Source organism: Leeuwenhoekiella nanhaiensis (assembly GCF_002744755.1).
GTDB classification, from domain to species: Bacteria; Bacteroidota; Bacteroidia; order Flavobacteriales; family Flavobacteriaceae; genus Leeuwenhoekiella; species Leeuwenhoekiella nanhaiensis.
Genome location: NZ_KZ319289.1, coordinates 403,701 through 461,371, shown reverse-complemented (window position 1 = coordinate 461,371; position 57,671 = coordinate 403,701). Strand labels below are relative to the sequence as shown.

General features: G+C 43.3%; 49 protein-coding genes and 2 riboswitches (2 of these 51 cut by a window edge). Of the genes, 19 read left to right on the top strand and 30 right to left on the bottom strand.

The features are described from left to right. Positions 1–855, top strand: partial view of a glycosyltransferase family 2 protein gene (locus CJ305_RS08610; RefSeq protein WP_189319412.1) — the 3' portion only. The gene continues 264 nt to the left of window position 1, outside the view; the window shows 855 of its 1,119 coding nt (coding positions 265–1,119); its start codon lies off the left edge, out of view; the stop codon is at positions 853–855. Positions 856–870: 15 nt separating this feature from the next. Here CJ305_RS08610 and CJ305_RS08605 read toward each other — a convergent pair whose 3' ends face one another. From CJ305_RS08605 to CJ305_RS08595, 3 genes are all read right to left on the bottom strand, one after another. After that, complete coding sequence (locus tag CJ305_RS08605; protein WP_099645848.1) at positions 871–1,350, bottom strand: hypothetical protein; 480 nt, start codon at positions 1,348–1,350, stop codon at positions 871–873. Between the two features lie 84 nt (positions 1,351–1,434). Further along, positions 1,435–2,553 carry an acyloxyacyl hydrolase gene (locus CJ305_RS08600; protein ID WP_099645847.1) on the bottom strand — a complete coding sequence of 373 codons (1,119 nt, stop codon included), beginning with the start codon at positions 2,551–2,553 and terminating at the stop codon, positions 1,435–1,437. Continuing rightward, positions 2,553–3,311 (bottom strand): head GIN domain-containing protein, encoded by a 759-nt coding sequence (locus CJ305_RS08595; protein WP_099645846.1) that lies wholly within the window; start codon positions 3,309–3,311, stop codon positions 2,553–2,555. Before CJ305_RS08595 ends, CJ305_RS08600 begins: the two co-directional genes overlap by 1 nt. Before the next feature lie 194 nt (positions 3,312–3,505). Here CJ305_RS08595 and CJ305_RS08590 point away from each other — a divergent pair, with 194 nt between their 5' ends. Beyond that, a complete protein-coding gene (locus CJ305_RS08590) occupies positions 3,506–5,125 on the top strand; it encodes an ArnT family glycosyltransferase (protein WP_099645845.1) in 1,620 nt (539 codons plus the stop codon). On the opposite strand, the gene CJ305_RS08585 is transcribed toward CJ305_RS08590, so the two are convergent. The 4 genes from CJ305_RS08585 to CJ305_RS08570 all read right to left on the bottom strand — a co-directional run bounded on the left by CJ305_RS08585 (position 5,122) and on the right by CJ305_RS08570 (position 11,144). Beyond that, positions 5,122–6,213, bottom strand: a complete 1,092-nt coding sequence (locus CJ305_RS08585; RefSeq protein WP_099645844.1) for an acyloxyacyl hydrolase — start codon at positions 6,211–6,213, stop codon at positions 5,122–5,124. The genes CJ305_RS08590 and CJ305_RS08585 overlap by 4 nt on opposite strands. Positions 6,214–6,262: 49 nt before the next feature. Then, a complete protein-coding gene (gene metF / locus CJ305_RS08580; protein WP_099645843.1) occupies positions 6,263–7,219 on the bottom strand; it encodes a methylenetetrahydrofolate reductase [NAD(P)H] in 957 nt (318 codons plus the stop codon). Positions 7,220–7,382: 163 nt separating this feature from the next. Beyond that, positions 7,383–10,112, bottom strand: coding sequence for a methionine synthase (metH, locus tag CJ305_RS08575; RefSeq protein ID WP_099645842.1), 2,730 nt, complete (start codon positions 10,110–10,112; stop codon positions 7,383–7,385). A gap of 9 nt (positions 10,113–10,121) precedes the next feature. Next, a complete protein-coding gene (locus CJ305_RS08570; protein WP_189319411.1) occupies positions 10,122–11,144 on the bottom strand; it encodes a homocysteine S-methyltransferase family protein in 1,023 nt (340 codons plus the stop codon). 121 nt (positions 11,145–11,265) lie between these two features. Beyond that, a riboswitch (SAM riboswitch) is annotated at positions 11,266–11,367 on the bottom strand. Between the two features lie 248 nt (positions 11,368–11,615). Between CJ305_RS08570 and CJ305_RS08565 the strand changes: the two genes are divergently transcribed. Genes CJ305_RS08565 through CJ305_RS08555 form a run of 3 tightly spaced genes read left to right on the top strand, consistent with a single transcriptional unit; the run spans position 11,616 to position 13,458 of the window. Then, positions 11,616–12,200, top strand: a complete 585-nt coding sequence (locus CJ305_RS08565) for a carboxymuconolactone decarboxylase family protein (protein ID WP_099645841.1) — start codon at positions 11,616–11,618, stop codon at positions 12,198–12,200. A 15-nt stretch (positions 12,201–12,215) separates the two neighbouring features. Next, positions 12,216–13,085 carry a phytochrome family protein gene (locus CJ305_RS08560; RefSeq protein WP_099645840.1) on the top strand — a complete coding sequence of 290 codons (870 nt, stop codon included), beginning with the start codon at positions 12,216–12,218 and terminating at the stop codon, positions 13,083–13,085. Further along, entirely contained in the window at positions 13,078–13,458 is a 381-nt protein-coding gene (locus tag CJ305_RS08555) for a response regulator (RefSeq protein WP_223248838.1), read from the top strand. The genes CJ305_RS08560 and CJ305_RS08555 overlap by 8 nt, the downstream gene beginning before the upstream one ends. Here the strand turns inward: CJ305_RS08555 and CJ305_RS08550 are convergent. From CJ305_RS08550 to CJ305_RS08490, 13 genes are all read right to left on the bottom strand, one after another. Further along, positions 13,455–14,510 (bottom strand): NAD(P)/FAD-dependent oxidoreductase, encoded by a 1,056-nt coding sequence (locus CJ305_RS08550; RefSeq protein ID WP_099645839.1) that lies wholly within the window; start codon positions 14,508–14,510, stop codon positions 13,455–13,457. The two genes, CJ305_RS08555 and CJ305_RS08550, sit on opposite strands and share 4 nt — an antisense overlap. A 38-nt stretch (positions 14,511–14,548) precedes the next feature. After that, the gene (locus CJ305_RS08545) at positions 14,549–15,133 is read right to left on the bottom strand and encodes a precorrin-2 dehydrogenase/sirohydrochlorin ferrochelatase family protein (RefSeq protein WP_099645838.1); all 585 of its coding nucleotides are present in this window, start codon (positions 15,131–15,133) and stop codon (positions 14,549–14,551) included. 1 nt (position 15,134) lies between these two features. Continuing rightward, positions 15,135–15,893 (bottom strand): uroporphyrinogen-III C-methyltransferase, encoded by a 759-nt coding sequence (cobA, locus tag CJ305_RS08540; protein WP_189319410.1) that lies wholly within the window; start codon positions 15,891–15,893, stop codon positions 15,135–15,137. Then, positions 15,886–17,979 (bottom strand): nitrite/sulfite reductase, encoded by a 2,094-nt coding sequence (locus CJ305_RS08535; RefSeq protein ID WP_099645836.1) that lies wholly within the window; start codon positions 17,977–17,979, stop codon positions 15,886–15,888. The genes cobA and CJ305_RS08535 overlap by 8 nt, the downstream gene beginning before the upstream one ends. A 103-nt stretch (positions 17,980–18,082) precedes the next feature. Further along, positions 18,083–19,327 carry a sulfate adenylyltransferase subunit 1 gene (locus CJ305_RS08530; protein WP_099645835.1) on the bottom strand — a complete coding sequence of 415 codons (1,245 nt, stop codon included), beginning with the start codon at positions 19,325–19,327 and terminating at the stop codon, positions 18,083–18,085. 53 nt (positions 19,328–19,380) lie between these two features. Further along, positions 19,381–20,280: a sulfate adenylyltransferase subunit CysD gene (gene cysD / locus CJ305_RS08525; RefSeq protein WP_099645834.1), complete on the bottom strand. Its 900-nt coding sequence runs from the start codon at positions 20,278–20,280 to the stop codon at positions 19,381–19,383. A gap of 11 nt (positions 20,281–20,291) precedes the next feature. Continuing rightward, positions 20,292–20,915 (bottom strand): phosphoadenosine phosphosulfate reductase domain-containing protein, encoded by a 624-nt coding sequence (locus CJ305_RS08520; protein ID WP_099645833.1) that lies wholly within the window; start codon positions 20,913–20,915, stop codon positions 20,292–20,294. Then, positions 20,915–21,187 (bottom strand): DUF2061 domain-containing protein, encoded by a 273-nt coding sequence (locus CJ305_RS08515; protein WP_099645832.1) that lies wholly within the window; start codon positions 21,185–21,187, stop codon positions 20,915–20,917. Before CJ305_RS08515 ends, CJ305_RS08520 begins: the two co-directional genes overlap by 1 nt. Before the next feature lie 157 nt (positions 21,188–21,344). After that, a complete protein-coding gene (locus CJ305_RS08510; protein WP_099645831.1) occupies positions 21,345–21,755 on the bottom strand; it encodes an RrF2 family transcriptional regulator in 411 nt (136 codons plus the stop codon). Positions 21,756–21,784: 29 nt separating this feature from the next. Beyond that, positions 21,785–22,951 carry a trans-sulfuration enzyme family protein gene (locus tag CJ305_RS08505; protein WP_099645830.1) on the bottom strand — a complete coding sequence of 389 codons (1,167 nt, stop codon included), beginning with the start codon at positions 22,949–22,951 and terminating at the stop codon, positions 21,785–21,787. Between the two features lie 313 nt (positions 22,952–23,264). After that, positions 23,265–23,687, bottom strand: coding sequence for an OsmC family protein (locus CJ305_RS08500; RefSeq protein ID WP_099645829.1), 423 nt, complete (start codon positions 23,685–23,687; stop codon positions 23,265–23,267). A 75-nt stretch (positions 23,688–23,762) separates the two neighbouring features. Continuing rightward, on the bottom strand, positions 23,763–27,146 hold the full coding sequence (gene thrA / locus CJ305_RS08495) for a bifunctional aspartate kinase/homoserine dehydrogenase I (protein ID WP_099645828.1): 3,384 nt from the start codon (positions 27,144–27,146) through the stop codon (positions 23,763–23,765). 57 nt (positions 27,147–27,203) lie between these two features. Continuing rightward, complete coding sequence (locus CJ305_RS08490; RefSeq protein ID WP_099645827.1) at positions 27,204–28,496, bottom strand: O-acetylhomoserine aminocarboxypropyltransferase/cysteine synthase family protein; 1,293 nt, start codon at positions 28,494–28,496, stop codon at positions 27,204–27,206. A 121-nt stretch (positions 28,497–28,617) separates the two neighbouring features. Beyond that, positions 28,618–28,725: riboswitch (SAM riboswitch) on the bottom strand. 362 nt (positions 28,726–29,087) lie between these two features. Between CJ305_RS08490 and metK the strand changes: the two genes are divergently transcribed. The 3 genes from metK (at position 29,088) to CJ305_RS08475 (ending at position 34,098) form a co-directional block, all read left to right on the top strand. Beyond that, positions 29,088–30,344, top strand: coding sequence for a methionine adenosyltransferase (gene metK / locus CJ305_RS08485; RefSeq protein ID WP_099645826.1), 1,257 nt, complete (start codon positions 29,088–29,090; stop codon positions 30,342–30,344). 144 nt (positions 30,345–30,488) lie between these two features. Beyond that, positions 30,489–31,415: a 2-hydroxyacid dehydrogenase gene (locus CJ305_RS08480; protein ID WP_099645825.1), complete on the top strand. Its 927-nt coding sequence runs from the start codon at positions 30,489–30,491 to the stop codon at positions 31,413–31,415. Between the two features lie 88 nt (positions 31,416–31,503). Further along, a complete protein-coding gene (locus CJ305_RS08475) occupies positions 31,504–34,098 on the top strand; it encodes a DUF3857 domain-containing protein (protein WP_099645824.1) in 2,595 nt (864 codons plus the stop codon). Positions 34,099–34,164: 66 nt separating this feature from the next. Here CJ305_RS08475 and CJ305_RS08470 read toward each other — a convergent pair whose 3' ends face one another. From CJ305_RS08470 to CJ305_RS08455, 4 genes are all read right to left on the bottom strand, one after another. Next, on the bottom strand, positions 34,165–36,870 hold the full coding sequence (locus tag CJ305_RS08470; protein WP_099645823.1) for a TonB-dependent receptor: 2,706 nt from the start codon (positions 36,868–36,870) through the stop codon (positions 34,165–34,167). A 36-nt stretch (positions 36,871–36,906) separates the two neighbouring features. Next, entirely contained in the window at positions 36,907–37,734 is an 828-nt protein-coding gene (locus tag CJ305_RS08465) for a GLPGLI family protein (RefSeq protein ID WP_099645822.1), read from the bottom strand. Between the two features lie 64 nt (positions 37,735–37,798). Further along, on the bottom strand, positions 37,799–38,620 hold the full coding sequence (locus tag CJ305_RS08460; RefSeq protein WP_223248837.1) for a GLPGLI family protein: 822 nt from the start codon (positions 38,618–38,620) through the stop codon (positions 37,799–37,801). Positions 38,621–38,641: 21 nt separating this feature from the next. Then, positions 38,642–39,040 (bottom strand): hypothetical protein, encoded by a 399-nt coding sequence (locus CJ305_RS08455; protein WP_099645821.1) that lies wholly within the window; start codon positions 39,038–39,040, stop codon positions 38,642–38,644. Between the two features lie 119 nt (positions 39,041–39,159). Between CJ305_RS08455 and CJ305_RS08450 the strand changes: the two genes are divergently transcribed. From CJ305_RS08450 to CJ305_RS08430, 5 genes are all read left to right on the top strand, one after another. After that, positions 39,160–40,683, top strand: a complete 1,524-nt coding sequence (locus CJ305_RS08450; protein ID WP_099645820.1) for a sensor histidine kinase — start codon at positions 39,160–39,162, stop codon at positions 40,681–40,683. Beyond that, entirely contained in the window at positions 40,676–41,359 is a 684-nt protein-coding gene (locus tag CJ305_RS08445) for a response regulator transcription factor (protein WP_099645819.1), read from the top strand. Before CJ305_RS08450 ends, CJ305_RS08445 begins: the two co-directional genes overlap by 8 nt. An 87-nt stretch (positions 41,360–41,446) precedes the next feature. After that, entirely contained in the window at positions 41,447–42,238 is a 792-nt protein-coding gene (locus tag CJ305_RS08440) for a hypothetical protein (protein ID WP_143469364.1), read from the top strand. A 7-nt stretch (positions 42,239–42,245) separates the two neighbouring features. Further along, the gene (locus CJ305_RS08435; protein ID WP_099645817.1) at positions 42,246–42,860 is read left to right on the top strand and encodes a deoxynucleoside kinase; all 615 of its coding nucleotides are present in this window, start codon (positions 42,246–42,248) and stop codon (positions 42,858–42,860) included. A 16-nt stretch (positions 42,861–42,876) separates the two neighbouring features. After that, entirely contained in the window at positions 42,877–44,022 is a 1,146-nt protein-coding gene (locus CJ305_RS08430; protein ID WP_223248836.1) for a glycoside hydrolase family 53 protein, read from the top strand. Here CJ305_RS08430 and CJ305_RS08425 read toward each other — a convergent pair. From CJ305_RS08425 to CJ305_RS08405, 5 genes are all read right to left on the bottom strand, one after another. Continuing rightward, positions 44,012–45,040 carry an App1 family protein gene (locus tag CJ305_RS08425; protein WP_099645815.1) on the bottom strand — a complete coding sequence of 343 codons (1,029 nt, stop codon included), beginning with the start codon at positions 45,038–45,040 and terminating at the stop codon, positions 44,012–44,014. The two genes, CJ305_RS08430 and CJ305_RS08425, sit on opposite strands and share 11 nt — an antisense overlap. Before the next feature lie 150 nt (positions 45,041–45,190). After that, complete coding sequence (locus CJ305_RS08420; RefSeq protein ID WP_099645814.1) at positions 45,191–47,539, bottom strand: sodium-translocating pyrophosphatase; 2,349 nt, start codon at positions 47,537–47,539, stop codon at positions 45,191–45,193. A gap of 142 nt (positions 47,540–47,681) precedes the next feature. Continuing rightward, positions 47,682–48,209, bottom strand: a complete 528-nt coding sequence (locus tag CJ305_RS08415) for an inorganic diphosphatase (RefSeq protein ID WP_099645813.1) — start codon at positions 48,207–48,209, stop codon at positions 47,682–47,684. A 163-nt stretch (positions 48,210–48,372) separates the two neighbouring features. Next, positions 48,373–50,865, bottom strand: coding sequence for a DUF5686 and carboxypeptidase-like regulatory domain-containing protein (locus CJ305_RS08410; protein WP_099645812.1), 2,493 nt, complete (start codon positions 50,863–50,865; stop codon positions 48,373–48,375). Between the two features lie 128 nt (positions 50,866–50,993). Next, positions 50,994–51,971 carry a pyruvate dehydrogenase complex E1 component subunit beta gene (locus CJ305_RS08405; RefSeq protein WP_099645811.1) on the bottom strand — a complete coding sequence of 326 codons (978 nt, stop codon included), beginning with the start codon at positions 51,969–51,971 and terminating at the stop codon, positions 50,994–50,996. Between the two features lie 270 nt (positions 51,972–52,241). Here CJ305_RS08405 and CJ305_RS08400 point away from each other — a divergent pair, with 270 nt between their 5' ends. From CJ305_RS08400 to CJ305_RS08385, 4 genes are all read left to right on the top strand, one after another. Next, entirely contained in the window at positions 52,242–52,988 is a 747-nt protein-coding gene (locus tag CJ305_RS08400) for an electron transfer flavoprotein subunit beta/FixA family protein (protein ID WP_099645810.1), read from the top strand. Between the two features lie 66 nt (positions 52,989–53,054). Next, positions 53,055–54,023, top strand: coding sequence for an electron transfer flavoprotein subunit alpha/FixB family protein (locus tag CJ305_RS08395; protein WP_099645809.1), 969 nt, complete (start codon positions 53,055–53,057; stop codon positions 54,021–54,023). Between the two features lie 84 nt (positions 54,024–54,107). Further along, positions 54,108–54,719 (top strand): bifunctional nuclease family protein, encoded by a 612-nt coding sequence (locus tag CJ305_RS08390; protein WP_099645808.1) that lies wholly within the window; start codon positions 54,108–54,110, stop codon positions 54,717–54,719. Positions 54,720–54,724: 5 nt separating this feature from the next. Further along, a complete protein-coding gene (locus CJ305_RS08385; protein WP_099645807.1) occupies positions 54,725–56,137 on the top strand; it encodes a NupC/NupG family nucleoside CNT transporter in 1,413 nt (470 codons plus the stop codon). A gap of 19 nt (positions 56,138–56,156) precedes the next feature. Here CJ305_RS08385 and CJ305_RS08380 read toward each other — a convergent pair whose 3' ends face one another. Further along, entirely contained in the window at positions 56,157–56,525 is a 369-nt protein-coding gene (locus tag CJ305_RS08380; protein WP_099645806.1) for a hypothetical protein, read from the bottom strand. Positions 56,526–56,656: 131 nt separating this feature from the next. On the opposite strand from CJ305_RS08380, the gene CJ305_RS08375 reads away from it, so the two are divergent. Both CJ305_RS08375 and CJ305_RS08370 read left to right on the top strand, forming a co-directional pair. Then, positions 56,657–57,508 carry a thymidylate synthase gene (locus CJ305_RS08375; protein WP_099645805.1) on the top strand — a complete coding sequence of 284 codons (852 nt, stop codon included), beginning with the start codon at positions 56,657–56,659 and terminating at the stop codon, positions 57,506–57,508. Positions 57,509–57,526: 18 nt separating this feature from the next. After that, positions 57,527–57,671, top strand: partial view of an energy transducer TonB gene (locus tag CJ305_RS08370; RefSeq protein WP_099645804.1) — the 5' portion only. 269 nt of this gene lie beyond the right edge of the window; 145 of the gene's 414 nt are visible here — the first part of the coding sequence; its start codon is at positions 57,527–57,529; the stop codon falls past the right edge of the window.

The following is a 57,671-nucleotide window of genomic DNA, read 5'->3' as shown; positions in this document are numbered from 1 at the left end:
GAAGTAATTGAAAATTTTCTAGCTGCGCATCAAAGACTAGAACTGAAAACACTAAACAACAAACGCGTTTCGGGTTCACCAAAAAAAGATGCGCTCAATCTGGGGATTGCTGAAGCGAAAATGGATTGGATCATTACCACCGATGCAGATTGCCGGGTGCCGTCAAACTGGCTGAAGCATTACAATTACAAAATACTTCGCGAGGCTTGCACATTCATCGCCGGACCGGTTTGCTTTTATGAAGATCAAAACCAATTGCTAGACGCCTTTCAACAGCTGGATTTTTTGAGCCTTCAGGGCGCAACCATCGGCAGTTTTGGATTGAGCAGGCCGTTTATGTGTAATGGTGCCAATCTGGGATTTTTAAAAAGTTCTTTTTTAAGACTGAATGGTTATGCCGCGAACAATCACATCGCCAGCGGAGACGATGTGTTTTTAATGCAGCAGTTTTTAGAAGCCGATGCTAAAGCGGTGGGATATCTCAAAACCTGGCACGCATTGGTAGAAACAGCCCCACAACCCGATTTAAAATCGCTGATCAATCAACGGAAACGCTGGGCAGCGAAAGCCTCAGCCTACAAAAGCCGATTTGCGGTTTTGGTTTCGGTTTTGGTTCTTTTGGGAAATGCTTCGGCAGTAGCCGGATTATTTTTTGCCGAAATCTACTACTTATTGATACTAAAAGTCGCTATAGATTTTCTCCTCATCTGGTGTACCGCAACTCTTTTCGCCCAAAAAAAACAGCTTAAGCATTATGTCTGGGTTGCACTTGTTTATCCGTTTTTTACCCTGTATATAGCTTTGGTGAGTCAGTTTGGTAAGTTTAGCTGGAAAGGGAGGGATTTTAAGAAATAAATTTCTTCCTAGTAATTATTCCACTTTCACAACTACCGGCATTTTAAAGCTGGTCTTAACCGGAATACCTCTTTTGTGGGCGGCGATGATTTTAGGAAGCGAATCGAGACTGTCTTTAAGCCAACCTTCCAGTTGCGGCAATTGACTGGCGATGGTATCGGGAATTTGTGCCTTTTCAATAGTAAGATCACCCAGCTCGCTGATGCTCAGGTAAAGCCAGACCGTATCGTTGATTTCGGTCTCGACAATCATTGTTTTATTAGAAAGCTGACGCTGAAAATTGGTTCGCAATTCGTTCTGAAAACAGGAATAACGCGCCTGTTGATCTTTTAAGTTTTCGCAGGAAGCAAAAGTGGGATACTCCTCAACCTCATTCATATTGAGGGTTTTGAGTTCTTCCTGCACCAGATCGTCTGAAGAGATTTTTTTGGTCTCGAGATCTTTACACGAAAACAGGTTAAGGGCAAGCGCCAAAAGAACTACAAATCGAATCATGGAATGACTTAAATCACTGGCAAAGATGTAAAAACGAGCGGAATAAAACTAGTACTTACTCGGCTAACAGCCTTTTACCGATTTTTAAAAACGATAGCCCAGACTAAACTCTACACCTTCAGCTTTTGCGCCGTGCGCTTTCACGGTAACAGCAGCCGAGATATCTTCGGTAAAATAGCGTTTAAGACCCAGCCTGTTGTAAAGTCGGTTTTCAAATTCGTACGGATAATACACATAATAACCCAAATGCGAAACAAAAGCGATCTTGTTGAAACGCAGTTCGTGACCTACAAAAAGGCCTACGCGTTTCCAATCTTCATCGCCGGTAACGCCGGTTTCGGGGAAAGAAGCGGCCTGAAGCTTAATAAGTTCTTTAAAGAAATAGGCAAAAAACACATCAGTCCCTGCGACGAGAGTGCTTTTGTGGTTGATGCGCTTATCTGCAAAAGCCGAAACCACAAAAAACGGAAACTGCCCCTGACCTACAATGTCGCTTTCATTGGCCCCGCCGCGTAGCGCCAGGTTGAAATGTACCGGATCGGTATATTTGGTGCGCTCGCCTTCGGGGATATAATCGGGAAACTCCTCGTAATTGAGGTTGTAGTTAGCGCCGACATTAAAGGCAAAGGTGTTGGTACTGTTATTGGGTGCGCGCAAATTGGCATTGCTGTAATGAATAATCGTAAACCCGGCGTTAAGTCCAAAGCCTTTATACAGGTTTTGCTTATTGTATTGCAGGGCGATGTAGGTCGAACTCAGCAATTTGGTACCGTAGGCATTGTTGATGTAATTGGTTTCGGGATCATACGGACTGCCCGCAACCGCAACTCCCTGCCCAATGCGGAAATACGCATTACGATTCAAAAAATAGAAATTGAAATGCCCGTAAAAACTCAGGTTTTCGCCCAGATACTCGTTATGCAGATCCTGATAAATAGCCGAAAATCCCCAATCGGGATAATTGTAACGCCGCTCCCACTCATTAAAACCATATGTACGGCGGTTGTAGCTAACTATAAAGCCGGTGGGGTGACCGGTTATCAAATGATTGATGTCCGGATTATGCTCCAGGATGCTTCCGTAAAAAAAAGAGGCGTCTAGTGATACCGGTTTTTTCTCCTTCAAATCGGGGTTTTCCTGAGCGGTTAAACTGTAAAAAGAAAAACTACATACGGCAAGAAAGACAAGTTGAATGCTGCGCATTAGTTTTCAAAAATTAAGCGGCCGGTGTATTTTTCTTCGACCTCAACCACAGCCGGTCTGTTTACCGAAATCACATCGCCGGTTCCAAAAATAGTTCCTTTAATACTTGCCTGTGGGTTTACAATCATCTTGTTTGCAGAGGTTTGGTTTACGGTCACATTTTGAGCAACCAGATCACGGGCTTCCAGTCGCGGAGCCTCATTAAAAAAGGAGGCGGTCAGATTTGCCGTGGTTCCACTTAAATAGAAAACGCTTTTACCGTTAGCCCGAACTTCAACCCTGTTAGATTCTAGCTCCAGGTGAAAATTACCGCTTTTACGTGGCGTGGTATCTCCAAAGTTATAGATGGTATCGCTCGACAAAATCAGACTTGGAAAATTAAGCACCCCCTCACTAAAAATATCGTTTCCTGAAGCATTACGTATTTCGGTAAGATTTGGCGTGGTTACGTATACGATAAAATTTTGATAATCGCGAAACAGGTTGCAGCGCTTGGCGTTTTTGATGCGTAAAATACCGCCGTCAAGCACTTCGATTACGGCATCACTTACCATATTCTCTCCGGTTTTAAGCACCACTTTTTGCTCGGGACCCTGCTTGATGTACACAATCACATCGGTCTCGCTGCGCAGTTTGGTAAACTCAGGCAAATCGTAGGTAATGGCTACAGGATCGCCTTCTCCCTCAAAACAATCACCGGCATTATCTGAACCACAGGCGGTAAAAACCAAAAAGGCAATTAAAAACAGATTTCTCATATATTTCTTCAACTCTCGTGTCAAGCCTCGACTAAACCGGCACAAAGTACGGTAAAAAAGTGCTAACCTACCCATTTATTGCTTTTTGAAATAAGGCGGATTGGACCAGGTGGAAAATAAAGTCATTACATTTTAACGTATGCTGAGAATTGCGCAACTTTGAATCTCTAGTTTCTATAAAAGTCCGGAGTATTTTGACTAAAAAATTCTATGTTCTTCTCGCTACACTTTTTGGTGTTTTGCTATTGCAGTTGGGAAGCTGGGGTCTTACCGAAAGCAGTGAAGCGCGCTATGCCGAGATTGGCCGAGAAATGGCCATAAGTAATGATTTAATCAACCCCAGTCTGCTGGGAATTATTCACTATCATAAGCCACCGGTTACTTATGCCATCACCGCGATTGGGTATAAAATTTTTGGGTACAATGAGTTCGGAGCGCGTTTCTTTTTAAGCCTGGCTTTAATCCTGCAAATGTTGCTGATCTTTAAAATTGCCCGACTCTGGTTTAAAGACGAAAAAATTGCAGTCGCTTCGGCTTTGATCTATTTTTCGCTTCCAATGGCCCTCATCGCTGCACGAAATCTGACCACCGATGCGTTTTTAACCACTTTTATAATCTGGGCTGTTTATTTATGGCTTCAGGTTAAGCTCAATGGCAGGAAAGTCTATCTCTACCTCTTCTACACCGTATTAGGACTGGCTTGTCTTACCAAAGGCCCGGTTGCTTTTTTACCGGTTGCACTGTTCATCCTGTGCTATAAAGTTATCAATAGGGAAAAACCAAAAATGAGTATTCATTCTATTCCAGGACTATTTTTATTGCTTGGCATTTCAGCATCCTGGTTTATCATTTTGATCCTGCAAAAGCCGGAACTCTGGGATTATTTTATTCAGGAACAAATCATCGACCGAAGTGTAAACGCCGAAACCTTTCACCGCGATAAACCATTTTGGTTTTATCTGGTTTTGGTTCCTGCCCTCTCCCTACCCTGGATTGTACCTACGCTCATTACGCTCTTTAAGGTGAAACAGGAAAAGTGGGATAAACCCACTCAAATTACTGGCTATACGGCTTTGTCTATTTTGATTGTCTTTTCCCTTTTTTCGTCCAAATTAGTCCTGTACATTCTCCCGATGTTTCCGTTTTTGGCGCTCTTTAGCGGGAGTGTTTTCATCCAGTATGGCAACCGGTTTTCAAAAATCTACGAGTTCTCTTTTAGGGGTGCATTCCTATTATTTTTGCTCATTATCATCTCGTTGTTTTTTATTCCGCAATTCACGTTTAGTTGGTATAAATCACTGTTTTTTCTGATAATCTCTCTGACCTTTGGTACTTATCTGCTATTTCGGTCAAACTCCGATTTGACAAAGCGGCTACTTATTTTGAGCACAGCAATAACGTGTATTTTGGTTTTACTCTACGCTAATTTTGCAGCACAAAACCAGACACTTATCAATTCGCCAAAAGCGAAGTATGCGTTTGTTAAAAGTGAAAGGACTGATCGTGATTATAAAGTTTTGGTCTACGACAATCTGCTGTCTTCTGCCCCATTTTATTTGGGCGACCGGGTGATTACCATCTACAACTCTAATTTTGAAGCCAAAAGGGATACCCGTTTTGAAACTACAGAACACTGGAAAGAAACCTATCTTCCCCTAAACGAACCGGGGCAAAGCGACCGACTTAAGAAGTTACTGGGCGATAAAAACAACGTCTTATTGATAAAAACAAAAAAGTCCTTACCAGATAGTTTACAATACCTGTTGCAAGGCTTTCAGGCTGAAAAAATGAAGAAGTGGACGGTGTATTATTAAAAGCGGTAACCTATACCAAACTCTACCGCTTCAGCCTTTGCTCCGTGAGATTTGAGCGTGATGGCGCCGAAGATTTTATCGGTAAAATAACGTTTTAAACCTCCTCTAAAATAAACCCGGCCTTCAAAATCGTAGTCATAATAAGCATAATAACCAAACTGCGTCACAAAAGCGTTTTTATTAAACCGAAGTTCGTGTCCCAAAAACACTCCAAAACGCTTCCAATCCTCATCTCCGGTTGTACCCAGACGCTCCAGAGCAATGCTCTCGTACTCAATCTGGTCTTTCAAAAACGGACTCAGGAAAAAGTCAACACCCGCCTGAAGCGTGCTTTTATGGGTAATGCGCTTATCTGCAAATGCAGAAGTAACCAGAAAAGGACGCTGCCCCAAACCGATGTAGTCGCTTTCATTAACCCCGCCACGCAAAACCAGATTCAGTTTTAAGGGCTCAGTGTAGCGGCTTTTGACATTTGGGATATACTCGGGTCGCTCCTCCTTATCCAACTGGTAATTCAATCCCAGATTGAAGGTAAACGAGTTGGTACTCGCATTAGGTGCCTTTACATTAGCATTCGAATAATGGATTAAGGAAATACCGGTTTGTAAACCTATTCGATCTATAATATTAGGTTGCCTATAGTTCACCATCACAAAGGTTGAACTCAACAAGGTAGAACCGTAAGCATTATTTCTAAAATTATCATCCAGGTCAAAAGGCTTGGTAGTCGCTGCAATACCCTGACCAATACGCAACATCAATCTGCGATTTAGGGCGTAGAAGTTAAAATGACCGTAGAGTCCAAAATTCTGACCCAGATTTTCGTTCTTCTGATCCTGCGCAATAAATGAGAACCCGTAATCCGGATAATTGTAACGTGCTTCCCAGTCGTTAAAACCGTAGGTCATCCGGTTGTAGCTTAAAATCACACCCGTAGGATGCCCGGTAATTAAATGCGCGATGTCTTTATTGTGCTGCAGGATGGTTCCGTAAAAAAAGTTAGCATCCAGACTGTACGGCTTCACTTCGGTTTCCTGAGCCATAACAGAAAAGCCGCAACACACTAAAAACAGGATTCGGTAGATCATTCGATTTTAACTATCGGGCAAATGTATCAAATATTCCCCGAAGGCGGTTTTAAAAAAGTTCGGCGGCAATAGCCTGGATGTTGTCGCTTTTCCCCATCGAATAATAGTGCAATACCGGCGCGCCACCTTCCATCAATTCGCGGGATTGCTGTATCGCCCATTCAATACCTACCTGACGCACGTCATTGTTGTTTTTGCAGGCATCAACAGCATCAATGAGATCCTGTGGTAAGTCAATTTTAAACACCTGAGGCAAGAGCTGCAAATGGCGTTTAACCGCGATGGGTTTAATTCCCGGTATAATTGGGATATCAATTCCTTCAGCGCGCACCATGTCAACAAACTCGAAGTACTTTTTATTATCAAAAAACATTTGGGTCACCACATAATCGGCACCAGCTTCCACTTTTTGAATGAGGCGCTTTAAATCGGTTTTTAAAGAAGGAGCTTCCAGATGCTTCTCCGGGTAACCGGCGACACCAATGCAAAAATCAGAACAGTCTGAAGTTTCAATTACATTATTGAGGTAGCGGCCTTTGTTCATATCGGCAATCTGCTCTACCAGTCCCAGTGCATATTCGTGTCCGCCTTTGGTAGGTTCAAAATACTGCTGCTCTTTCATAGCATCACCGCGCAAAGCCATCACATTGTGAATACCCAGATAATGACAATCTACCAGCAGGTATTCGGTTTCTTCTTTGGTAAACCCGCCACAAAGCACGTGCGGCACGGTATCCACATCGTATTTATGCTTTATCGACGCACAAATACCCAGAGTTCCGGGGCGCATACGCGTGATTTTTTTATCGAGCAGACCGTCTTCTTTCTCGATATATACAAACTCCTCACGCGAAGTCGTCACATCAATGAACGGAGGTTTAAACTCCATCAACGGATCAATATTATCATACAATTCCTGAATGCTCCGGCCTTTGCGCGGCGGTATCAATTCAAAAGAAAAAAGGGTTTTACCGTTTGCCTGTTTTATGTGATCTGTAATTTTCATAATGCCCCCAAGCCCGTTAAGGCAATTCGCTGGGTATTTTAATTAAACAATGTTTTCAATTTTTGGGCGCCTCCCTGCGGGTCGGGCTATCCGTTTCAATTCCTCGTAAGCCTACGCTACGCTCCGGCTTACTGCGGGATTTTCACTGCTATCCCTGGCGCTTTTAATCTGCGATATTCGGGTTTAACCACTTTTCAGCGGTGCGCACTTCGATATCTTTCCGCTTTGCGAAATCTTCAACCTGATCCATTTTGATTTTACCCAAACCAAAATAACGCGCCTCCGGATGTGCAAAATAATACCCGCTTACCGAAGCAGCCGGCCACATCGCAAGACTTTCAGTCAATTCAACACCTATGCGTTCTTTAACATCGAGCACATCCCAAATGGTTAGTTTTTCCAGATGGTCGGGGCAGGCGGGATAACCCGGTGCCGGCCTGATGCCTTTATACGCCTCCTTGATGAGTTCGTCATTAGACAACTCCTCATCGCTTGCATAGCCCCAATGTTGCTTGCGCACACGCTCGTGCAGGTATTCGGCGAAAGCTTCTGCCAGACGGTCTGCCAGAGCTTTTACCATTATGCTGTTGTAATCATCGTGCTCGGCTTCGTATTTTTCGGCCAATTCCTGAGTACCAAAACCTGCAGTAACGCAAAAACAACCCATATAATCGGTTTTCCCGGTTTCTTTGGGCGCGATGAAATCAGCCAAAGCGATATTCGGTTTACCCGAAGCTTTTTTACTTTGCTGGCGTAAGGTTCTAAAGATGAATTTCTCCTGCTTCTCGCCTGCGCCCGAAGTGACCACCTCAATATCGTCGTCGTTTACAGTGTTGGCTTCAAAAAGACCAAAAACGGCTTTCGCGGTCAGCAACTTTTCGTCTAAAATCTTTTTAAGAATCGCTTTCGCGTCAGCAAAAAGTTCGCGTGCCTGCTCGCCTACAACCTCATCTTCGAGAATGTCAGGATATTTACCATGCAAATCCCAGCTGCGGAAAAACGGTGACCAGTCTATATAATCAACCAGTTTATCCAACTCAAAATCTTCGATTACCTGTATGCCGGGCTCGTTGGGTTTAAAAGCTTCAAAAGCATCCCATTCAAGCTTCCATTTATTCTCGCGTGCCTGCGCCAGCGTTAAAAAGTCGCGTTTTTTACCACGGGTTAAAAAACGCTCCCGAAACAAGGCATAATCCTGTTTGATATCTGCTTTATACTTCAGTCTGGTTTCCGGATTAAGCAAATCGCCCACCACAGTCACTGCGCGGGACGCGTCATTTACGTGAACCACCGCTTCCGGATATTCCGGGTCAATCTTCACGGCCGTGTGCGCCTTACTGGTGGTAGCACCGCCTATGAGCAAAGGCACGGTAAAGTCCTGACGCTTCATTTCTTTCGCCAGGAAAACCATCTCATCCAGTGATGGTGTTATGAGTCCGCTAAGGCCTATGATATCTACATTGCGTTCCTTGGCGGTTGCGATTATCTTCTCAGGCGGCACCATTACGCCCATGTCTATAATCTCATAGTTGTTACAGGCCAAAACCACGCTAACAATATTTTTACCGATGTCATGCACATCCCCTTTTACCGTTGCCATAAGAACGAGATTTGACTTGGCTTTTTCAGATGCGGGGGGCGGATTAAGGCGTTTCTCTTCTTCAATGTACGGAAGCAGATAAGCCACAGCCTTTTTCATTACCCGTGCCGATTTCACCACCTGAGGCAGGAACATTTTTCCATCCCCAAACAGATCGCCTACCACATTCATACCGGTCATCAAATGCCCTTCAATCACGTGCAGCGGCTTTTCTGAAGCCTGCCGGGCTTCCTCTACATCTTCCAAAATATAGGTGTCAATACCTTTAACCAAAGCTCGTGTAATACGGTCCTGAAGTGATTCTTCACGCCATGAAAGGTCAACCGTTTTTTCCTTGGCGCTACCTTTTACCGTTTCGGCAAAATCAAGCAGGCGTTCAGTTGCGTCATCCCTACGATCCAGAATCACGTCTTCAACGTGCTCCAACAAATCTTTCGGGATGTCGTCATATACCTCAAGCATCGTTGGATTTACAATCCCGATATTCATCCCGGCCTTTATGGCATGATACAGAAATACCGAGTGCATGGCTTCGCGTACGGTATCATTTCCACGGAAACTAAACGAAACATTACTCACCCCACCGCTCACATGAGCGTGAGGCAGGTTTTCTTTCACCCAGCGAGTGGCTTCGATGAAATCGATAGCATTGCGCCGGTGCTCCTCCATCCCGGTAGCAACGGGAAAAATATTCAGGTCAAAGATGATGTCCTCAGGAGGAAAATGTACCTGATTGACCAGTATATCATAACTGCGCTTTACAATCTCAATACGGCGCTCGTAGTTGTCTGCCTGACCCACTTCGTCAAACGCCATCACGATTACGGCAGCACCATAACGCTTTATCTTTTTAGCATGGTTTATGAATTCGGCTTCGCCTTCCTTCAAACTGATAGAATTTACCACACACTTACCCTGCACGACCTGTAAACCCGCCTCGATGATTTCCCACTTCGAACTGTCTATCATAATGGGCACCCGGGCAATATCGGGTTCGGCGGCAATCAAGTTTAGGAAGTTGACCATCGCTTTTTTACCGTCAATAAGACCATCGTCCATATTGACGTCAATGATTTGCGCACCGCCTTCTACCTGATCGCGGGCAATCGCGAGTGCCTCGTCAAATTTTTCTTCATTAATCAATCTCAAAAACCGGCGTGACCCTGCCACATTGGTTCGCTCCCCCACATTCACAAAATTGCTTTCGGGAGTGATGACCAAAGGCTCAAGTCCGCTTAATTTAAGGGGCCTGAAGTTTTTAGTATGCTTAGCTGCCTGTACAGTAGTACTCATAACTGGTTTTTATAAAGCTGCCGTTTGTTCTAATGCGGGCAATGGTCTGGGTTTATAGTCTTTGACAAGATCTGCAATGGCTTTGATGTGTTCTGGTGTGGTACCGCAACAGCCGCCTACAATATTGATAAGCTGTTTATCGAGGTAGGTTTTTATTTGAGCTGCCATTTCTTCTGCGGTCTCGTCATATTCTCCAAAAGCGTTAGGTAAACCGGCGTTGGGATACGCTGAAATTGCAAAGTCTGATTTGGATGAAACCACTTCAAGATACGGAGTTAGCTGATTTGCGCCCAGAGCACAGTTAAAACCTACAGAAAGCAAAGGCATATGGCCTATGGAAATCAGGAAAGCCTCTGCCGTTTGACCGGAAAGTGTTCTTCCGGAAGCATCGGTAATCGTACCGCTTACCATCACGGGCACCTCAATACCACGCTCGTCTTTCACCTCTTCAATAGCAAAAAGGGCAGCTTTCGCGTTAAGCGTATCAAAAATGGTTTCTACTAAAAGAATATCAACGCCACCATCTAGCAGCGCCTCGGCCTGTTGCTTATAGGCTATGCGTAATTCGTCAAACGAAATTGCCCGAAAACCGGGATCGTTAACGTCTGGGGACATGCTCGCGGTTTTATTGGTAGGCCCCATGGCACCGGCTACAAAACGGGGTTTTTTGGGTTCTTTCTCTGTAAATTCCTGAGCTACTTTTTTAGCGATTTTAGCCGACTCGTAGTTCAGTTCGTATACAAAATCCTGCATTCCGTAATCTGCCATTGCAATGGTGGTGCCGCTAAAGGTATTAGTCTCTACGATATCTGCGCCTGCGTCAAAATATTTGGCATGTACCTCTGCAATCGCTTTGGGCTGGGTGATACTCAACATATCGTTATTACCCTGTACAGGGCTGGGCCAGTCTTTAAACCGCTCTCCCCTAAAGTCTTCCTCAGTAAACTTGTAGCGCTGCAACATCGTTCCCATAGCGCCATCCAATACCAAAATTCGCTCTTTTAAAGCCTTATATAATGTGTCTTTACTCATAATCAATTTCTAGAAGCTCACTTCTTGCCCTGGCGATTTTAAGCATAGCTAAATCCGCGCAAAACAAAGCGCAAAATTAAGTTATTAAGAAGGCAAAAAGGGAGTTCGTAGGACTCGTTTTTTGTTATCTATCTCAACATATGAGTAGAATGTAGCACCTTCTCCGGGAGGAGGGTTGCTAAGGCTTCATCGGGTCTAATCCCTCTGCCTTTCTTGATAACTGCATTAAATAATGAACTGGACTGCAAAGATTAAAAAACAACGGGAGAATACCCAAATTTTAAGGGATTAATGTTTAAACAATCGAAAAAACACCACTTCTATTTTTAGATAAATGGCAATATATACAGACGAAAAACACAAAGATATACTTGTAAAAAAATCAATTGACTGATTTACAGAGTTGTATATTTGATTAATTAAGTTAATTTTGTAGTCCCCATTTTTATAACAAAACACAACTATTTGTCTATGCAAAACACTACTTATCAGGAATCTAGATTTCCAATTGTGGATTATGAGAATGCCTCTGATGCCGTAAAAGAAATTTATGATGACACAAAGCGCACGCTACAAATCCCATTTGTGCTCAACTGGTTCAAATGCCAGGGATCGAACCCTATTTTGCTGGCCGGAAATTGGGCTAAATTAAAAGCTACCCTAATGCAGGGTAATGTGCCTAACGTTTTAAAGCAACTCATTATTTACAATGTTTCTAAAAAACGCAATTGCTCCTACTGTGCCGAAGCTCACGGTATTTTTGCAGACAGTATGAGCAATCTGGTAAATGAGACGGCTAACTTTAGAGTGACCGAAAACCTGGACAGCCCTATGATTCCTGAAAGCTTTAGAACCGCTATTAAAGTGGTTACCAAAGCAGCCTTGCATTCTAATCAGATCAACGATGAAGATTTTAAAGCATTGAGCGATGCAGGCTTTGACGAGTCTGAAATTCAGGAACTGATGGCTCAGGCTGATCTGGTTAATATGCTGAATACCCTTGCTGATGTTTCGGGGATTAAGATTGATAACGAATTGATGGAAGCCCAGGCTTAAAACCTTTACATTCCTGTGAATCTATCTTCAGCCAAGTATCGCATTACCTACGAGGCATTTTCCAAGTTATCGGGCAGTCTCAGCAAAGTAGAATCGCTTGAAGAGCTTGGAACGGTTGCCAACAGGCATCTTAAGTATTTGTTTAATTTCAGGATGCTTAGGATTGTTATGCTTTTTAAAAACGAAACTGCTGTAAGTTTTACATTCCTTAAATCGAAAGAGCCAAAGATCGTAGACGGTGATGAATTACTCGATTACGAAAAGGAACTGTTTCTGGTAAAAATCCCTCTTTTGAGAGCGCTCAACACAACCGATTTACCCGGTTATGCTTTGCCTCTTTACGAAAACTGGAATACCCCAAAATTATGGGGCTGGCATACGACATCAGGCGAACGGGAAATTTGTTTTTCCTTAATTTCAGATGATACCGAAAGCTTTAACCACAGTGATATGGAAATCCTCAACCTGTTGGTTGATAACATCACCTCGAGGTATTTTCAAATCTATCTGGGTCAGCAGTTGACCACCAAAAATCTACGCCTAAAAGATGCTATCACGCAGATTGAACTGAAGAATACTGAAATTGAACAGATCAACAATAATCAACAGGATATTATTTCGCAGAGAACCGAAGAATTGCGTTATAAAAACAAAAAATTACTCGAACTTTCGAAACTGAATGCTCACAATCTGAGAGAACCTTTAACACGTATTCTGGGCTTTCTGGAAATTGCTGACTTGTATAGCGATGCAGATTTGCGCAGGATTATATTTCCCAAACTTAAAGAAGCAGCACTCGAACTGGATTTGGTTTGTAAACAAGTTGTAAACCAGAGTGAACAAACCGCCTCGAATGCTAATTTAACCGAAAATGGGTATGACTAAGCTGCTAAAAATAATGCTGGTTGATGATCAAAAAATGGCCAATTTCATCAACAAAAAACTTATTGAAGTTACTGATTTTGCTGAAAGCATTATTGACTACACCTTGCCAGGTGCGGCTCTTTCTGAGCTGGAGAAGGAAAAACCCGATCTCATTTTTTTGGATTTAAATATGCCTGAAATAAACGGGTGGAGTTTTCTGGACGCTTTAAAAGAGAAAGACAATCAGACCCGGGTGGTAATCGTAACCTCGAGTACGAGCGATTTAGACAAAGAAAAGGCCCAGAATTATAATCAGGTGATTGATTTTTTAATAAAACCGCTCAACAAGAATACAATTCTGGACCTTAAAAATAAATTGCGTCCTGCCTGCTAGTTAATAGCCTGCACTACTGCTTTTTCAGCTTCTTTTCGCGTTCCGTCAAAACCGTCAATACCGCTCACAGTGGTATACTTCATCACATAGCGCTTACCGGGATTGATGATTTGATATGCCGACTGACACATCATTGTAGCTTCGTGGAAACCACACAAAATCAGTTTTAATTTTCCGGGATAGGTGTTAACATCACCTATTGCAAATACACCGGGAATGTTTGTCTGATAGTCTAACGAGTTATCAACCTTGATCGCATTCTTTTCGATCTCAAGACCCCAGTCTGCGATGGGACCTAATTTAGGCGAAAGCCCAAATAAAGGAATAAACGCATCCGCTTCAAGAGTGCTTTGTGATTTATCTGCGTGTTCTACCACAACCTGTTCAAGCTCATCATTACCCGCAAGACCTACAACTTCTGCCGGAGTCACAAGATTAATTTTGCCAAGCATTTTTAATTCACGCACTTTTTCAACAGAATCAAGCGCTCCTCTAAATTCGTTTCTACGGTGAATGAGTGTAACTTCATCAGCCACATCAGCCAGGAAAATACTCCAGTCCAATGCTGAATCACCACCACCTGCAATAACCACTTTTTTTCCGCGGTACACTTCAGGATCTTTAATCATATAGGCGACACCCTTGTCTTCAAACTGGTGAATATTTGGAATAAGCGGCTTACGCGGCTCAAAACTTCCCAAACCACCCGCAATTGCTACCACAGGCGCGTGATGCTGCGTGCCTTTATTTGTGGTTACGATAAAACTACCGTCTTCCTGCTTTTCGATAGTCTCTGCACGCTCACCCAATGTAAAACCGGGCTGAAACTGCTTTCCTTGCTCAAGTAAGTTATCTACAAGCTCACCAGCCATCACTTCAGGAAAACCGGGAATATCATAAATAGGCTTCTTAGGATAAATCTCAGCCAACTGACCACCGGGCTGCGCCAGCGCATCAATAATGTGACATTTCAGCTTCAATAATCCTGCTTCAAAAACGGTGAATAACCCGGTAGGGCCTGCTCCAATAATTAAAATATCTGTCTTTATCATCTGTTCTATTCTTTGAGCCTTAGCTCCTCATTCTACTCTTAATTCTTATTGATCAATCCTTTGGTAAACTCATTCAGGGTTTCTACTTTCTCTTCAAAATCCCCTTTTATGGTTTTTCGGTATTCATTTAAATTCTGTACCAGATCATCAATATTATCCGGTATTACTTCTTCAAAAAACTGCCGCAGTCGTTTTGCGGTAGTGGGTGACTTTCCGTTAGTCGAGATCGCAATCTTGACATTTCCCTTGGTCACAATTCCACCCATATAAAAATCACAAAGTTCAGGCACGTCGGCAATGTTGCAGAGCAAAAAACGCTTTCGCGCCAGCTCATAAACGCGTTTGTTTACCTTGGGGCTGTCTGTAGTTGCTATCACAATGTGACGCTTCTTCAGCATCGACTTTCTAAACCTTCTTTTGGTTATTTTAACGTTGTATTGCTTAGCGCGCTCCAGAGTTTCTTCTCTAAAATACGGGGCCACCATTTCTACCACCGCATCCGGACTCGACTTGGTCAAAAACGTAAGTTTTTCAAGCGCGACGTTACCACCACCCACAATAAGCACCTGCAAATTGCGAACTTTGAGAAAAACCGGATAAAGTGTGTTGGTTTCCTGCGACATTTTAGGAAGCGTATGCCATTTTATTTTGCAAGTTAAGCAATTGCTCGCGATGGCGCACCACCTCACCAATAACGATAATTGATGGGTTAGTAAGCTTTAACTCTTGCACCACTTCTTCAATACTGTCAATGGTGCCTACTCCAATGCGTTCTTCGGGCGTTGTACCATTTTGAATAATGGCAACCGGCGTGTTGTTTTTTCCGCTTTCGCGAAAGCATGCCGTAATCTCCGCAAGCTTGCTCATCCCCATTAAAATAACGACGGTGGCCGAGGATTGCGCTGCAAGTTTTACATCTTCTGAAAGTTTATGTGCACGGGTGGTTCCCGTAATTACCCAAAAACTTTCAGAACTGCCCCTTTTGGTCAACGGAATATTCTGGTAAGCCGGTACCGCGAGTGATGAAGAAATTCCCGGAACAACTGCAGCTTCAATTCCTGCTTCGGCTGCGATCTCCATCTCTTCTGCACCGCGCCCGAAAATAAACGGGTCTCCACCTTTTAAACGCACCACGTGACCGTGACTTTTAGCTCGTGAGATAATGAGATCGTTGATTTGCTCCTGCTGATACGCATAGCAACCTTTGCGTTTTCCTACAAAAATGAGCTCGGCATCAGCGGCATATTCTAACAGCTCGGGATTTACCAGCGCGTCATACAAAACCACGTCTGCACTTTGCAAGGCTTTAACCCCCTTCAACGTAAACAATTCCACATCGCCGGGTCCTGCTCCTACTACAGTTAATTTTGGATTCTTAAGCATGAGCGAGTTGTTTTTTGCGGAATGCATCCACACGGTTAAAAAATGCGTTTGCATCAGCTAAATAGGCTTCAGCAAACTCTTGTGTAGGCTCGTTTTTTTGAATTTGGTAAACCAAATCAGCAAACGAAGTTTCTGCCAGAAGTGTTTTGTTTTCACCAAAGGTGTTATCAAACTCCGCAATGATATTGGCCTGGGTATTTGTTTTTACGTCTTCAGAAAGTAAGATGGCTTTAGCTCCATTTACCAGCCCTGCATAGGTGTGGTAAATACTGTCTGACCATTTTTGCTCTTCAAAAGCCTCGATGGCGCTGCCCAGTTTGTCTTTGGCTTCCAGTAAAAGTGTTTGAACCAAATCGATCACGACACCGGCGCACTCACCCACACCCACTTCCTGAATGTATTTTTCATCATTCCCCCAATCTACAAAGTCAGACTCCACCAGATTATCGGTATCGGAAAGTGGTTTTAGAAAATCGTAAAAATACCGCTGCCCTTTTTCGTCGTAATAACTCAAAAAATCCAGATTACCGGCGTTTTCTTTGAAATCGTCTAAAATCGCACGCAAAGCCTCGGGTCCTCTCTTACTGGGGATTTTGATCACTTTGTCTGCAAAACGACCTTCGCCATTACCCAAAACGCCACCGCCTAAAAGCACCTGCAATGCAGGAGCAACCAGTTTCTCAGGCGTACGCACAGACATTCCCTGGAAGCCTATGTGCGCCATATTGTGCTGACCGCAGGCGTTCATGCACCCGCTGATTTTAATAGTTATGTCTTTGTTGTTTAAGTACTGAGGATATTCCGCCTCGAGCACTTCTTCAAGTTTAACTGCGATGCCGGTACTACTTGCAATCCCTAAGTTACAGGTGTCTGTACCGGGGCACGCAGTTATGTCTGTTGTGGTTTCATATCCCGGGCGGGCAAAGCCGAGGCTGGCTAGTTGTGAGTAAAAGAAAGGCAATGCCCCTTCCGGTATATGTCTTAACAGTATATTTTGACGCAGGGTAAGACGCATCTCATCCCCACCATATTTCTTAATCAGACCCGCCAAAGCGCGTGCTTCTTTGGTATAAAAGTCTCCCAGTTTTACGCGAATCCCAATAGCAACAAGACCTTCCTGTTTTTGCTTAAACACATTGGTCGCTTTCCAGGTTTCATAAGCTTTGATATCTTCTATAGTAACCTGCGGAGCTACGGCTAACGGAGCTTTTGGAGCCACATCAAAATCTGCGGTATCAATCTCATACGTTTTATAAGCCAATGCTTTTCGCTCTTCTTCCACCAATTGCATAAAGCCTTCCTGCCCCAAATCTTTGATAAGAAATTTCATACGCGCTTTTAAACGTCTGGAGCGTTCCCCATGACGGTCAAACACCCGAAGCACCCCTTCAATAGTCGGGATGAGCTGATTAACCGGTAAAAATTCGGTTAATACATCTGCGTGGCGTGGCTGCGAACCCAGACCACCGCCCAACATTACTTTAAAGCCGCGTTCGCCATCTTTGATTTTTGGAATAAAGCCCAAATCGTGGATGAATGCCAAAGCCGAGTCCTCATCGGTTGATGAAAACGACATTTTAAACTTTCGCCCCATTTCCTGACAAACCGGATTTCGCAGAAAAAACTGAAAGGTAGCGTGTGCATAAGGTGTTGCGTCAAAAGCCTCATCAGGATTGATCCCGCTATCTTCACTGGCGGTCACGTTACGCACCGTGTTACCACAGGCCTCGCGAAGGGTCACATCATTTTTTTCCAATTCGGCCCAAAGCTCAGGAGTACGGTCGAGACTCACATAGTGAATCTGAATATCCTGACGGGTGGTGATGTGTAAACGCCCTTTGGAATACTCATCAGAAACATCTGCGATACGCAACAGCTGATCGCTGGTCACCTTACCGTAAGGCAATTTGATGCGCACCATTTGTACCCCTTCCTGACGCTGACCGTAAACACCGCGTGCTAAACGCAGGCTTCTAAAGCGCTCCTCATCAATCTTTCCGTCTTTAAAGAGCTTGATCTTTCTTTCAAGCTCAATAATATCGCGTTCTACAACGGGGTTTTCTATTTCTGTTCTGAAGCTTTGCATAGCTTGTTATTTTTTAATTCTTAATTATTTTAATCCTATAGAAATAATAGGATTATTATAAAAGAGCATCCAAAGTGTTTGGCAATACTCCTAATTTTAATTGTTAACCTATAAAACCAACGCCGGCTGTGGTGTTGCTTTGCGTGTCGATTAATATAAATGAACCGCCTGCCTTGTTATCGGCATAGGTATCGTAAAAAAGGTTTTTACTCAGTTTAAAATTCACCTTTCCTATTTCATTCAGCGTTAATTGATTCTTAGAGCTGTCTTCACCCGAATAATCTGTAGCGATGACACTTTCTACACTGTCAATTTTAGCAAGAATACGGTTAGTATTGTGTTGAATTTCATATTTCGCTCCCGGAACCAGCGCTTTACCATCCATCCAGCAAACAGCTGCCGTGAGTGATTTTGAGGATTGTGGCACTTCATCAGACTTCACCAAAACATCGCCTCTAGTGATGTTGATGTCATCTTCTAACGTGATGGTCACCGAACTCCCGGCTACCGCTTCATCATACTTTTGATCAAAAAACTCAATAGTCTTGATTTTCGAAGAAGTTAAAGAAGGTAAAACCGTCACTGCATCGCCTACTTTTAAACTGCTTCCGTAGATTTTTCCGGCATAACCGCGATAGTCATGAAATTCATCCTGCTTTGGTCTGATTACAGTTTGCACCGGGAAACGCGCGGCTGTCTGTTCTTCCTGTCCGGGCTTTAAAGCTTCCAGATAATCGAGTACGCTTTCGCCTTTAAACCACGGCATAGTATCCGATTTCTGCGCAACATTATCCCCTTTTAGGGCGCTAATAGGAATGAACGTCACTTCCTGCTCGGCATAACTGCTTTGGGCATTCAGCTTTTCAAAATCGGTTTTTATGTTTTCAAAAACGCTTTGGTCATAATCTACCAAATCCATTTTATTGACCGCAACAATTACATGCTTAACCCGCAGTAAATTATTGATAAAGAAATGACGGTAGGTTTGCTCTATAACTCCTTTTCGGGCATCGATCAAAATTATGGATGCCTGCGCCTGAGAAGCTCCTGTAACCATATTACGGGTATATTCTACGTGACCCGGAGTGTCGGCAATGATGTAACTTTTCTTCCTGGTCGAAAAATAAATATGCGCTACATCTATTGTAATCCCCTGCTCGCGCTCGGCCACAAGACCGTCTGTTGCCAGCGAAAAATCCAGATAATCATAACCCTTCTTTTTGCTGTTGCGCTCAATGGCCTCAAGCTTATCATCTGTTAATGACTTCGTATCGTAAAGCAAGCGTCCTATCAAGGTACTTTTACCATCATCTACACTTCCTGCTGTTGCTATTTTTAGAACTTCCACGTTATTCTTCGTATTGCTATTACTATTATTATTGAAGGTGTCGTCTCGAGGACCTAGAAATATCCCTGTTGCTTGCGTTTTTCCATTGCTGCTTCAGAGCGCTTGTCATCTATACGAGCACCTCGCTCTGAAATAGTAGAGGTTTTGATCTCACTCACAATGCGCGCAATGGTATCTGCTTCAGACTCTACAGCTGCGGTACAGGTCATATCGCCCACAGTTCTGAAACGTACAATACGCTCCAGTACTTCCTCATCTTCCTCGCGGTACACATATTTTGAAGCACTCCAGATCAGACCATCGCGTACAAAGGTTTTGCGCTTATGCGAAAAGTAGATCGAAGGAATTTCGATTTTTTCTTTCTCGATGTAACTCCATACATCCAGTTCGGTCCAGTTCGAAATTGGGAAAACCCGTACATTCTGACCGATTTCAATCTTCCCGTTAAGCAGGTCGAATAATTCCGGACGCTGGTTTTTTTCATCCCACTGACCAAAATCATCACGTACTGAAAAGATACGCTCCTTGGCTCTCGCCTTCTCTTCATCGCGACGGGCACCGCCAATACAGGCGTCAAACTTAAATTCTTCAATCGCATCTAAAAGCGTGGTGGTTTGAAGCATATTTCGGCTTGAATATTTCCCGGTTTCTTCAGTTACCTTACCTTCATCAATAGCATCCTGCACATGGCGTACAATCAGATTCAATCCTAATTCCTCAACCAGTTTGTCACGAAACTCTATAGTTTCCGGGAAGTTATGCCCTGTATCCACATGCAATAGTGGAAAAGGAATCTTGGCAGGGTAAAATGCTTTTTGTGCCAAACGCACCAGTGTGATGCTGTCTTTTCCACCCGAAAAAAGCAAAACCGGATTCTCAAACTGGGCAACTACTTCTCTAAAGATGTAAATCGCCTCGCTCTCTAATGCATTTGTTTTTAAAATCGTACTCATCTCAATTGGTTTTAGGCGTGTAAACCACACTCCCGGTTTTCCAACACTTTGGTCGGATCAAAGTATTTATGTTCGTTTGGCAAATTATGCTCTGCCAAAAAAGTATCTAATTGGGCGTCGCTCCAGTAGTAAAACGGACTCACTTTAAGCACTCCGTCAGCACCCTGACTTAAGATATCAAGGTTATCGCGATGCGCTGTCTGACCTTTGCGAAGGTTTGTAAACCAAACATCGGGTTTATGATTTGCCATCGCCCGTTTGAAAGGCTCCAGTTTTACTTGTTCGGTGAAAACCTTATGTCTTGGATCGTCAATTTGCGGGATTCCCATTACTACATCGCGGTGTGCTGCGGTTTGCTGAGGCACGTAAAGATCAATGTGAAGCTGAAGCAATGCGATTACTTCTTCTGCATGACGATAGGTATTGGGTGTATTATAACCGGTATCGCACCAAACAACCGGTATTTCTGGTTTGGCTTGAGTAGCTGCAAATAAAATTGCCGCCTCGTAAGGTCTGAAATTGGTAGTCACTATAGGATTTTTAGCTTGCGCCACCGCCCAATGTGCAATCTCGACCGGTGATTTCTCCCGAAGATCTGCGTTTAATTGTTCTAATTCTGCTGCTGAATAACTCATTATCTACCCCAGTTTATTGTATTCCAGATACGCTCATGAAAAAAGTACAGGGCCATTTTAGTCACCAGCTCTACTGCTCCAATCGAAAACGCAAGAGCCAGCGTCCCTGTGATGATCCACGATATCAAAACCGTATCAATGGTTCCCACAATTCTCCAGCTTATTGATTTAACGATGCTGCGCAGCGGCTTTTCTGAAGTTGTATCTTTTTTATAAGAGACCTTTGGAGTCTCTTCTGTCTTTGTTGGACTATATACCTGATCTAAAATCATAACCGAATATCTATTTTTATTTAAATCCTATCGGATTACTAGGATTTAGAAGCAAAAGTATTGTGTGCCTTCTTAGTGACCAAATCTTTTGGCAGTTATTTTTAAATTTTTAAGTGATTTTTAGAAAATGAAGCAATTATTCCGAATTTGTCAACCATTACTCGATAAGGTCGGCCAGGGTATTCTTATTGAGAACAGCCAGGTTGCTGTCGCGTAACTGCGCCATGAGTACGTGTACCGAACAGGTAGTCTCATCAGGACAATCGTCGCACTTTTCGTAGAAATTAAGACTCACGCACGGAACCATAGATACCGGCCCTTCAAGCACCCGCATCACCTCAACCATTTTGATATCCTCGGGTTGCCGGCGTAAATAATACCCGCCGCCTTTTCCTTTTCGGCTTCCTAAAAACCCGGCTTTACGCAGGGTGAGCATAATGCTTTCGAGAAATTTCTGGGAAATGTTTTCGCTTTTGGCAATGGCACCTATCTGCACAGGATCTTCACCCTGATGCTTGGCTACATAGGTAAGCGCTTTGAGACCGTATTTAGTTTTCTTGGATAACACGGCTTAAAAGTAGGCAAAAACTTAGAAACCTAAGCGTTTAGCGCCTGCTCCAGATCTGCGATGACATCTTCTACGTGCTCCAAACCTACCGAACAACGTACCAGGCCATCGGTAATACCTACTTCAAGACGATCTTCCTCGGCAAGTTTACTATGTGTGGTAGAAGCCGGATGCGTCACAATCGTACGGGTATCGCCCAGATTTGCAGATAACGAACACATTTTAATCGAATTTAAGAATTTGCGTCCCGCATCGATTCCGCCTTTAACTTCAAAGGCTACAATGTTTCCGCCGTGTCGCATTTGTTTTTTGGCCACTTCGTATTGGGGGTGCGATTTCAGGAATGGATATTTAACAAAATTAACCTTGTCGTGCGCTTCTAAAAACTCGGCTACCTTGAGCGCATTCTCGCAATGCCGGTCTGCTCGTACGTGCAGGGTTTCCAGACTTTTAGAAAGTACCCAGGCATTAAAAGGCGATAACGCCGGACCTGTGTTTCTGGAGAACAAATAAATTTCGCGTATCAAATCGGCGCGACCTACGCTTACTCCGCCCAAAACGCGACCCTGCCCATCGATCATCTTGGTTGCCGAATGGATCACGATATCTGCTCCAAATTTGATAGGTTGCTGTAAATAGGGTGTGGCAAAACAGTTATCTACCACAAATATGAGGTTATGCTTTTTAGCCAGATTACCCAAATGCTCCAGATCCAACACGTCACAACCCGGATTGGTAGGGGATTCCACATAAAGAATTTTGGTTTCAGGCTTGATGAGGCTTTCTACTTTATCAACCTCATCTACCTTGAAATACGAAGTTTCAATATTCCACTTGGGCAAAAACTTGGTAAACAAGGTATGCGTAGAACCAAAAACCGAACGCGCCGAAACGATATGATCGCCGCTATCCAACAAAGCCGCAAAAGTCGAAAACACGGCAGCCATTCCGGTTGCAAAAGCATATCCGGTTTCTGCACCTTCCATCTTGCAGATTTTTTCTACAAACTCGCTGGTATTAGGATTGGTAAACCGACTATAAATATTCCGCTCTTTTTCTTCGGTAAATGAAGCCCGCATATCTTCGGCATCTTCAAAAATAAAACTCGAAGTCAGAAACAAAGGCACAGAGTGCTCTAAAAACTCACTTCGGTTTAATTGGGTGCGTATTGCTTCGGTTTCAAAATGTTTACTCATTGTATTTAGATGTTAGACTTTAGACGTAAGATTTGAGACGGATTATCTTGCTCAAATGCGTTGTCTAAAATCTGGTGTTTTTGAGTTTGGTTTTCGGTTTTCGGTTTTCGGTTTTCGTAAGATTTAAAAAAGGTTAATAGTGGAATCGTTTATTACTTTTAACCTGCAACTGAGACTGCCAATTGCGACTGCTTACTGACTTTCAACTTTCCACCTGTCACTTCTTACCACTTACTTTTTACATTTTTTTCTTAAATCTAAAGTCTTAGATCTTTAGTCTCTGCTCTAAAATCTCACGTCTCAGATCTAAGGTCTATTCCACTTCTTCCCCGTTCAGAAAAACCTTATAGGTCACGTTTACACTCGCCTGAAGCGTAATAGAAACCGAACAATATTTTTCAAAACTCAGTTGGGCGGCGCGCAGGGCCTTTGCCGGCGGGATGTCGCCTTCCAGATACACGTGAACGCGCATCGCATTAAAGGGTTTTGCTCCACCTACTTCAATACGATCACCCTCCACTTCCACGTGGTAGGAATCAATCTCCAGCTTTTGCTTTTTTAAGATCGAAATGATATCAATCGCACTGCAACCGCCTACTCCCATCAAGAGCAGTTCCATAGGGCTGCTGCCCTGAACCACATCTCCGGTTTTATTATCTATCATCACCGGATTACCCGAAGCTCCTTTAGCTTCAAACAGGTAATCTTTGTTTTTACGTTCGAGTGTTACTTTCATATTTTATTACTTTTATTCTTATTGTTATTTCTATTGGCACTAAATAAATAATGATAATAACAATAAAGAATACGTTTAACTATTCCGCTCTGCGAGTTTGAGTATATCGCCAAAAACCCCTCGTGCGGTTACCGCGGCTCCTGCCCCGGCTCCCTGAATCACCAGCGGATTCTCGCCATACGACTCGGTATAAATCTCAAAAATACTGTCGCTTCCTTTAACCTGACCCAGGGCCGAATTTTTAGAAACCGTCACCAGCTTCACCTCGAGGGTTCCGCCGTCTTCCTGAGATAAATCGCCGTAAAGGTCGCCAACATATCGCAAAACCTCACCCTCTTTCAGGGCTTTTTTACGCGCTTCAAAAACCGAATCGAGCTCTTTCAGCCTTCCTAAAAAGTCTGAAGCTGCTCCTTCTCGCAAATTTTCAGGAATCAGGTTTTCGATCTGCACATCGCTAAACTCTTTGTGTAAGTCGAGTTCGCGGGCAAGAATTAACAGTTTGCGCCCCACATCATTTCCACCAAGATCCTCACGCGGGTCAGGCTCTGTAAAGCCTTTATCAATCGCCTGCTGCAGGACTTCTGAAAAGGACTGGTCTTCAACCGAAAAGGTATTGAACAAATAACTCAACGAACCGCTGAAAACCCCTTTGATTCGGGTAATGTTATCTCCTGAAAGATGCAACAGACGAATGGTATCAATCAGCGGTAATCCTGCACCCACATTGGTTTCATACAGGTAACGCTTGTTGTTTTCATCCAAAACACAACGCAGCTTTTGGTAAAAATCAAAACCAACAGTATTCGCGATTTTGTTGGAAGAAACGAGGTCGAATCCATTTTTAGCGAGCTCCAGATAATTCTGAATAAAAGTTGCACTTGCCGTATTGTCAATCGCGATCAGGTTTGCAAGGTGATTCGCTTTCGCGAAAGCAATAACCGCAGCCACACCGCCTTCCTGCGCCTTACTTTCAAAAACTGTTTTCCAGTTTTCTGTAGCGCCGTATTTGTTAAGCAACACGTTTTTAGAATTTGCTACCGCGAAAATATTAAGCGCAATGCCTTTGCGTTCCTGAATGCTGGCCGCCGAAGCTACAATCTGGTCGATAAGCGTACCGCCCACCAGACCCTGGCCAAAAATGGCTATGTTTATTTTTTTGGCAATGCCAAAAATCTCGCCGTGCACCACATTAAGGGCTTTGGTCAATTGGGGTTTGCGCACCACCACACTCACGTTTTTGCCCGTCACCGTATTGTTAAACAACAACGGAACAATCCCGTTTTTGATGAGCTCACTATACGGTTTATGGAAGCTGCTCAGATCCTGCCCAATGATGGAAATTACCGCAACTTCATCAATAATCTCGATGCGGTTGACATCCTGACTTTGGAAATCGGCTTCAAACTCAAAACGCAGCGAAGAAATCGCCAATTGCGCCTGTTTGGCTTCCACCACCAGACCAATACCACGTTCTGACGAACCCTGAGCGATGATGCTTACATTCACGCCGCTATTGCCCAAAGCTCTAAAAATACGGGCATCAACCCCTACTTTACCCAGCAGGCCGCGACCTTCCAGATTGATCAGGGCCATCTCGCTAAGCACCGAAAGCGACTTAATCCCTTCCTGCTCGGTTTGCGCAGTGATCAGGGTCCCGGCATCATCGGCCTTAAAAGTATTGAGAATGCGTAATGGAATATTCTTTTCAATCAACGGAATAATGGTCTTGGCGTGCAACACCGATGTCCCAAAATTCGCGAGTTCGTTTGCCTCACTATAGGTCAAGCGTTCAATCTTCTGAGCATCGGGCACCAGATCGGGGTTGGCGGTAAAAATACCGTCAACATGGGTGTAATTCTGTAGTTCGCCCGCATCCAGATAATTGGCCAGTAGCGAAGCTGTGTAATTACTGCCATTACGACCCAAAGTTGTGGTCTGGTTGTTTTCATTACTGGCGATAAAACCGGTCACAATGTTTACGGTATCGCCGTTGTATTTGGCGAAATGCTTCACCACCTGCTCTTTGGAGCGCTTGTCATTGGGCTGAGCATTACCAAAAGTGCCGTTGGTGGTAATAAGCTTACGCGAATCGGCAAAATGGGCTTTGACGCCTTGTTTTTGCAGCAGATGGGTTACGGTTTTCACCGAAATCAATTCGCCGTAAGAAAGGATTTCATCTTTTACTTTCTTGCTGTAATCGCCTAAAAGCGCCACACCTTCAAACAAACGCTTCAGCTCACTGAACTCTTCAGAAAGGTCAACATCAAAATCACTTTGTTGATAGCTTTTAAAGGCTTCAAACTGATGCTGAAACTCAAGTCCGGAAGCTGCTGCTTCCAGAATGGCTTCCAATTCATCGGTCGCGCCACCACGTGCCGAAAGCACTACAGCGATGCGCTCACCGGTATCAACTTTGGTTTTAATAATATTCAAAACCGTGTCAAGGCCGTTTCCGTTTGCGAGTGATTTTCCGCCAAATTTGAGAATTTTCAGCTTTGCACTATCGGCTCTAAAAACAGGATACAGCAGTTGCTCAAGCTGTTCAAATTCGATTAAAAAGGCATCGTGCCCGTGTACCGAATTGATTTCGCCATAGGTCACATTATTTTTAACCTGAGCCAACTGCTTGTAAGTCTCGCGGTTTTCGGCAGGCGTGAAAAACAGATCAGAATCTACCCCGATGATATGAATATTGGCTTCAACCTGACTCAGGATTTCATTAAAACCTTCGCGGCCACGGGTGACATCTATGGTTTTCAGCAATTGATTCATCAACCTATACGCCGAAAGCTGAAAACGGTCTTTCAACTTATGGCCGTGATGATCGAGCCAGCTTTCCACATTAAAGATATTGAGGTCCTCATTAGTGCTGCGCTGAAATTTACTCTTAAACGATTCCGGTGTGCGATAGCAAAGCATCGCGTGCATACGCGCGTCGTGTACGGGCTGCGAGGAGTTTTTGAGAATCTGCTCCTGAATCTGGCAGTTGGCAATAAGCCAGTCGGTTGATTTCCAATCGGAGGCCACAGGAATCAAATGCTGTGTAATCGCCGGTTGCTGGGTCACCATTTCCCAGGCGATACCACCCCCCAGTGAACCACCAATAATGGCAAAAAGCTCTGTAATCTCGAGAGCTTTAAGGCCTTCTAAAAAAGCTCGCGCGACATCCTGTGCAACAAAATCTTTATAGTTTTCGATTAAAAAACCGTCATAGCCGTTACCGGGAATATTAAAAGACAGGATGCTGTATTTGCGGGTGTCGATGCATTTATCGTCACCTATAATTTCATTCCACCAGCCGTCAGGACCGCTTACGTGCGAATTTCCGGTAAGGGCGTGATTGACCAAAATCACCGGCGCCGTGCCCAGTTGCTGACCAAAAGTCTCGTAGCTGAGTGGCAGGTCCAGTTGAAAACCGGATAAGGTCTTAAACCCGGGAAGGTTCAGTTTGTGTAACATTTTAGGGATATTTATTTGAAAAACAGCCTTCGGTTACCCAAAGGCTGTTTCTAAATTTTAAGCATTTGCCGTTTGTTTAATCTGTGCAAAAGCTGCTTTTAAATCATTTTTTAAATCTTCAACATCTTCCAGACCTACCGAAAGACGGATCAAATCTTTAGTCACACCAGTTGATTCCTGCGCCTCGTCAGGCAATTGCTGATGCGTGGTGCTCGCGGGATGAATAATTAAGGATTTGATATCCCCAATATTTGCCAGAAGGGAAAAAATCTGCGTTTTATCGGCTACGGTTTTTGCGCCTTCAAAGCCGCTCTTCAGACCAAAAGTCACGATACCACTTTGTCCTTTAGATAAGTATTTTTGAGCCAAATCATAATACGCACTGCTCTTCAGGCCGGGATAGTTTACCCAGGTTACTTCGGGCTGAGCTTCGAGCCATTCGGCCAGGGCTAAAGCATTCTCACTGTGTTGCTTGATGCGTATCGTCAGCGTCTCTAATCCCTGAATGATCTGAAACGCGTTAAACGGACTCAATGCTGCACCGTGATCGCGTAAACCTTCAACCCGCACTTTCGCGATAAAAGCCGCGGGCCCTAAAGCCTCGTGATACACCAAACCATGGTAACCGGCAGAAGGCTCGGTAAACTCCGGAAACTTCCCGCTAGACCAGTCAAAGGTACCGGCATCAATGATAACGCCGCCTAATGAGGTTCCGTTGCCGTTGATGTATTTGGTTAAGGAGTGAATCACAATATTCGCCCCGTGTTTGATAGGGTTCAGCAAAGCGGGGGTAGCGACGGTGTTGTCTACAATAAGTGGAACGCGGCTTTCTTTCGCGACAGCGGAAATTGCTTCGAGATCCAGTACGTCTAATTTTGGGTTACCTAAAGATTCTACGAAAACCGCACGGGTGTTCTCCTGTACCGCGTTTTTAAAATTAGAAGCCTCTGAAGGGTCCACAAAAGTCGTGGTGATCCCAAATCGCGGAAGCGTCACGCTAAGTAAATTGTAGGTTCCACCATACAAACTGCTGGAAGCCACAATGTGATCCCCTGCACGCAATAGGGTAAGCAGGGCGGTGTTGATCGCCGCTGTTCCTGAAGCGGTCACCACCGCACCGATACCGCCCTCAAGAGCAGCCAGACGTTGCTCAAGAATATCGTTTGTGGGATTGTTTAAACGGGTGTAAATGTAACCCGGCTGCGACAGGTTAAATAAACCCGCCGCGTGATCTGAGTCGTTAAAAACGTAGCTGGTGGTTTGGTAAATAGGCACCGCGCGGGTACCGCCGTTAACTGTGGTGTCGTGACCGGCGTGTAGCGCCTGAGTCGAAAATTGGTGTGTACTCATTTTTCTGTTTTTTTGAGTTGAAAATAAATTAAACCCAAAGTCTGCTGCCGGCCTTCGGCATCATTTACAAGAAAAATGTTATTAAGAAATTAGTAAAGTCATTTCTAGAAAAATGACTCGTTAGTTATCTATCATCAGCTGCGCTGTTGTAGAATGTAGCACCTTCATCCCGGGGGAAGGGTTGCTAAGGCTTCACAGGGTCTAATCCCTCCGCCTTTCTTGATAACATTTCAGTAAAAGTCTGAACTTTGTGAGCGACAAAGATTGCAAAACCTTTTATAGATATCCAAACAAAAACAGGGAAATTTTAGGAAACGTAAATTTTTCACAAGATAGCAGCATGCGTTTTGTAATACTTTCAAAATCCCTACATTTGCCGCTCAAAAGAGGAAAGATTTGACTGATTGCAACCTCTTATGCTGAATTTATTTCAGTATAAAAAATGCTAAAGGCAGTAACCACACTACCCTACGCGGCATTTGTCAAATCTTTCCGAAACGATTCTCAGCAACTTTTACGCGCGCTAAAAACGCGGAAAAGATCTGGTTTCAAAACGTTTAATGTGCCACATTGTGGTTAAAAATTGCTTAGATGGCTTATCTATTTACCTCAGAAAGCGTGTCTGAAGGACACCCCGATAAAATCGCAGATCAAATCAGCGATACCCTACTCGATAACTTTTTAGCTTTTGACCCCGAGTCTAAGGTTGCCTGCGAAACCCTGGTAACCACAGGTCAGGTTGTACTTGCCGGAGAGGTAAAAAGCAATACCTATATCGATGTGCAAAACATCGCACGCGGCGTAATCAACGACATTGGGTACACCAAAGGTGCCTATCAGTTTAGCGGTGACAGCTGCGGGGTGATTTCGCTTATTCACGAACAATCGCAAGACATCAATCAGGGTGTAGACCGTGCTTCAAAAGAAGAGCAGGGTGCCGGTGATCAGGGGATGATGTTTGGCTATGCTACGAAAGAAACCGAGAATTATATGCCGCTGGCGTTAGATATTTCGCACCGCATTATGATCGAACTGGCTAAGCTGCGCCGCGAGGAAAAAGAAATTACCTATTTACGTCCTGACGCCAAAGCTCAGGTGACTATTGAATATTCTGACGACAATGTGCCGCAAAAGATAGTCGCTATTGTAGTTTCTACCCAGCACGATGAGTTTGATGAGGACGAAAAAATGCTGGCTAAAATCAAAAAAGATATTATCTCGATATTGATCCCACGGGTGAAAGATGCATTGCCTGAAGAGCTTGCAAAACTATTTAACGACGAGATTATCTACCACATAAACCCAACCGGAAAATTTGTAATAGGCGGTCCTCACGGAGATTCAGGTCTTACCGGGCGTAAAATTATTGTAGATACCTACGGCGGAAAAGGTGCGCACGGTGGTGGTGCTTTTAGCGGTAAAGACCCCAGTAAAGTAGATCGTTCTGCGGCTTACGCGGCGCGTCATATCGCTAAAAACCTGGTAGCCGCCGGTGTTGCTGATGAAGTTTTGGTACAGGTTTCATACGCTATTGGTGTGGTTGAGCCCACTTCAATCTTTGTGGATACCTACGGTTCTAAAAATGTATCGCTTAGCAATGGTGAAATCGCTGCAAAAGTGCGAGAGTTGTTTGATATGCGTCCCGCTGCCATTGAAAAACGCCTTAAGCTGCGTAATCCTATTTACCGTGAAACTGCCGCTTACGGCCATATGGGTAAAGACCCGCAAACCATCACCAAAGTGTTTGAAAGCCCTTACAGCGGCCGCGTAGAAAAAGAAGTGGAATTATTTACCTGGGAAAAACTAGACTATGTGGACCAGGTTAAAGAAGCCTTTGGGATAGTTTAGAAACATCCATCCCCAACCCTTCCTTCAAAGGAAGGGAGCTCGAATTTAAAAAGCCTCCCCTTGGAAGGGGAGGTTGGAGGGGATGTTCCACTTAAAAATACGATTGAGAACTTTTTTCTAAATTGTACCTAAACATCTCCATATATGGCTCTTCTACTTATTCGAAACAACAAAGAATACGAGGCTTGGATTGACGCCCTTCACGAAGCCGATCCTTCACTAGAAGTCTTAACCCCCGAAACGGTAAAAGACCCCAAGGCCATAACTATGGCAGTTACCTGGAAAGCGCCAAACGGCAGTTTTGAGCCCTATCCCAATCTTAAAGTCATCGGTTCTATGGGTGCGGGAGTTGATCATTTGTTCAACGACCCCTCCTTGCCTAAAGATGTCACCCTGACGCGTGTGGTAGATGAAAAGCTTGCCAGCGATATGCAGGAATTTGTGCTGACTTTATGCCTGAGCCACATCAAAAATCTGCCGTTGTACCGCAACCTTCAGGATCAATCCCAATGGAAACCAACGCAATATAAGCGTGTACCCGATGTGCAGATTGGCATTCTGGGTTTTGGGACCCTGGGACAGGCGGTAGGAAAGGCACTTCAGCAAACCGGTTTTCAGGTAAGTGGTTGGTCGCATTCGCGAAAAGAAGTCGAAGGTATCAAAAGCTATACCCAGGATGAGCTGGATGATTTTTTAGCACAAGCTGAAATTCTAGTGTGTTTACTCCCGCTGACTGAAGAAACAGAAGGTATTTTAAACGCCTCCTTGTTCAGCAAACTCCCTAAAGGGGCTTACCTCATCAACGTAGCCCGCGGCGGACATCTGGTTGACGCAGATTTGATCGAAGCCTTAGACAACAACCACTTAAGCGGTGCCGCTTTGGATGTATTTCACAACGAACCTTTGCCACAGGATCATCCATTCTGGAACCGAAAAGACATTTTAATCACACCGCACGTTGCCAGTATGAGTAACGCCGCTTCGGTCGCACCGCAAATCGCAGAGAATTACCGAAGGATGGAAAAAGGCGAAGAATTAAAGAATACAGTTTCGCAGAAAAAGGGGTATTAAATAGCTGCATTTTATCGATTAAGCTTCAAAAAAACTTGTTAATTATCTCTTAAAAACGTTTATTTGGGCTTTATGCTATTTTTCTTTTATGCTTAGACACATATTCGTTAAGCTTTTATTTTTCCTATCCCTATATCAAATAAATGCGCAGAATCTCAACCAGAAACCTATACCTGATTGGGTAGAACATACAACTCCTGACTACACTGCATCCGCTGAAGATGCCAAGGCTTCAGGCTTTTATTACTTACTTCTCGACGATCAATACAATATCGAACGGAAAGAATATTACGAACGCTTTACCTATAAAATAGTCTCTAAAAACGGCGTTCAGGAAATGAGCGACATCAGTATTGAGTTTGATCCGCAATATCAAAAGGTCATACTTCATAAGCTTGAAATCATTAGAGACGGAAAAACCCTCAACCGGCTTGATCTTAAGGATTTCAGAATCATTCAAAGGGAAGAAGATCTGGAGCGCCACCTGTACAACGGTGTGGTAACTGCGGTAAATCATCTTTATGACATTCGCGAAGGTGATATTATTGATTACGCATACACAACCGTTGGAAGAAACCCCATCCACGAGGGTAAAGTAGGTGCCACCTTCTTTTTACAACATCCCCTACCCGTTGCTCAAATACACATTGCGGTACTTAAACCGGAAAATTATGACCTGTTCATCAAAACCGGCAATGGTGCTCCAGACGCTAAAGTAACGCGTGCTAATAGTCATACCCGTTACAGCTGGAGCGCCACAGATACGGAAGCCATTCTTTATGAAACCAATACACCCAGCTGGTATTATCCTGCTCCAAGGGTAGAATTTACTTCTTTTGAAACCTGGGCAGCCGTCGCGAAACAGTACAGTAAGCATTACGCGGTAAGTGAACAGGAAAAGAAAGCTCTAAAAGAGGCTTCCGCTTCAATTTTAAAAGGACAAAAAAACCGGTCAGACAGTCTTACGGCTCTCGTGCGTTTTGTTCAGGATGACATACGCTATTTGGGCTTTGAAGATGGTCTAAACTCCTTTAAGCCCAGCAAGCCGAGAGAGGTGCTAGAGAGACGCTTTGGGGATTGTAAAGACAAAGCCCTGCTTCTTTCGACCTTGCTTCAAAGCCATGGTGTTGAGGCAAAACCCATCCTGGTACATAGCATCAATGGTAAGACCCTGAATGAGCAGTTACCATCGCCTTTTGTATTTGATCATTGCATCGTTCAATATAAGACTGAACTTGGTCAGGATGCCTACATTGATCCTACCATTAGCGATCAGGGAGGTTCGCTGCAAACCACCTACTGGCCCAACTATCATTTTGGACTTGTGCTGGACAAAAACACAACAGAGCTGACCCCATTGACCAGGTCAAAAAAACCCAGGACTGTTTTAGTAGAAACCTTTTCGTTAGACAAAGCAGGTGGCGGCGCGGTACTCGATATCGAAACCCGCTATTATGACGGTGATGCTGATAATATGCGCCCCTATTTCAACACAACCAGCACCGAATCTGTTCAGAAAACCTATACTGATTTCTACAGCAGTATGTACCCCGGCATTCGCGTAAACAAGGAGGTGGTCATTGAAGATGATCGTAAGAACAATTTGCTTACGGTAGTAGAAAACTATAAAATAGACAGCCTGTGGAAACCTTTGCCCAATAATAATAAGATTGTCGCTGCGCAATTCTATCCTTCGGCATTAGAAAATCTACTCTATCCCGTCACCAGTTCAGAGCGTAGTATGCCCTATCTGACGAATGCAGAGGCCGATTTTGAACACAAAACGGTTGTGTATTTCCCCGAATCCTGGAATATAAAGAATGAAAGCCTGCATCTGGACAATCCCGGTTTTAGCTATGATTATAAAATAGACTATAAAAATGCTGCTTTAGAAATCACACATCACTATAAGGGTAAAACCGATTATCTTGAGGCTGATCAGGTGGCCAAATATCTTGAACTGCACAATCAAATCCAGAATCAATCTACCTATCAGTTGACTTATGGTGCCTCTTTTTTAAAAACACCTCAGGCTGCAGCAGACAGTTATACTGTGACGATTTCTCTGATCTTTTTTGGGGCTTTACTCACCGCGCTGCTTTGCTGGTTTCTGTATACCACCTACGACCTGCCAAATACCGTTGATGAGCGCTGGCAACAACCTATAGGCGGCTGGGTGGCTTTCTTTGGTATTGGGATTGTGCTCACCCCTTTGATTGTGCTTGGGAATTTACTTTTCAACGAAGATTTCCATTTAAACGCAACCAATTGGGAATATTTATTTGATCAAAGTTTTGCACTCGGCCTCATAGGGATTGTAGAACTGCTTTACAACTCGGCTTACCTTATTTTTTCCCTATTTGTCGTCATCCTTTATTTTCAAAAGCGTACCATCGCCCCACGTATGATTATCATCATGAATGCGGCCGTCGTAATCCTATTCACTTTAGATAATGTTGCCCTACTTCAGCTTGCTCCTGATCAATTTGATCCTGCCGAAACTCAAAGTATGTATGGGGAAATCATAGGTGTGATGTTCAAAGCTGGTATCGTAATTTGCTATTTTGCCTTTTCAGAGCGGGTTAAAAATACCTTTACCAAAACCAACAAAACCCATTCTGAACCCGAGGTTTACGAGTTTAATACCCCCGAAATAAGCCCAAGCCAACAAAGCTCTTTATAAAATCAAAAACCCGGAAACTTCACTGGAGTCTCCGGGTTTTCTTCTTAACGCTACTAAAACTGGTTTCTATAAGTTGTATCGCACCGAGAGCATTACGATGCGGGGCATCACAAAATACTCGGTTGTGGTGTTAAAATTTTCATTGAAACTATCGTTGTTCAGCGAGTCTACATTCAGCAAATTGGTACCATCCAGACGGAATTCCCATTTGCTTTCAGGTTTCTGATAGCGCAACGAGGCTTCAAAAAACGAATACTCGTTTTGCACCGAGTCATCCTTGTCAAAATAGTTGTAATAACTCCAGTCTGCTGTGAAGGTAAAGCCTTTTAAGAATCGTACATCTATATTGGCAAAAGGGCGGTCTGTAAAAAAGGTACGATCGCTGTTTCCGTTTTGATAGTTGTTGATGCTTCGGTTGTAACCCACCTCAAAGTTAGGCGCGTTCTTAAAATTGGTCTCCACACTTGCCGTATAGTTCTGTGTAAAATTCTGCGACAAAGCCGGCTCGTTGTTGACAATATTATTGAGTTCGCTATACGAAACGTTTCCACTTAAATTAGCTTTCCACTTTCTAAAAGTTTTTTGAAAACGCCCGTTTGCACTTAAAACCTCATCTACAAAATTGCTGTTGATGGGCGATGAGGCCTGGTTGATGCTGTTTATCGCGGTCTGACTCTTAATCGCATCAATACGACGGGTATAACTCACGCCCCCATTCAGGTTTGTAAAGTTGAACATATTGAAGTTGAAATAATTGAGGCTGGCCGTATGAAAAATCGCGTTCTCAATATCCCGGTTACCGCGAAACATTCGATTATAGTTATTAAAAACGTAGCCTTCGGCGAAATTGTTGACGTCTGTATAATCTGCCGTCATTTGATAATTGAGACGTAAGCTTTCGCTTTGCTTAAACTGGGCGATTGCAAACAGATCGGGTAGTAATTTGTACTGATTGCTACTGGTTTCTCTACCTAATTGCACCGAAGACACGTCGTATCTATGCAGTGTAAGACCGGGCGTAATGGTAAAAATTCCGGTTTTAAACTTGTAATGCGCCCCGACAAAAACGTCACTAAATTTAAACGTCACCTCATTATTAAGCGTGTCTCCTACAAAGTTATTTACGGTCCCGTCTTCTAAAATCTGAAAAATTCCGGAATTGAAATCCTGTCTGCTTTGGGTTGTCCCAACAGTGAGATTGATATTGCTTTTATCGTTAATTACGTAATAATAATCAATCTTACTGTCCAGCTTACTGGTCTTGATGAGCTTGTCCTGATTGATATCAAATCGTGTTTTGCTTTGAAGTGTGTCTAGCGGAAGAATTGCTGTAAAGGGCTGCTGCGAAACCACTGCATTGTAAAACGGATCTTCATTTTGATACAAATGCTGTACAAAACCGGCAAAAATATTCTTGTCGTCAAGGGTATAGTACGCGTTTAGGTTTTGATTTAAGCTAAAGGGGTCATTGTCCTTTTGCTCGGTGATCGGGTTGTTTACGATGCCGTCCTCATCGGTGAAAATTGAAAGCGCATCGGTCATTTCAAATTGTTGCGATTTTTTGGCCAAAACATCGTAATCTATTTGCAGCTTGTCATTGGGCTTGTAAATGCTGCTGAATTTTGCCATCGCCAGCTGGTTACTCTGATTACTGGTTTCAGAATTTAATTCTGTTGCTTCGGTGGCGATGTAATTACGCAGGGAGCGCTGCATAAAATCGGTTGAATTGTCGCTAAATAAGGTAAAGCCGCTCAAATCCCAGGCATCTGAAGCCTCATAACTGAAGTTGGCCGCAGCAAAATTGGTCTCAATCATCTGAGCACGGTTATTTTGGGTAACCAAAAAGCCAAGCCCGCTGTCTGAGATATTGAATGAAGTTCCGCCGCGCTGGTTAAAATTGCGGAAACCTCCCGTAAAATTGAAGTAATCCCGAAACGTAAACGGCACGTCACCGGTATTATTAGTATTCCCAATAATATTGATGCTGCCTTTAGGGCTGTAGTAAAACAACTTGGCACTGCCCAGATAGCGGGTTTCTCCCCCGTCGCCAATGCCGCCCTGCACTTCGCCAAACCAAAAATTCTTCTTGCCTTCTTTAAGCTTCAGGTTGATCGCCACATTGTTCTGGTCGTTACCCAAACCTCGCATCTGGTCAACCTCGTTGTAATTTTTCAGCACTTCAACCTTCTTTAATGCATCAGCCGGAATATTTTTTACGGCCAGCTTCGAGCTGCCGTCAAAAAAGTCCTTTCCTTCGATCATCACCTTAGACACGGTCTGCCCTTCCACCTGAATCTGCCCGTCTTCATCTACAGTCACCCCCGGAAGTTTTTTGAGCACATCGCCCAGTTTCTGCTCGGTGCCGTTGGTAAAACTGTCGGTATTGTAAACGATGGTATCGCCCCGAACCACAACCGGCATTTCGTAAACGATTTCCACATCATCAAGCTGGTTTGCCGCAGGCATCAACACAAAATCAAGATCGATATCTGCTGCATCTTTAGCAATCGTAAGTTCTTTTGTAGTGGGTGCCAATCCCAGAAAACTGGCGACCAGCGAATACCCTGCTCCGGCAGGGAGGTTAAACTGATAGCGTCCTTCAGAATTGGAAATCGCATAGGATTCCATTTCGCCGGTATCTGCGCGGGTTGCGATAACATTAGCCAGCTCGAGCGGTGTGCCAATGCTGTCTTTTACCGTACCGCTTACGCGTACGCTTTGGGCTTTCGCCGTAAGGCTAAGCAACAGAAAAAAGGTGAAAATATATTTCATGGATTTTGGTTGATTGTAGGTGTAAATGATATGATCTTAGCCTCTGCCACCTCTAGAGCCGCCACGACCTCCACCAAAACGCTCACTCATTTCTTTGGTTTTTTCGGCCACCACTTTTTCATATTCGGCACGGCTAATCTCATCGCCTTTTTTAGGCATCTCGATGTCGAGACCCTCCTTAGGATTGATGACAATTTTGTTGCATAAAATCACGGTGGGACCGGCGCTAACTTCGAGAATCAAACCGGGTAAACCCCAGTATTCATCAGGTCCCTGGCTTACGGGGATTTGAGGAGTATACCAGGCAGTGATCACCATTTCCTTAGGCGCATCGGTGGCCGTAGTATCGGCATTACGACTGCGTCGCATCGCCTCCCAGGGATTCTGCTCTATTTTCCTAACAGCAGTTGCCTTAAAAGCCGCATACTGACCTATCATTTTGCTTTCTTTCTCGAGCTTCCAGTCGAGTTTGGCGAGCGTGTCTTTAACGAGAAAGGTTTTGCCCATGAGTTCGTTTTGACGTGCGTAAATATCGTCGGCGATATTTTTATAGATTCCGCCTTGCGAAAAACCACCACCCATAAAGCGCATTCCGCCACCCGCACCGGGAGCTTCCAATTTTTCTTCCTCTTCATAGATCGATTCGTCTTTACTGAAGGAAAGCGTAAAGGTCTTCTCCAGACGGCTTTTCATACGTTCGGCGATTTGCTTTTTCATCTGCTCGCTCATCTCGCGACCGCCAAAATTGTCCATATCGAACGAAGTTTTAGACTGATAGGTAGCGATGCCGCCATCAAATTTTTGAGCCTGAGCAGGTAAAGTAAGTAATACTGCAAAGGCCAGGAGTATGCTGTAGATTTTCATAAGTCAGAATGTTTATCGCATTTGGACTCCTGATTTTCAAATAGGTTTAACAGCAGTTTTTAACTTAACCCCCAATTTTTATGGTGAAGGTTTTACCGTCCTCGCGGTTGCTGCTGTTGCGCTCAATCCACTCCTTCATTTTCTCTTCCTGAATGGCTTTCATACTGGCTTCGTCAACAATTTTACCGCCTTCAGGGGCTTCGATTGCAATCTTATCCTCGGGGTTGAGCACGATCTGGCTGCACAGAATGCTTTGTTTACCGTCCTGCACTTCCAGAATGAGACCTGGAAGACCCCAGTTCATCGCCGGGCCATGGCTTACGGGAATTTGCGGCGTGTACCAGGCGGTAATGGTTTTGGTAAAGGTGGTGTCTTTGGTTTTCATCGAATCAGACTCAAACGTCTGGCTGGTCACCTCTTCGGTACGGGTGGCTTTAAAACAGGTATAATCGCCGATGGATTTGGTTTCTTTTTCCAGTTTCCAGTCGGGTTTCTGCAGGCTGTCCTGCACCAGAAAGATTTTACCCAATACATCTTCCTGCCGCTCGTAGCGCCTGGCCGAAGTGTTCTTATAAAGAATATCCCGGCTTTGGCTGATTTTTATTTGCATCCCTCCGGTATTAGCCACGTCAGGTTTTGCCAGCTTTTCATCTTCTTTGTACAGGGATTGATTGCGGTCAAACGTGAGGATATAGGTTTTCTCAAATTGCTTTTTGAGCTGATCGGCGATTTGCTTTTGCATGGCATCGGTCATATTCTTGCCTTCCATCTTAAGATCTATCTGACGTCTGGACTTGTAGGTGGCGACGCCCTGAAAATCCTGAGCGGTTAATGCTTCCGCGAAAGCGAGAACGAAGACGAGGATAGATAACATTTTAAAATTCATAACTGTTCGATTTTTGATTGATTATTTATTCCATTTTTCGACCGAAGAAACCATTTTTTCGGTAAGCTTTTCCATTCGCTTTTTAAGGCTGTCTAACTCCGAGGTCTTTCCGGAAATCGCAACAGAAATTGCCTTTGAACCGGCTTTATCTGTCGCGTGCTTTCTATTTTTAAACTCCAGTGAAATCTTAATTTCCTGATCAGGATCGTTAGCCTCAAACGAAGACAACATCAAATCCCAATCTAAATTGCGTAATTCTTTTATATCGTCGGTTGAAATGCTCATTCCGGTAGTTTGTGGTGCTGGATGATCTTCCTCTGTAGCGTCAGTATAGTTAACTTCCTTAAGCGTAACTTTTTCTTCCTGAGCAAAAACCGATAGTGAGATAAAAAGCAGGCTAATAGTAATAAGCGTTTTCATAATTTTTGTTTTTAAGTTCAGATCAAAATTGATCAATCAGCTGCAGTAAAACCATTAACCAGTGTTAACGTGTGTTAACCGAAAAGACCGCACAAAAATATTCGGCCTATTTTTGAACTATGCAAAACAAGAAATACACCTACCTGATTTACTTTATTGCCGCAGTGATTGCTGCGACTTTGGCGATACAGGTGTATTGGAATTTTAAGAATTATCAGGCAGGTAAGCAGCAGTTGATTAATGAAGTACAGGCAAGTCTGGATAATGCCGTCAATGATTACTATACTATTCTTGCTAAAAAGAATACGGTAGGAATCAATTTTGAAAATGATTCTTCTGCGAACCCCTTCGAAAATCCCAAAATCGACAGCCTCATACGAAGTATTGATAAAAGCAGTAAAGGCTTTAAAGGTTTAGATTCGATAAAAAATGGTCAAATCGACAACATTACCGTTCTAAAAGCATCTAAAAATGACAGCTTTTTTAGAGAAAAAAAGACTCAAAATCTTATCCTCAACAAAAAATATAGAGATAGCGGGATTCAAATTAAAAACCTGACCAGACACCAAAGTCTTAAACTTCAGACTGATTCTGTACCGAATTGGAAAATATTTGCCTCACAGATCATTGTTTCAATTAAAGAAGATACTATTGAAACAACCAAGATGGATAGTCTAATAAGACAGGAATTGTCGCGAAAGAATCTCGATATTGATTACGGTATTTTATTTATAGCTAAAGACAGCACCGTTCAAAAAGTAAATCCTGAGATTGTTCAGCCAAAAAGCCTAAAAACATCATCAGCCTCAAAGCTATTGCCAGACAACAGCAGTCTTGACATTTATTTCACAAACATTTCGAGAGTCATTCTCAAACGCAACCTTTTGGGCATTTTGCTTTCTGCATTATTGGTCGCTTCGGTCATTGCCTGCCTGTTGTTTTTACTCAACATCATCAAACGCCAGAAGCAACTCGCCGAAGTTAAAAACGACCTCATCAGCAACATTACCCACGAGTTTAAAACACCCATCGCCACCATCAGTGTCGCTCTGGAGGGCATTAAAAATTTCAATACCGAAAACGATCCGGTGAAGACCGGCAATTACGTCAATACGTCGGCAAACCAGCTAAACAAACTCTCGATGATGGTCGAAAAATTGTTGGAAACCGCCACGCTTGACGGCGATGATCTTTCGCTGAACATCGAAGCCATCAGCCTAAACGAACTCTTACAAAACCTCATCAATAAACATCAAACGCTCGCTCCCCAAAAAAGCTTTAGGTTTCAGTATCCGGAAAACGACATCATTCTGAATGCCGATCTTTTTCACCTGGAAAACGCACTCAACAACCTTCTGGATAACGCGGTGAAATATGGGGGCGAAATCATTTCGGTAGCTTTAAAATCCAGCGCTCAGGGAGTTTTGATCGAGGTAGCAGATTCGGGCAATACGCTGGGTAAAACCGAAGCCAAACAGCTTTTTGAAAAATTCTATCGCGTTCCCAAAGGCAATACCCACGACGTAAAAGGCTTCGGCATCGGGCTCTATTACACCAAAAAAATTATTGAAAAACACGGCGGCAGCATAAACGTTGTGACTGCGCCGCAAACCACTTTTAAAATCGAACTTCCCCATGGCTGAAAAAACTTACATCCTGCTTGCTGAAGATGAAGCCGCTCTGGGCCTGATCGTTAAAGAAAGCCTGGAAACCCGGGATTTCAGGGTTGACCTTGCCGAAGACGGGGAAAAGGCATTAAAACTGGCTACCCAAAACGACTACGATGCCCTGGTGCTCGATGTGATGATGCCCAAAAAAGATGGTTTTACCCTGGCTAAGGAAGTCCGTTTGCAAGACGATAGCATTCCCATCATTTTTCTCACGGCAAAATCGCAAACCGCAGACGTGGTTGAAGGCTTCAGCATAGGCGGAAACGATTACCTCAAAAAGCCTTTCAGCATGGAAGAGCTTATCGTGCGCATTCACAATTTGGTGAGCCGCAAAAAGCTTCAGAAGAATACCGAATTGCTTGAGATAGGTGGCTATCTTTTCAACTTCCCCAAACAAACCTTGCAGTATCGGGATGATGAACTCGTTTTGCTCACCCACCGCGAAGCACATTTACTGTTTCACCTCATCAAAAATAAAAATCAGGTGCTTGACCGCAGCCTGATTCTCAACAAACTGTGGAATTCAGATGATTTTTTTGCCGCCCGCAGTATGGATGTGTTTATCTCCAAACTGCGTAAAAAACTGGCTCAGGATGAAAGCATCCAAATCATCAACGTACGCGGTTACGGGTATAAATTGACTTGCTAGAAGCAGCACCAAAACAACGGTATGGCTGTTTAATCTTCAGAGTTACTTTTTAGAGGGCACTTAGCACCTTTTTTGTATTTTTCCGAAATGCGGCTACTGGTCTTTTTACTACTCATGCTTCCCGGCTTATCCTTTGCTCAGGATACCACAGCTGTTACAGCAAATGTCCTAGATACGCTAACACCGCTTAAAGCAGATCAGTTTATAGGTGTTGATTCCTATAACAACCTCTATTACCTCAAAGGACGGGCACTTTTTAAAGCCGGAAAAGACCAAAGCATTCAGTTTAGCGATTTGAGACTGGGAGAAATTAGCACGGTAGATATTTTAAATCCATTAAAAATTACCGCTTTTTATGCTGAAACCCAGACCGCTGTTATTCTTGATAACACCCTCAATGAGATTACCCGCGTTACCTTTAGCGAACTCGAAAACTTCAGAAACGTAAGCCACGCCCGCACCGCAAGGGATGGTCAGCTTTGGATTTTCAATACCGACTTGCAACGCCTGGAACTTTTTGATTACCGCAACAACCGGATCCTGAGTGATTTTCTTCCGCAACCCGATAATGCGCTTGATCTGGCCAGCGATTTTAATACCTGCTGGGTACTTACAGAAACGACTTTGTATCAATATAATGCCTACGGCAGTTTGATCTCCAAACAGGCAATAGCAGATTTTGACAGCATCGCGCTTTACGATGAACAACTGTTCGGACTTCAAAACGGGAAACTTTTCGCGAAAGCTAAAACTCAAAACAGCCTATTACCCGTAAAAAACATCCCTGAAGCCGGTTTTCAGTTTTATTACAAGGGCGGAATCCTCTATCTTTACCGTTCTGCTTTTATAAGCTACTATAACCTTAATCTACCTAAATAAAATACTCATGCACGTAGCCATTGCCGGGAATATAGGCGCAGGAAAAACAACCCTTACCAGACTTCTTGCCAAGCATTACAACTGGCAGCCGCAGTTTGAAGATGTAGTAGACAATCCTTACCTCGATGACTTTTACAACGCAATGGAGCGCTGGTCTTTTAACCTGCAGGTGTACTTTTTAAACAGCCGTTTCAGACAGCTTTTGGAGATTAAAGACAGCGGCAAAGACGTGATTCAGGATCGTACGATCTATGAAGACGCCTATATTTTTGCTCCTAACCTTCACGCGATGGGCTTGCTTACCAACCGGGATTTTAATAACTACCGCTCCCTTTTTGAACTGATGGAAAGTGTGGTTGCAGGGCCTGATTTGCTGATCTACCTGCGCAGCAGCATCCCTAATCTGGTAGCCCAGATTCACAAACGCGGTCGCGAGTATGAAAATTCGATTTCTATTGACTATCTAAGCCGACTCAACGAGCGTTATGAAGCCTGGATTCACGATTACAATAAGGGAAATCTACTAATCATTGATGTCGATAACGTAAACTTTGTAGACAATCCCGAAGATTTGGGAAATATCATCAATAAGATTGATGCCGAGATTAACGGACTTTTTTAACCAAAACGGCATCGCTTTGAACTATTTCCGGGTTTTTATAGTACTGATAGGCTTTATTACAGGCTGCCAGAGTGAAAAACCTACAACCAAAACCATTACCCAGCCGCAAATACCTATATTAGGAGCCGACCTTTCTTACGTCAATGAGATTGAAGACTGTGGCGCCTATTTTACTGCAGAAGGAGATACGATTGATCCCTACTCCTATTTTGCTGAGCGGGGAGCGAATGTGATTCGGTTACGCTTGTGGCACGCTCCCGTGCACTCGCCCTATTCTAACTTTAAAGATGTCAAGAAATCAATCACACGGGCGCACGAGGCTGGAGTCGCTGTGTTGCTTGACTTTCACTATTCCGATTTTTGGGCAGACCCGCATAAACAGGTGCGACCCAAAGCCTGGGCAGGTATTACCGATGATCGTATTTTGGCAGATAGTATTTACAACTACACTTTTGAAACTCTGGCCAGTCTTGCTGAAGAAAACCTGTTACCGCAATGGGTTCAGGTAGGTAATGAGACCAATATTGAAATCCTTCAGCCCTTAGACACCATCATTACTGATACCATTAACTGGTCTCGCAACGCGATGCTGCTTAACAGCGGTTTGAAAGCCGTAAGCGATGCAGAAAAGGCTTTTTCAAGCGAAATCAAAAGCGTGTTACACATCGCTCAGCCTGAAAATGCGTTGAGTTGGTTTCGCAAAGCGGAAGAAAACAGGGTGACTGATTTTGATATAATCGGTCTTTCGTATTACTCCAAATGGTCCACGTATCCTATTGAAAAGTTGTCGATTGCAATTGATTCTTTAAAGACCCGGTTTAAAAAAGAGGTAGTGATTGTAGAAACCGCCTATCCGTATAGTCTTGATAATGCCGATGCAGCCGGAAATATTCTGGGAGAAGATGCTTTGATTGAAGGCTATCCCGCAACTCATGAAGGTCAAAAAAACTATATGTTGCAGCTTACCCAAAATGTTCTAAATGCCGGCGGCCTTGGAGTTATTTATTGGGAGCCTGCCTGGGTAACTTCATCGTGTTCCACACCCTGGGGCACCGGTTCGCACTGGGATAACGCTACCTTTTTTGACGCTTCAAAAAGCAACACTGCATTGCCGGTTTTTGAGTTTTTTGACGAAGAAAACTATTCCATCCCTACTGAATAAGGCCAATCTCCCTTGCGTGTTCTTCAGCAGTCTGGCTGTCTTTAACCAGCAAAGCCGGAGTAAGTTCAAATTTTTCCAGAAGTCCGCGTACGCGAAAAACCCGTTTTTCGTGATTCACACTACGCAGGTAAATGGCCTTGATCCGATCGGGGTATTCCTCGGCAATCTCAATGTAAATATCAGCATCGTGCTCGCCGCTATCTCCTATGAGCACAAATTGCATATCCGGATAGGTTTTTAAAATATTGCGTATTTCGTGCTGCTTGTGTGGCTTTTCAGGTTTGGGTGTTCGGTCAAATGGCGTTCTAAAATCACGAAGTAGAATTGCTCCCTTTGGAAAGTCATTCTGCTTAATAAAAGCTTCCAGGTATTTGTATAAATTCCACGGACTGTTACTTACATAAAACATAGGGTTTGCCGCATCCCCTGATTTCCCCTGATGTAGTTTCGTATAAAAATGAGATGCCCCTTTAAAAGGCGAACGCTTTTGTACTCCGGTAAAAAGCGTATTTAAAATGACACGCCATTTCAAAAGCGACGTCACCCCGGTTTTTAAAATGGTATCGTCAATATCGCTGATCACACCATATTCTGCTTTTTCAGAAGGAATAAGCATCTGTCCTGAAAAGCGGTTGTTGTTTTTGATAAAGCGTTTTTGATTTTCATCATCATAGGCGAGTTCCACCTGCAACCAACCCTGATCATTGGTAAGTGCACGCAGGCCTTCAGCCTTTTGATCTACTTTAAAATAGCCTTCGGCATCGGTTTGGGTATATACAACCTGATCGTCAGGCAGGCGAATTTTTAGTTTTGCGTGAGGCAGTTCGTCACTGCGAAACTGATGCCAGGCATTATTAAAAACACTGGCTATTCCTGTTTTTTCAAGGTCAACTCCTTCGTCTTCAAGGGCACGACCTAAAAGATATAAATGTTCATCGGTACCATAACTCTGGTAACCGTGAATTTGCAGGGGGTCTTTCGCCCGTAATCTCAGGCGTTGTAATACATCTTTAAGCATGCTATAAGTTAGTCACTTCTTACACAAACCACGAAAGATTAATCCTTTTTTAACTTACGAAAACCCTGGAGCTTATCGATCAAAAAGAAAAAATCCCGGACGTACATCCGGGATTCTGCAGTATTATAAATTTATAGACCAAAACATCACTTAGTTCTGAGCTTCTTTAATTTGATCAAGTTTAGCCTTTACCTCGTCTTCAGTACCGGTAAGGATTTCTTTAGAAACTTGCGTTTCACCGTTGATGATGGTTGTTTTTACTACTTCGGCTTTTGCCATCGCATCATCTCCCACTTCCATTTTCACTTGAAGCTTTATTTCCTCTTTTGAATTCGCCATCATATCTTCACTGTGTCCGCCTAAAATAGGTGCAATTACAAGACCTACCAGACAGGTTAACTTGATTAAGATGTTCATTGATGGTCCTGAAGTATCTTTAAACGGGTCACCTACTGTATCACCGGTAACGGCAGCTTTGTGTGCGTCACTCCCTTTATAGGTCATTTTACCGTTGATTTCTACTCCGGCTTCAAAAGACTTCTTGGCATTATCCCAGGCACCGCCGGCATTGTTTTGAAAAATCGCCCACATTACCCCGGAAACACAAACACCTGCCATATACCCTCCAAGAGGCTCCGCACCAAAAATCAATCCCATAAGAATAGGCGTGATGATGGTTATCAAACCGGGCAGAATCATTTCGCGCAGCGCAGCCTGCGTAGAAATAGCCACACATTTACCGTACTCCGGCTTACCGGTACCTTCCAGGATTCCGGGGATTTCACGGAACTGACGGCGTACTTCCTGCACCATTTGCATCGCAGCTTTACCTACAGATTGCATCGCTAAAGCCGAGAATATAACCGGAATCATTCCCCCTACAAAGAGAGCCGCGAGTACATCGGCTTTAAAAATATTGATCCCATCAATTCCGGTAAAGGTTACGTAGGCAGCGAAAAGTGCCAAAGCTGTAAGAGCCGCAGAAGCAATTGCAAATCCTTTACCTACAGCAGCAGTCGTATTTCCTACCGAATCCAGAATATCGGTACGCTCACGCACATGATCTTCGAGTTCACTCATTTCCGCAACTCCACCTGCGTTATCGGCAATAGGACCAAAAGCATCAATAGCCAACTGCATCGCTGTGGTCGCCATCATCGCTGAAGCTGCAAGGGCAACACCATAGAAACCGGCCAGTTCATATGAACCGTAGATCGCAGCAGCAAAAAGTAAAACGGAAAGGAACGTCGATTTCATCCCAACCGCAAGACCCGCGATGATGTTAGTCGCCGCTCCGGTAGATGAATTTTTTACGATGTCGAGAACGGGACCTTTACCCAGACTGGTGTAATGTGCGGTCACGACCGAAATTAACGCGCCTACAGCAAGACCAATACACGCAGACCAGAACACATTTAGAGACGGAATATCTTTATAGCCTTCACCAAAGAATTGCATAGACATCATTTCAGGTAGCATCCAGTCGATGAGGAAATAACTAGCGATAAGGGTTAGGATAATCGCAACCCAGTTACCTAAATCAAGTGCTTTCTGAACCTGAGGTTCTTTAGCCTCATTATTTTTTATGCTTACGAGGAAAGTCCCAATGATGGAAGCCAAAATTCCAACTCCTGCAATCACTACCGGAAGTAAAATAGGCCCCATATTGTTAAAGGCATCGGTAAACTGCGCGCCCTGAGACATATCCTGTACCAGATAGTTACCCAAAACCATAGCTGCAAGAACGGTTGCAACATAGCTACCAAATAGGTCGGCACCCATCCCGGCAACGTCCCCAACGTTATCTCCAACGTTATCGGCAATAGTAGCCGGGTTACGCGGATCATCTTCAGGAATACCTGCTTCAACCTTACCTACCAGGTCTGCACCCACATCGGCAGCCTTGGTATAAATACCACCACCCACACGGGCGAATAGTGCAATAGACTCTGCTCCCAGAGAGAAACCGGCAAGGGTTTCGAGAACAATGGTCATTTCGTTATAGAAGTTTCCACCTTCGGTAAGAAAGCTTCCCATTAGGAATAAAAATATCAGACTCAAACCCAAAACCGCAAGACCGGCAACACCCAGACCCATAACGGTTCCACCACCAAAACTTACTTTAAGCGCTTGTGGCAAACTGGTTTTTGCAGCTTCTGCAGTACGGGCGTTAGCATCTGTAGCAATACGCATCCCGATGTTTCCCGCAAGTGCAGAGAAAAATGCACCGATGATAAAAGCGGGCACAATCATCCAGCTGGTGGTATCTACCACATACGAGATCCCAAATAACAGGGCTGAAGCGATCACTACAAAGATGAGTAACAAGCGGTATTCTGCAGCCAGAAACGCGAGTGCTCCCTCCTTAATACTTTTTGAAATGCTTTGCATACGTTCATTACCGGCAGCCTGCTTTTTGACCCAGGCCATTTTAATAAACATAAAAACCAGCCCTAAAACGGCCAGCGCGATAGGTACGTAGATGATATTTTGTTCCATAAATAAGTATTTGATTGTTAAAATTGAAGTGCTAATGTAGCAAAAATGCGATAAATATAAACTTAAGCTTAATTCATCGAGAATATATAACAAAAAAAGGCCGCAAATTGCGGCCTTTATAAATTTATAAGGTGTATCTCAATTAATCGATACTTACTTCTTCTTTAGGTACGTCACTGGTACGGTAACGGTCTATACACTGACTGATGATTTCTTTAGCTTCAGATACATCACCAAAACCACCTACGTCTACTTTTTTCTTTTCAAGATCTTTGTAAACCTGGAAGAAATGCTCAATTTCCTTAATAAGATGCGGATTCAGTTCACTCAGATCTGTAGTGCTGCTTGCGATAGGATCACTTACCGGCACACAAATGATTTTCTCATCAGGCCCTTTCTCATCGGTCATATGAAAAACACCAATAGGCTTCACTTCCATCACACAACCCGGAAAAGTAGGTTCGGTTACTAAAACCAAAACATCCAGTGGATCTCCATCTAACGCAAGTGTTTTCGGGATAAAACCATAATCTGCCGGATACATCATCGAAGAGAAAATCATACGGTCGTAACGTATTTTTTTCAGCTTGAAATCGTACTCGTACTTATTACGGCTACCTTTCGGAATCTCAATCAGGACATCAAAAGTGGTAATTTTATCTGCTGTCATTTTATTTCTGGTTTATTTTCTTTTTTGCTTTAAAAGGGGGTGCAAAAATAGATTAAAACTCAGGGTGTCACAAGTAAAACACGGTAAAAGAAAAGCATGAAGCTTTTTATATCGTTTTCGTAAATCAAAACACCTTAAATACTGATTTACAGAATCTTGATTTTTAAAATGAAAATTCTAAAGCTCCGGTCACTCCAAATTTACGAGCCTCGGGCAAATCCAGATAATTGCCTCTAAAGTTGAAATCAATGCGTAAAACCTTAAGAATATTCCCTACTCCAAAACTATACTCGTAATAGGGCTTATCGTCAGGTGCCAGATAGTCAACTCCCGAAGCATTGATAAGGCGGTTTTCATCGGATACCGATCCCCAGGCACCCTTAACGCCCACAATTTCACGAAGATTTAATTTTCTCAAGAAGGGAATACGACCAAAGATTCTTCCGCCGAAATTATGCTCTAAATGCGCAGTAAGATAAGTGTCTGTCACAAACTCATAAAAATTCAACTGAGGAAACGTACCGTAAATAGAAAACAGGTTTTGGTTACCCGGAATCACACTCATAAGTCCTAATGGCACTTCGCCAAAAGTCTTACCGGCTTCAATAAGCGAACTAAAGGTCCCCAGACCGCCCATACGCCAGGGTTGTCTGTACGAAAGTTGAATTTTTTCGTAATCAAAATCGCTTTCAAAAAGCCCTTCGACCCCTTTGGTGTAGCCTACAAAAATGGTAGGAAACCACTCATTACTCGTGGTACGCTCTACCCCGTATCCCGAAGTACGCTTACCCGGTTCAAAAATGGTGCTTACCACCATCTCGGTCTGCTTTACCTGTGATTTGATTTCGCTCTGCGTAAAATCAGTATAATAATCCAGATTGAAGGTAGGCGATGCAGATTCAAGCGTGCGATACGACAAATCATAACGCACTTTCAGGTTCTTTAAAAATTCGGCTTCAATCGCAAAGTTAGCCAACTTAATACTCGTTAGCTGGTCGTTATTCCCCACCGTTACGAGCGAAGACGAGGCCAGGTTTCTGCCCAAAACATCGGTAGAAGTCGTGAGACTTGCGGCAATTTGCTCCACATCCTGGCGGTAACCGCCACTCAAAATGAGTCTTGATTTAGCATCCAGCAATACCTTACCCGAAATACCAAACTTAAATTTCTCATCTTTAAAGCCGTAGGCTCCAAAACCTTCCAGTCGCCAGGGATCATTCTGACCAAAATAGGTGCGGGCGCCCAGGCGCAAACGTAAACCTTCCACATCATTAAAACCAAACACCGAAAAGATAGGGCCTATATCCAGATTTGCACGATCCCACTCATAATAACCGCTTACCAGCATTGCTCCGGCATCGTAGAAGCGCTGAAACTTAGGAACCTTTTTGAGAGAATCGAGCATTACATAAACTCCTTTTTCGTCTTTGCTTAAGGGCTCAAGGCGTTTCTCTTCCCAGAAATCATCGGGCTTGGTATAAACTGATTCATCATATTGAGTGACGCGCTCATCGTAAAAATCTTCTTCGCGCTTTTGATCAAACTTGTAATCGTCAAAAAGCGTGGTACGCTTGCCGTAAACACCACGACTTCCTTCTTTTTTTCGCAAAGCGAAATCAGAAAGAAAGTAATCCCGGGTGATCAAAAAAACCGAATCGTTTAGCACCTCAAATTCCTGCTCAATATAGATCTCCTTAACCCAGTTAATATTGGCACTTTTATTAACCTGCAGGTTGATTTCTTTAATCGCCCAGGTGGTATCATTTACCCAAAAATCTCCCTTAAAGGTGAGTTCAGCCGGTCTTCGCGGATAGTAGATGATGTTGTAACACCATTTGTTTTTGATGAAAGCACTGTCTGCAAGCACATAATTATAGGTATCAATACCGGTTGTAGAAAGCGGACTCACAAAACTTTTATCGAAAAACTTCAGATAATTGTCGTACACATTAAAGTCGTTGTACAACTCCTGAATAAAAGCTATCAAGGTTTGATTGGTATTAAAACCGCTGTTTCGGTTGCCTTCGAGTTCTTCTTTTTCCTTACCCAAAACATTATCCCCATACACCTTACTGCTGCGCTCGTTTATAAAGATGGGCAGGTAGGTTTTTCCGGTAATTCGGGAGGTATCCATCTGGTCAAAGATGAATTCCATTTTATTGAAAATCTTGCTGTTTATTAGCGAACTGTCAATCGTATTAAGGTCAAATTCTACCTTCTCGTACTTATCGTACTCATATTGCTTAAACTGACTGAGTCCGTTAGAGCGTTTGTTTGCCCAGATTTTTCGCAGGATATCAATCGCCGGGTTATTCTTTTTAGATTGTTTTCCGGTATAAATGACTACTTCACTTAGGCTTTCGGTCTCTTCTTTAAGTGTAATTTCGAGATTGTAATTTACCTTCTGTGGCAGATCAATTACGAGAGATTCAAAGCCGACAAAAGAAACCTTCAATTGATTGTAATTGGCATCAGACTGAATGTAAAACCTTCCGTCCTCATTAGTGATTGTACCCTCGGTAGAACCCGCGAAAACCACGTTGGCAAAAGGTATAGGATTTCCTCCCGGGTCAAAAACCAGTCCGCCTGCCTTAGTCTGTGCCAAAAGAAAGAAGGGAGCTGTAAAAAACAGCAGAATAGAAAGAATATACTTCATAAAGACTAAGTAGGCTTTTGGGGTCTTCCTTACTCCGGCAACATATAATTATTCGTTAAGAATTGAGCAGGAATAAAAAAAGCTTCATCTGAATGATCAAATGAAGCTTCAAAGATAGTAGTCTCAGATTACCTGTACATTACTTTTTTAACCGCTTTAACAACATCATTGCTGTTAGGCAACCATTCTTTAAGCAACACCGGTGAATACGGTGCAGGTGTATCTGCAGTATTTATTTTTACGATTGGAGCATCCAGATAATCAAATGCTTTTTCCTGAACCTGATACGTGATCTCGGTAGATACGTTACCAAAAGGCCAAGCCTCTTCCAAAATTACCAAACGGTTTGTTTTCTTAACCGAGTTGAGAACGGCATCAATATCTAATGGTCTTACCGTACGCAAGTCAATAATTTCACATGAGATTCCGTCTTTTTCAAGTTCTTCAGCAGCTGCGTAGGCTTCTTTGATGATTTTACCGAAAGAAACGATAGTCACATCAGTACCTTCACGCTTGATGTCCGCAACGCCTATTGGAATCAGGTACTCACCTTCCGGTACTTCACCCTTGTCGCCATACATCTGCTCACTTTCCATAAAGATAACCGGATCGTCGTCACGTATAGCCGATTTCAATAATCCTTTAGCATCAGCAGGATTAGAAGGTACAATAACTTTAAGACCGGGAGTATTTGCAAACCAGTTTTCAAAAGCCTGAGAGTGCGTAGCACCCAGCTGACCGGCAGAAGCCGTAGGACCTCTAAATACAACAGGACAGTTAAACTGACCCCCTGACATCTGGCGTATCTTTGCAGCGTTATTGATGATCTGATCAATACCTACCAGTGAGAAGTTAAAGGTCATATATTCTACAATAGGGCGGCAACCGTTCATAGCACTACCTATCGCAATTCCGGCAAAACCAAGCTCAGAAATGGGAGTATCTATAACGCGGTCAGGACCAAACTCGTCTAGCATACCCTTTGACGCTTTGTAAGCACCATTGTATTCTGCCACTTCCTCACCCATAAGGTAAACGGCCTCATCACGACGCATTTCTTCACTCATAGCCTCGCAAACGGCTTCCCTAAATTGTATTGTTTTCATAAATAAAAATGGATGTAACGTGTCTTTTTATCAACTGATTTTATTGTAAACGCTCTAAAAAGTGAAATGTAATCCTACTTAAAAACGTCTTATTTTGCACTGCATATTGAGGAAAAACCCCATTTTAAACAGGGAGAGCAAAAATAGGAATTAAATCGTCGGCAAGGAATTGCTTTTAACGAAATTTTGTTATGCGTGCATAGCAAATTTCAGATTTTAATGCTTATTTTCGTAGCGAAAACGAAATAGTTACTTTTTAAAGCAATATATATGAAAATTTTAGTGTGCATCAGTCACGTGCCTGATACAACCTCAAAGATCAATTTTACAGACGATAACACCAAATTTGATACTAACGGAGTTCAATTTGTGATCAATCCTAATGACGAGTTTGGTTTAACCCGTGCTATGTGGTTTAAAGAAAAGCAGGGTGCTACAGTAGATATTGTAAATGTAGGCGGTCCTGAAACCGAACCTACCCTGCGTAAAGCGCTTGCCATTGGTGCTGATACGGCTATACGTATAGATACCGAAGCTCTTGATGGTTTTCAGGTTGCGAAAGAATTAAGCGCGGTAGCTAAAGAAGGTAATTACGACCTGATTATTGCCGGGCGCGAATCTATTGATTACAACGGCGGTATGGTTCCCGGAATGTTAGCCAATCTAATCGATGCCAGCTTTGTAAACACCTGCATCAGCCTTGAAGTAGAAGGCGACACTGCAACCGCGACACGTGAGATAGATGGAGGTAAGGAAACCGTTTCTGCAAAACTGCCTCTGGTTATAGGTGGTCAAAAAGGTCTGGTTGAAGAGAGTGATTTACGCATCCCAAATATGCGCGGAATTATGATGGCTCGTAAGAAGCCACTTACCGTGAAAGAACCTAGCGGAGCTTCAGTAGAAACCGCAGCGGTTTCTTTTGAAAAACCGGCACCTAAAGGGGAAGTAAAACTCATCGATCCTGAAAATCTAGACCAACTTATCGACTTGCTTCACAACGAGGCCAAGGCTATCTAAGTCCATATAGATAATTACCAAAACGTATTTTTTTCGCAGCTGCGAAATCATTAAAAATTAGAAAACATGTCAGTTTTAGTATATACAGAATCAGAAGAAGGAAAATTTAAAAAAACCGCTTACGAAGTAGTGAGCTACGCACGTGGCATCGCAGATATGATGGGCACAACCGTAACCGCTGTAGCTTTTAATGCAGACGAGACGGCATCCCTTGGCACTTATGGTGCAGACAAGGTAATGCATGTGAAAAATGACAAGCTGGGCAAATTTAATGCTAATGCCTATGCTGCTGCGCTTACTCAGGCGGCCAAACAGGAAAGCGCCAAGGTAATCGTCGTAAGCAGCAGTGCTAATGCCAAATACCTCGCTCCTTTATTAGCAATAGACCTGGAAGCAGGTTATGCTTCAAACGTTGTGGCGCTACCGGAAAGCGAATCTCCTTTTAAAGTAAAACGTACAGCCTTTACCAATAAGGCTTTTAATCACACCGAAATCAAAACCGATGTGAAAATTGTAGGCCTTTCTAAAAACAGTTTTGGTCTTAAAGAGTCTCAAAAAGAGGCTTCGGAAGAAGGTTTTGAGCCCGGCCTTGACGACAAGCATTTCAATATTGAAGTAAAATCTGTTGATAAGGCTAAAGACAAGGTTACCATTGCCGATGCAGAAATCGTAGTAAGTGGTGGTCGCGGACTCAAAGGCCCTGAAAACTGGGGAATGATTGAAGAAATGGCTGATATTCTGGGAGCAGCTACCGCTTGCTCTAAGCCGGTATCAGATATGGGCTGGAGACCACATAGCGAGCACGTAGGTCAGACCGGTAAGCCTGTAGCTTCTAACCTGTATATCGCTATTGGTATTTCGGGAGCGATACAGCACCTTGCAGGGATAAACGCATCAAAAACTAAAGTGGTAATCAATACAGATCCTGAAGCTCCCTTTTTTAAAGCGGCAGACTACGGTATTGTAGGAGACGCCTTTGATGTGGTACCCCGTTTAAATGAAAAACTCAAAGAATTTAAGGCAAACAACTCCTAGGTTTACGTACCTAAACTGATAAAGGCTGTTTAAATTGTGATGTTAATCCGGTTTTAAACAGCCTTTTTTATATTTTTACACCCTATGAGTTTAGTGCGCTTAAATATAAAAGGGATATCGTACAGCCAGACGCAAAATGGTGCATACGCCTTAATCCTTAGTGAAGTAGAAGGTGACCGGAAGTTGCCTATAGTCATAGGAGCCTTTGAAGCTCAATCTATTGCCATCGCTTTAGAAAAAGAGATCAAACCGCCGCGACCCCTCACTCACGACCTTTTTAAAAATTTTGCCGATCGATTTGACATTCAGATCAAGCAGGTGATTATTCACAAGCTGGTAGATGGTGTTTTTTACAGCAGTATTATTTGTGAACGGGAAGGCTCTGAAGAAATTATAGATGCCCGCACCAGCGATGCCATCTCACTGGCTCTGCGTTTTAACGCCCCTATTTTCACCTACAAGAACATCCTTGAAAAAGCAGGAATTTACCTAAAAGGTTCTGAATCAGATGCTAAACCTGAAGATGATGTTCTGGTAGATCAACTGGTCGTTGACGATCCTGAAGAGGAAAGCACTGCTAGTGATTATAAAAAACTTTCGCTCAGCGAACTTAATTCGCTTCTGGAGCAGGCGGTTGCAGCTGAAGACTATGAAGCTGCCGCAAAAATCAGAGACGAAATTTCTAAACGCAATTAAATTTGATGCGAAAATTACTCCCGTTACTCATCCTTCTTTTTAGTTCAGTCAGCACATTTGCCCAAAATATTCAGGAAACGCTACCCGTAGCACCTGCCCGGGACATCATACCCAATGCCGGTTTTTCTTTTGACAGTTTGTGGCGTGGGGTTTTAGGGATGATTTGCCTTTTACTCATTGCCTATTTATTAAGTACAAACAAAAAAGCAATTAATTGGAAGACTGTAGGTGTAGGTCTTGGTGCTCAACTTTTATTGGCCATAGGTGTATTGCGCGTACCTTTTGTTCAGAAAGCTTTTGAATTTGTAGGGAAAATATTCGTAAAGATTCTCGATTTTACCGCAGCAGGTAGTGAGTTTCTTTTAGGTGGAATGATGGATGTGGACAGTTATGGCTTCATTTTTATCTTTCAGGTGCTCCCAACAATTATATTCTTTTCCGCCCTCACCTCTGTGCTCTTCTATCTGGGAATTGTACAGATTGTTGTTAAGGGAATGGCCTGGGTACTTACTAAACTTATGAATATCTCAGGTGCCGAAAGTTTATCGGTTGCCGGAAATATCTTTTTAGGCCAGACCGAAGCTCCTTTGATGATCAAAGCCTATTTAGAGCGTATGACGCGTTCTGAAATACTTTTGGTCATGATCGGAGGGATGGCGACTGTGGCTGGTGGAGTTCTCGCGGCTTACATCGGATTTTTAGGAGGTGATGATAATGCCTTACGCCTTGAATTTGCAAGACACTTATTGGCAGCTTCGGTGATGGCAGCACCGGGTGCTATTGTAATTTCAAAACTCTTATATCCGCAGCAGGAGCCTATTGACTCTAGAGTAGAAGTTTCACAGGATAAAATTGGCGCCAATATTCTCGACGCTATCGCCACCGGTACTACCGAAGGTTTAAAACTTGCCGCAAACGTAGGGGCTATGCTTTTGGTTTTTGTAGCATTTATAGCGATGATCAACTACGGCTTTGAAAAAATAGGTGAGGTAACCACGCTTAATGACTTCCTTGCGGCAAACACTCCATATTCCGTATTCTCTTTAGAGTCTGTTTTAGGAACTGTATTTGCACCACTTATGTGGCTAATTGGCGTGGCTTCGGAAGATGTGATGCTGATGGGGCAATTGCTGGGTATCAAACTCGCTGCTAGTGAATTTGTAGGATACATTCAACTTGCTGAGCTTAAAAATCCGCTCAATGAACTGAGCTTTACCTATCAGAAATCAGTAATTATGGCAACTTACATGCTTTGTGGATTTGCCAATTTTGCTTCAATAGGGATACAAATAGGCGGTATAGGTTCTTTGGCCCCCACGCAACGCAAAACCCTTTCTGAGTTTGGTTTAAAAGCCGTAATTGGCGGCACACTGGCATCCTTGCTTTCTGCAACGATAGCCGGGATGATTATAGGCTAAGAAGCCAGAGAGGAAAAGGCTAGTCGAAAGTTCGCGCCCAGTGTTCTGCAGCTTCGTAGCTTGTGAAAAAGGCAAAAGAACCTTTTATATGATCCTGCTCCTTAATAAGTTCTTCACGTCTTTCAGCAGCATCCGGAGAAACAACCGCTAACGCCTTCATTTTAGAAAGATTCAGCGATTTGATAAAACTAGGGTCTAGTGAGGTTTCCAAACCTCTTTCAGAAATAAATACATACTTGTCAGAACCGTAAAAGTTCTCAAGATCGTCAAAAATTTGTTTAGAATATTCGAGCACAACTTCCTTCAAGTCTTCATTGAACTTAAAATGAATAAACTTGGCATAGTATTTAGCCACTCCGAAAGGGTAGTTGATTGTTTTTAACAGCATCGAATAAAATAACAAATTATTGTAAATACTAGTCAGCGAATATACGTTAATAAGTATTTAGTAAAAATTACAGATATGCAGTTATAAAGCGAAGCTAATATTTAATTTTAAAGGCTGAAAATTGAAGAAAAATGAAGCAGTATCACGATTTAGTAAAACACATTTTAGAGGAAGGTATTCAAAAAGGAGATCGTACGGGCACGGGTACGCTGAGCGTTTTTGGTTACCAGATGCGCTTTGATCTGAGCGAGGGTTTCCCGATGGTAACCACTAAAAAACTGCATTTGAAATCGATCATTTACGAGTTGTTGTGGTTTTTAAAAGGGGATACTAATATTGCCTATCTTCAGGAAAATGGCGTACGCATCTGGAATGAATGGGCTGATGAGAACGGCGATTTGGGCCCTGTATACGGTCATCAATGGCGCAACTGGAACAGCGAAGAAATCGACCAGATTACCGAAGTTGTTGAAACGCTGAAGCATAATCCCAATAGCAGACGTATGCTCGTTTCTGCCTGGAACCCCAGCGTAATGCCAGACACCCGGAAGTCTTTTGCAGAAAACGTTGCTTACGGCAAAGCCGCTCTTCCTCCCTGTCACGCTTTTTTTCAATTTTACGTAGCTCCTAGTAATCCTGATGCCGAAGATAAACGACCCAGACTCAGCTGCCAGCTTTATCAACGTAGTGCAGATGTATTTCTGGGAGTACCTTTTAACATCGCGTCTTACGCTTTATTTACTATGATGGTTGCTCAGGTTTGTGATTATGCTCCGGGTGATTTTATACACACCTTTGGTGATGCACACATCTACAACAATCATATTGAGCAGTTAAATTTGCAATTGAGCCGAGAAATACGCAACTTACCGACTATTAAAATAAATCCTGAAGTAAAAGACTTATTCAGTTTTCAGTTTGAGGACTTTACTTTAGAAAATTACGATCCACATCCCCATATCAAGGGCGCTGTGGCTATTTAACCCCAAAATCTTCAAGTCATGAAAAAACTATTCGTTATTGCCCTCCTGATATTTTTCGGCAACACGTATGCCCAAGAAGGGATTACGGTTTCTGGAAATGCGCTCAGCATACGCGAAATTCCTCCTGTTTGGCCGGGCTGTTCCGGTTCTGAAGCAGAAAAGA

What these genes read in the sequence shown, in the direction of transcription:
- CJ305_RS08395 (WP_099645809.1), top strand. Translation starts at nt 53,055, where the DNA reads ATGTCAGTTTTAGTATATACAGAATCAGAAGAAGGAAAATTTAAAAAA.
- CJ305_RS08480 (WP_099645825.1), top strand. Translation starts at nt 30,489, where the DNA reads ATGGCTCTTCTACTTATTCGAAACAACAAAGAATACGAGGCTTGGATT.
- CJ305_RS08545 (WP_099645838.1), bottom strand. Translation starts at nt 15,133, where the DNA reads ATGTCGCAGGAAACCAACACACTTTATCCGGTTTTTCTCAAAGTTCGC.
- CJ305_RS08465 (WP_099645822.1), bottom strand. Translation starts at nt 37,734, where the DNA reads ATGAAAATCTACAGCATACTCCTGGCCTTTGCAGTATTACTTACTTTA.
- CJ305_RS08550 (WP_099645839.1), bottom strand. Translation starts at nt 14,510, where the DNA reads ATGATAAAGACAGATATTTTAATTATTGGAGCAGGCCCTACCGGGTTA.
- CJ305_RS08470 (WP_099645823.1), bottom strand. Translation starts at nt 36,870, where the DNA reads ATGAAATATATTTTCACCTTTTTTCTGTTGCTTAGCCTTACGGCGAAA.
- CJ305_RS08595 (WP_099645846.1), bottom strand. Translation starts at nt 3,311, where the DNA reads ATGAGAAATCTGTTTTTAATTGCCTTTTTGGTTTTTACCGCCTGTGGT.
- CJ305_RS08600 (WP_099645847.1), bottom strand. Translation starts at nt 2,553, where the DNA reads ATGCGCAGCATTCAACTTGTCTTTCTTGCCGTATGTAGTTTTTCTTTT.
- metH (WP_099645842.1), bottom strand. Translation starts at nt 10,112, where the DNA reads ATGAGTACTACTGTACAGGCAGCTAAGCATACTAAAAACTTCAGGCCC.
- CJ305_RS08415 (WP_099645813.1), bottom strand. Translation starts at nt 48,209, where the DNA reads ATGACAGCAGATAAAATTACCACTTTTGATGTCCTGATTGAGATTCCG.
- CJ305_RS08425 (WP_099645815.1), bottom strand. Translation starts at nt 45,040, where the DNA reads ATGCTTAAAGATGTATTACAACGCCTGAGATTACGGGCGAAAGACCCC.
- thrA (WP_099645828.1), bottom strand. Translation starts at nt 27,146, where the DNA reads ATGTTACACAAACTGAACCTTCCCGGGTTTAAGACCTTATCCGGTTTT.
- CJ305_RS08535 (WP_099645836.1), bottom strand. Translation starts at nt 17,979, where the DNA reads ATGCAAAGCTTCAGAACAGAAATAGAAAACCCCGTTGTAGAACGCGAT.
- CJ305_RS08380 (WP_099645806.1), bottom strand. Translation starts at nt 56,525, where the DNA reads ATGCTGTTAAAAACAATCAACTACCCTTTCGGAGTGGCTAAATACTAT.
- CJ305_RS08440 (WP_143469364.1), top strand. Translation starts at nt 41,447, where the DNA reads ATGCGGCTACTGGTCTTTTTACTACTCATGCTTCCCGGCTTATCCTTT.
- CJ305_RS08410 (WP_099645812.1), bottom strand. Translation starts at nt 50,865, where the DNA reads ATGAAGTATATTCTTTCTATTCTGCTGTTTTTTACAGCTCCCTTCTTT.
- cysD (WP_099645834.1), bottom strand. Translation starts at nt 20,280, where the DNA reads ATGAGTACGATTTTAAAAACAAATGCATTAGAGAGCGAGGCGATTTAC.
- CJ305_RS08435 (WP_099645817.1), top strand. Translation starts at nt 42,246, where the DNA reads ATGCACGTAGCCATTGCCGGGAATATAGGCGCAGGAAAAACAACCCTT.
- CJ305_RS08515 (WP_099645832.1), bottom strand. Translation starts at nt 21,187, where the DNA reads ATGATTTTAGATCAGGTATATAGTCCAACAAAGACAGAAGAGACTCCA.
- CJ305_RS08555 (WP_223248838.1), top strand. Translation starts at nt 13,078, where the DNA reads ATGACTAAGCTGCTAAAAATAATGCTGGTTGATGATCAAAAAATGGCC.
- CJ305_RS08450 (WP_099645820.1), top strand. Translation starts at nt 39,160, where the DNA reads ATGCAAAACAAGAAATACACCTACCTGATTTACTTTATTGCCGCAGTG.
- CJ305_RS08585 (WP_099645844.1), bottom strand. Translation starts at nt 6,213, where the DNA reads ATGATCTACCGAATCCTGTTTTTAGTGTGTTGCGGCTTTTCTGTTATG.
- CJ305_RS08460 (WP_223248837.1), bottom strand. Translation starts at nt 38,620, where the DNA reads ATGAATTTTAAAATGTTATCTATCCTCGTCTTCGTTCTCGCTTTCGCG.
- CJ305_RS08405 (WP_099645811.1), bottom strand. Translation starts at nt 51,971, where the DNA reads ATGAAAACAATACAATTTAGGGAAGCCGTTTGCGAGGCTATGAGTGAA.
- CJ305_RS08445 (WP_099645819.1), top strand. Translation starts at nt 40,676, where the DNA reads ATGGCTGAAAAAACTTACATCCTGCTTGCTGAAGATGAAGCCGCTCTG.
- CJ305_RS08390 (WP_099645808.1), top strand. Translation starts at nt 54,108, where the DNA reads ATGAGTTTAGTGCGCTTAAATATAAAAGGGATATCGTACAGCCAGACG.
- CJ305_RS08490 (WP_099645827.1), bottom strand. Translation starts at nt 28,496, where the DNA reads ATGAGTACACACCAATTTTCGACTCAGGCGCTACACGCCGGTCACGAC.
- CJ305_RS08475 (WP_099645824.1), top strand. Translation starts at nt 31,504, where the DNA reads ATGCTTAGACACATATTCGTTAAGCTTTTATTTTTCCTATCCCTATAT.
- CJ305_RS08385 (WP_099645807.1), top strand. Translation starts at nt 54,725, where the DNA reads ATGCGAAAATTACTCCCGTTACTCATCCTTCTTTTTAGTTCAGTCAGC.
- CJ305_RS08400 (WP_099645810.1), top strand. Translation starts at nt 52,242, where the DNA reads ATGAAAATTTTAGTGTGCATCAGTCACGTGCCTGATACAACCTCAAAG.
- CJ305_RS08420 (WP_099645814.1), bottom strand. Translation starts at nt 47,539, where the DNA reads ATGGAACAAAATATCATCTACGTACCTATCGCGCTGGCCGTTTTAGGG.
- CJ305_RS08455 (WP_099645821.1), bottom strand. Translation starts at nt 39,040, where the DNA reads ATGAAAACGCTTATTACTATTAGCCTGCTTTTTATCTCACTATCGGTT.
- CJ305_RS08505 (WP_099645830.1), bottom strand. Translation starts at nt 22,951, where the DNA reads ATGAGTAAACATTTTGAAACCGAAGCAATACGCACCCAATTAAACCGA.
- CJ305_RS08520 (WP_099645833.1), bottom strand. Translation starts at nt 20,915, where the DNA reads ATGAGTTATTCAGCAGCAGAATTAGAACAATTAAACGCAGATCTTCGG.
- CJ305_RS08375 (WP_099645805.1), top strand. Translation starts at nt 56,657, where the DNA reads ATGAAGCAGTATCACGATTTAGTAAAACACATTTTAGAGGAAGGTATT.
- cobA (WP_189319410.1), bottom strand. Translation starts at nt 15,893, where the DNA reads ATGCTTAAGAATCCAAAATTAACTGTAGTAGGAGCAGGACCCGGCGAT.
- CJ305_RS08500 (WP_099645829.1), bottom strand. Translation starts at nt 23,687, where the DNA reads ATGAAAGTAACACTCGAACGTAAAAACAAAGATTACCTGTTTGAAGCT.
- CJ305_RS08570 (WP_189319411.1), bottom strand. Translation starts at nt 11,144, where the DNA reads ATGAGTAAAGACACATTATATAAGGCTTTAAAAGAGCGAATTTTGGTA.
- metF (WP_099645843.1), bottom strand. Translation starts at nt 7,219, where the DNA reads ATGAAAATTACAGATCACATAAAACAGGCAAACGGTAAAACCCTTTTT.
- metK (WP_099645826.1), top strand. Translation starts at nt 29,088, where the DNA reads ATGGCTTATCTATTTACCTCAGAAAGCGTGTCTGAAGGACACCCCGAT.
- CJ305_RS08565 (WP_099645841.1), top strand. Translation starts at nt 11,616, where the DNA reads ATGCAAAACACTACTTATCAGGAATCTAGATTTCCAATTGTGGATTAT.
- CJ305_RS08605 (WP_099645848.1), bottom strand. Translation starts at nt 1,350, where the DNA reads ATGATTCGATTTGTAGTTCTTTTGGCGCTTGCCCTTAACCTGTTTTCG.